Consider the following 56,611-nt stretch of genomic DNA (forward strand, 5'->3'; position numbering starts at 1 on the left):
TTACCCCCGCCAAGGAAATCGCCTTGATTATTGGTGAGCCGTGGAAAGACATGCAAGCAAGATCAACAGCAGAGATTGATCCTGTTTTTGAAGGGCGCCACTGGTATAGAGAGCCCAAATCGCTTTCCTTCCTGCGTTTTGCTAACCCTCAACATGAGTTTAAAACTCCCCCTGCAAAATTTTTTACTGTCGGATTCGATGACAAAGGCAATATTGACGGAGTAAGAATGTCCCCCCAATTAGAACCACTTCGATTGCGGCAAGCATTGGACGTCATGCTCGATCTTCAAACACAGTGGAGAAAGTCCGGGTGGCTTCTTACTGATCCTGAAGAACCCGCATACGAAAATACGCCAGAATGGATCAGCAGAATTGAAGAATGCCGGTCAAATGCGACCTTCTGGCATGTTCCTGACAAGTATCAAATAGCTGTTGGAATTGCTTGTTATAAAGACCAGCGATATCCGAATGAAAAACGGTTCATGATCAATTTTTCCATGGGTAGGCCTTGGTACGAACCATGGAAATACAACTTTCCACTTGATCAAAGCAAGCCATATTGAAACTCGAGTCGGCTTTGGTTGAAAGACAAACATTAAACACCACTCCATTGAAACTCCAAATGGAAGTGCCATTCGATGACAGCTCACAGCAACCTGTTTCAGTGGATTAGACACCACAAAATTCTGGCTGTATGGCTGCAACACTTTTTGTAGTGGGTGCTTGCAAAGCCACCGAACTGCTTACGCCAGCCAAGGAAATCGCCTTGATTATTGGTGAGCCGTGGAAAGACATGCAGTCCAGATCAACTGCAGAAATTGCCGACAACATACCCGATGAAATTTGGTACCGGATACCCAAAGAACTGGCTTACTTAAGATTTGCCGATCCAAAACACGGATTTATTACACCACCCGCAAAGTTTTTTACTGTCTCATTTGACGACGATGCCTCAATTCGATCTGTCAGAATGTCTCCCCAAGTCGAACCACTACCGCTCCAAGAATCTTGGAATATCGTTTTGGATCTGCAAAATCAATGGAGAAAGTCGGGCTGGGAACTTGATGAACCAGAAGAATATCCTGCTTATGACAACACTCCCCTTTGGCACGAGGCGCTTAAAAAGTGCGCCGCCCTTAGTACCCACTGGAACGCAGGGAAGTTGTATCAACTTATGGTGGTGATTACCTGTTACGAGGACAACCGATATCCAGACAACAAAGGATACTTGGTAACTATTTCGATGGGTAAATACCGAGAGTGAACATCGGCAATAATTTGCTCGCCCCATATCCTTGGCGAAATTTCAAATGGAAGCGTCATTCGATGACTTAAACCGATTGGCCTCTAAAAACCCCTGGGCGGTTCAATCATTCACTCTGCTTTTAACTCACCTTTCTCAAGCCTTAATACCTTGCTGCACTTGCGTGCCAGTTCCATGGAATGGGTCACGATGATCAAGGCCGATTTGTTGGCAGCCTTGCTGTGAATCAGGCTTTCAAACACCTGGTCTGCAGTGTCTTGATCCAAGTTTCCAGTGGGCTCGTCGGCAAGAATGGCTTTCGGGTTGGTCACCATTGCGCGTGCAATCGCCACCCGTTGGCGCTCGCCACCCGACAATTCCGCAGGGCGGTGGTTCAGCCGGTGTTCAAGTCCAAACTGTTTTAACAGCACCGCACTTTTTTCACGGGCCACCTGTTTGTTTTCGCCGCCAATGCGCAAAGCCATGGCCACGTTGTCCAGTGCATGGAATTCAGGCAGCAAATGGTGAAACTGGTAAATAAAGCCCAAAGTTTTGTTGCGTTCCATGCCCAGTTTGCGAACAGACCAAGGCTCAATGGCCTGGCCAGCCCATAACACCGAGCCGCTGTCGGCTTTTTCAAGCCCGCCCAGCACGTGCAGCAACGTGCTTTTGCCTGCACCGGAAGCACCCACAATTGCCACGGTTTCTCCTGCCTGCACCTGAAAGGTCAGGTTCTTGATCACCTGCGTGGCTTTGTCATTCGCGGTGATGCCCTTGAATGCTTTGCTGAGGTTTTTGGTTTCCAGAACAACATTACTCATAACGCAGGGCCTCCGCAGGTTCGGCGCGTGATGCGCGCCAGCTTGGGTAAATGGTGCTGAGCACGCTAAGCACCAAGGCCACGGTCACAATGGTAACCACATCGCTTGCGCGCGGGTCGGAAGGCAACTGGCTGATGAAATAAATTGATTTTGGCAAGAATTCAACGCTGAGCACGCGTTCAATGGCTGGCACGATGGTGCCCAAATTAATCGCCAGCAACCAGCCTGCCGTTACACCCAGAAAGGTACCAATCCAGCCCACCAGTGCACCTTGCAACATGAAAATTCGTTGAATGGCAAAGGGGCTTGCACCCAGTGTGCGCAAAATGGCAATTTCGCCGCGCTTGTCTTTCACGGTCATCACCAGCATGGAAACCAGGTTGAATGCGGCCACCGCGATAATCAGGGTCAGAATAATAAACATCATGCGTTTTTCGGTTTGAACAGCGGCAAACCAGGTGCGGTTTTGTACCGACCAATCGCGAACCCAAACACTGGGCGGCAACTGGCGTTCAATGTCGCGGGCCACAAAGGGGGCTGCGTCCATGTCGTTCAGCTTCACGCGTATGCCCGTGGGGCCAAGGCTGCGGTAAAAACGCGCCGCGTCGTCAATGTTCATTAACACCAGGCCGCTGTCATATTCATAGTGGCCAGTGCTGACCAAAGCGGTAATCTCGAAGGCTTTCAGGCGGGGGATCATACCGGCAGGGGTCATTTGGCCAGAAGGTGCAATCAGCGTGATGCGGTCGCCCACGCTCACCCCAATCTGTTTTGCCAACTCGACGCCCAGTACCACGCGAAATTCGCCAGCTTGCAAATTGGCAAGTCTGCCTGAAATTACTTCTTTGAAATCAGATACTTCTTGCTCCAGTGTCGGGTCGATACCGCGAACAATGGCGGGGCGCAGCAAATCGCCGTGGGCCAGCATGCTTTCACCCGCTACATAGGGCGCAGCGCCAATTACCTTGGGGTTGGCACTTTTGATTGCACCCACCAGCGTATCAGGGTTGTCGAAGCCTTCTTGCGGGGCCAATACCTCAATGTGTGCAATCACCGACAGCATACGGTCGCGCACTTCTTTCTGAAAACCGTTCATCACCGACAGCACCACGATCAGCGCCGCAACGCCAAGCCCAATGCCGGCCATGGACAATCCGGAAATAAAGGAAATGAATTTGTCGCGGCTTCTGTGGCCGCCACCACGCACATAGCGCAGTGCAATTTCAACATCAAAGGGTAAACTAATCACAAATTGTCCCGAATTGTTCAAATGCGCTGTTGAGGTTTCAAAGCGCTCTCATTGTAGTGTGAATAAAACCGTGTCCAAACCAAGCAATGCGCCTTTGTGGGTGTTCGTTCCCAACATTCTTGTGCCTGAAATGGCACTTGAACGCCTGTCTGCCAATGCGCAGGCTCAATCCTTTGCGGGTCTGCCAGCCGGTTTGCTTCAAACCATGGCCAGAACTGCTGCTCCTGAATACCAAGCTGCAGACGGGTTAGACCGTATTGAAGCCTGGCTGTTGCGCTACTTGGATTCACCAGCCCAGGCAAAGTTCGATCAGTACCCGGCCTGGGCGATGATGCAGAATGCCCAGGCTGAGGAGGAACCCATGCCATTTACACGGTTTTGGGGCACCGTGGGCAATCTTGAAATTGAACGCGATGGCGTGCGTTTCACACCTCCCGAGGTGTTGCAGGTTAGCAAGGCCGATTTAGACGCATTCTGGAATGTGGTGCAACCCTTGCTGCAACAACACGATTGGGCATTGAACACACCGGCCGGTTTTCACAGCCTGTTAAGCAACCCCGTGCCTGTGCCCATGGAACAGGCGTCCCCATGGTCGGTGCAGGGTATTCGTTTAACAGATTACCTGCCCATGACGCATGAATGCAGCGGCTGGCGGCGCATGTGGCTGAACATGCAGGTAGAACTGCACCATGCGGAATTCAACCAAGCCCGTGAAGCCAAGGGCTTAAAGCCCTTGAATGCCTTGTGGTTTTGGGGCGGAGGCGAGGCGTGGCAAACCGATGTGCCGCTGCCGCGTGTGAAATCGGTTTCTGAGGATGGCGTGTTTGATGCCGTGAAAATGACCGATGGCGCAGATGAGGCCGTGAACCGCTTTGTATTCTGGACCCAATTGTTGGGTTCGTTGCAGAAGAATGAGTTGCAAGCCAGCGCTGCCGGGTCTGGGCCAAAACCCGACAATGTGTATTGCGTGAATTTTCAAGGGTGGGGCGGCAACGTTGCAGTGTTCAAACTGCTGGAAAGCGAGGTGCTGCAACCCATGCGCCTCGCCGGTTTGGCCTTCAACTGGGTGCTGTTGGGTAACAACGGCTGGAAAACGTTAAAAAGCAACTGGATGAACCGATTCAAATTTTGGCAGAACCAACCCAACTGGGCTGTGCTGGGCGAACCTGAAATGCAGGAAGGTCCTTCTGAGGAAGAGCTGCAAGCTGCCTGGCAGCAAGGCCAGCACGACCAGGACAGCATTCAGGCGGAATGGGAAGGGCGATGATGAATACCTTGACCAATACTGTTCAACACCGGGTTCGAACCCCACGCCCGCAGGTAGAGGCTGTACTTCGCAGCCAGGGCATGCACCCCTTGATGGCGCGCTTGATGGCTGCGCGGGGTGTGGATTCTCAAGCCGAGGCCGACACCAAACTGGCTGATTTGATTCCACCTTCTCAGCTAAAGGGCATTGACCAAGCTGCAGAAATACTGGCAGATGCGCTGGAAGCTGGCGCACGCATTGTGATTGTGGGCGATTACGATTGCGATGGTGCAACTGCCACCGCGGTGGGCGTGCGCGGCCTGCGCATGCTGCTGAAAAGCCTGGGCGCTGACGCAGAAGCAGCCAAGTACCACATTGACTTTCTGGTGCCCAACCGGTTTGAATACGGCTATGGCTTGAGCCCGGAAATTGTGCAGTTGGCCGCGCAACAGTTCGAGCCTGATTTGTTGGTAACTGTTGATAACGGCATTGCCAGCGTGGAAGGCGTGAACGAGGCCAATGAACTGGGCATTGGTGTGATCGTGACAGACCACCACTTGCCCGGCGACCAGTTGCCAGAAGCGCTGGCCATTGTGAACCCCAACCAGCCCGGTTGTGAATTTCCAAGCAAGTCCATTGCTGGGGTGGGCGTGATGTTTTACGTGCTGCTGGCCACCCGCGCCGTGTTGCGCGAACGCGGCGTGTTTGACGCAGCGAGCCAGCCCCGCATTGATGCGCTGCTTGATTTGGTGGCTTTGGGCACCGTGGCCGATGTGGTGAAGCTGGATGCGAACAATCGCCGTTTGGTGGCGCACGGTTTGCAGCGCATACGCACAGGCCGCGCCCAGCCAGGTATTTTGGCCTTGTTTCATGAGGCAAGCCGCGACCCCCGCAAGGCTACAGCCGCTGACATGGGTTTTGCCTTGGGCCCACGACTGAATGCTGCTGGCCGCTTGGCCGACATGGCTATTGGCATTCGCACCCTGTTGGCTGACGACGCTGGCGAGGCAAGCGTCTTGGCCGCCCAGCTTGGCAAAATGAACGAAGAGCGCAAGCGCATTGAAGCCGACATGAAGCGCGATGCATTGGAAGACATTGAAAAATTCATCAGTCAAGATGAACCCGCCGCAGGCATTGTGGTGGCGCACAGCACCTGGCATCAGGGCGTAATCGGTATTTTGGCTTCTCGCATTAAAGAGCGCCTGTACCGCCCCACCATTGCACTGGCCCCGGGCGATGATGGTTTCTGGAAAGGCAGTGGCCGTTCCGTGCAGGGCGTGCATTTGCGCGATGTGCTCGATTTGGTGTGCAAGCGTTTGCCCGAGGGCAGCATGCCCAAGTTCGGTGGCCACGCCATGGCCGCTGGCTTGACGATTGCCGAGGGCGCGATTGAGCAATTCAAAATTGAATTCGCCAAGGCCATTCTCGATTTGAGCGACCCCAGTGCGTTGACCCAGGTGGTAGAAACCGATGGTTCAATTCCTGCCGACTACATTGCAGCCAGCGCAGCCGATTTGCTGGAAACACAGGTGTGGGGGCAGGGCTTCCCGGCACCTTTGTTCTGTGATGAATTTGAGGTGCTTGAACACCGATTGCTGAAAAACGCGCACAGCAAGTTCACCTTGCGCCGCGATGGCAAAACCTTCGTGGCCTTGCGCTGGCGGGCTGTGGAGGCCTTGCCGGCCAAAGTGAAACTGGCTTACCGGTTCGAGCGGGACACGTTTACGGGCGGTGATGCAGTGCAAATCATTGTGGAGCATGTGTTGTAGGGTGGCTTGCGCTACAATACCGGGTTACGCACATTGAATTTGTTAGAGAAATATGGAAGCCGAACGCCTGAATGCCATCATCAACGCCCTGACTGACCTAGCCGACCGCGCAGGCCAGTTGCGGAGGTATCTTTGACGTCGACCGCAAGGCCGAACGACTCACGGTAGTGGACGCCGAACTGGAAGACCCCCACGTTTGGAACGACCCCAAACACGCGCAGGAACTGGGCAAAGAGAAAAAGATGCTCGACGGCGTGGTGGTCACCATGAACACCGTGCAGTCCAATATCAGCGACGCACAGGAACTGGTTGAAATGGCGCAGGCTGAAAGCGACTTTGACACGCTGGAAGCCATTGAAGGTGATGTGGCCGAATATGAGAAGGTCATTGCTGATCTTGAATTCCGCCGCATGTTCAGCAACCCGGCTGACCCGTCCAACTGCTTCATCGACATCACTGCGGGTGCGGGTGGCACCGAAGCGCAAGATTGGGCCAGTATTTTGCTGCGCCAATACCTGCGCTATTGCGAACGCAAGGGCTTCAAAGTTGAAGTGATGGAACAATCCGACGGTGAAGTGGCGGGCGTTAAATCGGCCACCATCAAGGTGGAAGGCGAATACGCCTTCGGTTACCTGCGCACTGAAACCGGCGTGCACCGTTTGGTTCGCAAATCACCTTTCGATTCTTCAGGTGGACGCCACACATCTTTCGCTTCCTTGTTTGTGTACCCGGAAGTCGACGATTCTTTTGAAATCGACATCAACCCGGCCGATGTGCGCACCGATACCTACCGCGCCAGTGGTGCAGGTGGTCAGCACATCAACAAAACCGATTCCGCAGTTCGACTAACCCACATTCCCACCGGCATTGTGGTGCAGTGTCAAAATGACCGTTCCCAGCACCGCAACCGCGATGAAGCCTGGGGCATGTTGAAAGCCAAACTGTACGAGTTCGAGATGCGCAAGCGCATGGTCGAGCAACAGGCTTTGGAAGACACCAAAACCGATGTGGGCTGGGGCCACCAAATTCGCAGCTACGTGTTGGACAACAGCCGCATCAAAGACCTGCGCACAGGTGTTGAAATTTCCAACACCCAGCGCGTACTCGATGGCGATCTCGACCCATTCATTGAAGCCAGCTTGAAGCAAGGTATTTAATCCATGAACGACAAAACACAAGCCGCTGGCGACGAACTGCCAGTTGACGAGAACCAGATTATTGCTGAGCGTCGTGGCAAGCTGGCCAAACTGCGTGAGAAAGGCCAGCCTTTCCCCAACAGCTTCAAGCCCGAACACCGCGCTGCCGATTTGCACGCCCACTACGGTTTGCTGGACAAGGAAACCCTCGACCCGCAAGGCATCGAGGTGTCTGTTTCTGGCCGCATGATGTTAAAGCGCGTGATGGGCAAAGCCAGTTTTGCAACTGTGCAAGACGCCACAGGCCGCATTCAGTTTTACATCAACAACGAAGGTGTGGGCGAGGGCGTACACGGCGAATTCAAGCACTGGGATTTGGGCGACATTGTTGCCGCCAAGGGCAAGCTGTTCAAAACCAACAAAGGTGAATTGAGCGTGCACTGCACGGAAATTCACTTGTTGGCAAAAAGCTTGCGCCCGCTGCCTGACAAATTCCATGGCCTGGCCGATCAGGAAATCAAATACCGCCAGCGTTATGTTGATTTGATTGTGTCCGAGCAAACACGCGATACCTTTGTTGTGCGTTCCAAAGGCATGTCGTCGATCCGCAATTTCATGGTTGACAACGGCTTTCTGGAAGTGGAAACACCCATGTTGCACGCCATTCCTGGCGGTGCATCGGCCAAACCATTTATTACGCACCACAACGCGCTGGACATGGAAATGTACCTGCGTATCGCGCCGGAACTGTATTTGAAGCGCCTGATAGTGGGCGGTTTCGAGCGCGTGTTCGAGATCAACCGCAACTTCCGCAACGAAGGGGTTAGCCCACGCCACAACCCGGAATTCACGATGATGGAATTCTATGCGGCGTACTGGAATTACCGTGACTTGATGGACTTCACCGAGCAGGTGATTCAACACGCCGCCACCACGTCAACTGGCAGCGCCAAGTTGACTTACCAGGGCCGTGAACTGGATTTGTCCAAACCATTCGCACGCTTGACTATTGTTGAGGCCATTCAAAAGTATTTCCCGGAATACGGCACGGAAGACTTGCAAAACATGGACTACCTGAAAAAGGCTTTGGCCAAGAAAGGTGTGCATGTGGACAAAGAGCCTGCGCTGAAAAACGCGGGCATTGGTGCCTTGCAGTTGGCCTTGTTTGAAGAAACTTCCGAAAGCCTGTTGTGGGAACCCACTTTCATTGTGGACTACCCGGTTGAAGTGTCGCCTTTGGCACGTGCATCGGATGCGAATTCACAAATTACTGAACGGTTCGAGTTGTTCATTACGGGTCGTGAAATTGCCAACGGTTTCTCGGAATTGAACGATCCAGAAGACCAGGCCGATCGATTCAAAAAACAGGTTGAAGCGAAAGAAGCGGGCGACGATGAAGCCATGTTCTTCGATGCTGATTTCATTCGCGCACTTGAATACGGCATGCCACCTACCGGTGGTTGCGGCATTGGTATCGACCGTTTGATGATGCTGATCACCGATAGCCCGAATATTCGGGACGTGATTCTGTTTCCGCATTTGAGGCGTGAAGACTAAGTCAAATTCAATGCACACGTGCGTTGATCAACGCTTTTCAATTCGCAGCTTTTTGGTTCACCGCACGGTGTCGCACCATCCCGCCTTGGCGGGCTTCCGTCCCTTCTTGATTGCTGGCTCGGTTCAAACGCTGTTCGGGGGGAGTGATTCTTTTGGGCAAGGGAGATTTGCTGCGCCTCGCGGGACAAGGCTTCATGAAGGTATGGGACGATACGTAAGCTATTCAGTCAAACTTTTCTATCTCGATCCGCTCAAAGAAATTGTGGGAAGGACGGTGAAACAGGGGGAATTGATTGGAACGGCTCAAGATTTAACAATAAAGTATCCCGGGATCACCAACCATATTCACTTTGAGATCAGCTTCAAAGGAGCACAGGTCGATCCCTCCCGCTTTTTGGAAAGGGAGGAATCATGCAAGTCGTGAAACTTCTGGTCTCTTTGATATTTTTACAAGTATTGGTGGCGTGTTCGGAATCTGATGATTCCGAGTTGATCCATCTAGTCCTGCATTCAAAAAACGAGTGTGAGTTGATCTTCAAGGCTGAAAATTTTTCAGTGGTTGAAAATTTTTGCGACACCGAGCAGAGACCAATCTTGATCAAGGTGGATGATCGGCAAATCAGATCTGACTGGATTGATGAAAAGACCAGTCGTTTTCTGTTTCAGGAGGGTTGCGCCAGTACGGACGAATGTTTCTATGAAATGAGCATGAGTGGCGATGGGGTGCGTGGCCGCTTTTCGTATCGAATCAATATGACCGAAGGTGAATACAGATTCGAAGTGGGCGCATCTGGGCAGCCGAAGGTGTTGTCCAAGTCATCGAAGGACATCGCATCCTGAATCTAAAGCCCGCCAAGGCGTGGTGATGCGACAAGCGCGGAGGCCGTCAAGAAACTGGCGATGTCTAAAACACCGTCACCGCCACATTCAGCGTATGCTCCCCACCCCCATGCACCACACCACGCATCGGCGGCACATCCGCATAATCCCTTCCAATCGCCACAGTCACATACCGTGTATCAGGCAACTGGTTGTTGGTGGGGTCGAAGTCAACCCAACCCACGTCAGGCCCGCACCACAGCGAAACCCAGGCATGGCTTGCATCTGCCCCCAATAGTTTTGCCTGTCCCGGCAGTGGTTCGGTCAGCATGTAGCCGCTGACGTAGCGGGCAGACAAACCAAGTGAACGAAGTACGCCCAGCATCAGGTGTGCGAAATCCTGGCAAACACCTTCACGGCTTTGCATCACTTCTTCCACTGTGGTGTGAATGGTGGTCGAGCCGCTTTGATAATTGAATTCACGGAAAATACGCTGCATCAGTGCCTGCCCGGCATGTACTACCTGCCTGCCAGGCCAGAAATCGAGGCTGCCGTAATCGCGCAGTGAATCAAGCAGGGGCACATGTTTGGATTCAAAGCGGAATTGGTAATCGTCTGAAACTGGCTGCCCGGCTTGGTAACGCAATTGGTTGACCAAATCGTTCCAGCTGGGGCTGATTAAATCGTCGATTGGCCCGGTGTGCAGAAAATTGCTCACTTCCACTTCGCTTTCACTGACCACTTTCAGGTTGTCGTGTGGGTAGTTCATCTCGAAGTGGTGAACCACGTTGCCAAACGCATCGTTGTTGCTTTGGACCGTTGACGGGTTGGGACGAATTTTCAGCGAGTGCGAAATCAGCTTTTGCCCTTTTCGCAAAGGGCCAGCCTGCATGCTAAGGCCTTCCTGAGGTTGCAGAATGCAAATTTGTTGCGCGCACTCGGCGGGCTGTTGGTAATCGTAATCAGTGACATGTGTCACTTTTCTTTTTTCTGAGAAGCGCATCGATTTATCTTCCCTGAATGACTTGGTCTGGCAACTCTGCCAGTCTGAAATATTGGGCACCCACCAGGTCTGAAACCTTGTAGGCGGTGTCGAGCAATTCTTGCAGCCAGGCGCGCAACTTGCGGCCAGTTTCGGCCGGGAAGGGAGGTTGCAAACCTTCCAGGCTTAAACCTTCGGGCATTTCGCCGCTGCGATAAACAGAGTCAAACAGTTGCCGAAGCTGGCTGGTGTCGCCGGGTAAACGGTCGATCACAATGTCCAGCTTATACAGAATTCGGCGAATGGCATAGGGTGCGTCTTCGTCAAAGATCAATAAATCGAGTGTGGGCAACCATTCGAACCGGTGTTGGTAGCGTGAACGGTAAGTGATGGTGCTGTCGGCCAGCGCAATGGCCAATGCCAAACCATGTTCGCCTGCGCGTCCCGGCATGCTGGTCATGGATAGCAAACACTCGCAGGCGCCGCACAAACGTTCAAGCTGTCGGCCCAGTTGAAGAAAACGCCAACCGTTGTCGCGGGTCATGTGGTCACTTTGCTCGCCGTGCATGGCCATCAGGTAAAGCTGAACCTGTTCCAGTGATGCGGTGGGCAAGGTGCGTTGAAAGCGGACCCATTCGGGTTCAACCAGCACCTTGGCGCAATCATTCAACAAACGCCAGTGGTCGCTGCTTAGGCGTTCACGCAATTGGCCTGCAACATTGGCCAAACCATTGAGTTGTCCCGCCAGCCCAACGGCGGGCGGCGCATCAATGCCGTTTTTGTACCAAAGTCTTTCCAGAATATTCTCTTCCAGCTCGTCCTGGGTTTTGGGGTCTGCCGGGTCAAATTCCTCACTCAAGCCCTGCTTGCCACACAGTTCGTGCAGCAGGCTGAGCATGGTGGGGTCCAGGTATTCCTCTTCATTGAGCAGCAATTGCATGCGCATCAGCAAACGCAAAGAAAAGCTGGCACGTTCGGTGTAGCGGCCCAGCCAAAACAGGTGTTCCGCGGCTCGGCTGGAAACAGGCCTGCGAAGGGCTTGCAGGTCTTTGGCCTGCAGCTTTTCTTTCAGGTTGGTTGTGCGTTCTACCGGCTCGCCGCTGCGCACCCAGGTGTCCAGGCTTGTGCCGCCTTTTTGCATGCTTACAATGCCGTTCTGGTCGCCTGCAACGCGTGTCAGGCCGCCAGGCATCACGGTGTAGTTGCCCTGGCCGTCGGTGACAGCAAACAAGCGCAGCATCATGGCGCGTTCTTCAATGCCGCCAGCGCCTGTCCAAATGGGCACACGCGATAGCGGGATCAGTTCCTGCAAGGTGTACTGCGAAGGGCGCTGGCTGATTTTCGACAACCAAATGCGTTTTTCGATCTCGTCCAGTTCCGAGCCCATGATGGATTCCATGGTGCGCCCATGGCGGTTAGGGCCAGTGGACTTGATCACCAGGTTGTTCAGGCGATCGCTGGCCTGTGCCCACGCGGGTGATTCACCACACCACCAACTGGGCACGCTGGGCAACAGCAACTCTTCCTGAAGGTAGTGCTGCCCAAGACCGGGCATGAAGCCATGAATGGCAGGGCTTTCAAGCCAGCCCGAGCCCGGCATGTTGGCCATGACCACGCCGCCGCATCGAATGGCCTGCAGCAAACCGGGTACACCCAAATGGGAATCTTCCCGTAGTTCCAGTGGGTCCAGCCACTGGTCGTCGGTTCGGCGGATCAGGCCGTCAATGGGTTCCAGCCCGTTGACTGTTTTCAGGAACACTTTGTTGTTCCGAACGGTCAGATCGTTGCCTTCCACCAGTGAAATACCCAGATAGCGTGCAAGGTAGGTGTGTTCAAAATAGGTTTCGTTAAACGGGCCGGGTGTCAGCAAGGCAATGCGCGCATTCTCGCCCTTGGGCGACAGTTTGCGAATGCCGTCGATGTAATCGCGGTAAAAGCCTGCCAGGTGCTGAATGTGCATTTCCCGAAAGCCGCGCGTGAAACTGCGAGAAATGCTCAGGCGGTTTTCAAGTGAGTAGCCCAAACCCGAAGGGGCCTGAATGCGGTGGGTGATTACCCACCATTTTCCGTCGGGGCTGCGCCCCAGATCAAAGGCCACCATGTGCAGCCACACCTTGTTCGGTGGCTCCATGCCCTGCATTTGCGGCAGGTAACCCGAGTGCCCATAGACCAAATCGGCGGGCAGCAAACCCTTTGCAAGTAACTCGCGAGGGCCGTACACGTCGACCATCATCGCATTCAACAGGCGTGCGCGCTGGGCAACCCCGGCTTGCATCACGGCCCAATCGGCTTGATCGATAATAAAAGGCAGCAAATCCAGCGACCAGGGGCGTGAGGCGCCCTGTGCATGGTCCGCGTACACATTGTAAGTAATGCCGTTGTCGCGAATTTGCTTGGCCAGGGCACTGCGCTTGTTGTCCAGGTGCTCGCTCAAACCCGTTGTTGGCAGGCGGTTTACGAATTCAGCCCAAGCGGGGCGAAGCACGCCCCCACCCGCCAGTTCGCTGTAATAAACGCTGGTGCCTTGAAGGATGCTCTGTTGCCAGGGCACCTCCATATTCGCAAGGGTGGTATTCGGGTTCGCGCTCAATGCGGTCACTGGTTAAAGTTTGGTACCTTATTGTAAATGCCTAACACCACCTTAGGTCGAGTGTAATGGGGAACTCGGATCTTCCTGATGGGCTTTTTGGCTGAACCTTGCCCTGCGTATGGCCCATGCGGAAGAAGCGTGTCAAGCGACGGCTTTCCGCTTCGAACGCATTCACGGGAAAAATGTCATAATTGCGCCCGCCAGGGTGCGCCACATGGTATTGGCAGCCCCCAAGGCTTCGCCCGTTCCAGGTGTCGATCAAATCGAATACCAGCGGTGTGTGCACGCCAATCGTGGGGTGCAGTGCGTTCGGTGGTTGCCATGCGCGGTAACGCACGCCTGCCACGTATTCACCTTCGGTGCCTGTGCTGTGCAGGGGTATTTTTACCCCGTTGCAGGTCAGGGTGTAACGTTCATCCACATAATGTTTCACTTTCACTTCCACGCGTTCCAGTGAGGAATCCACGTAACGGACCGTGCCGCCCGGTGCGCCTTCTTCACCCAGCACGTGCCAGGGTTCCAGCGCACTAAAAATTTCAACCTCAACGCCACGGCTTGAAAAATCCCCCATTTTCGGAAATCGGAAAGCAAAATGTGGTGCAAACCAGTCCATCTGGAACTGAAAGCCTGCTGCCTGCAAATCGGCTACCACATCGGCCATGTCGTTTTTTACAAAAGTGGACAGCATGAACTGGTCGTGAAGGCGCGTGCCCCATTTCACCAAACGGGCGGTGTAGGGCGTTTTCCAGAATGTTGCAATCAGTGCGCGCAGCAGCAGTTGTTGCGCCAAGCTCATTTGTGCATTCGGTGGCATCTCGAAGGCACGCAGTTCAAGCAGACCCAATCGGCCTGTGGCGGTGTCGGGGCTGTACAGCTTGTCGATACAAAATTCACTGCGGTGGGTGTTGCCGGTTGAATCAATCAGGATATTGCGCAGCAGGCGGTCAATGATCCACGGTGGCGGGTTGCCAGCGTGTTTGAGCATTTGCCGGTCCAGCTCGGTCAGGGCCAGTTCAAGTTCGTGAACCTGATCGCTGCGGGCTTCATCCACACGTGGTGCCTGGCTGGTGGGGCCAATGAAAAGCCCTGAGAACAAATATGACAAACCGGGGTGGTTGTGCCAGTAACGCAGCAGACTGCCCAGCAAATCGGGGCGACGCAGGAAAGGGCTGTGCTCGGGAGTTTCGCCACCCATCACGAAGTGGTTGCCGCCACCCGTGCCGCTGTGCCGACCGTCGAGCATAAACTTTTCGCTTGAAAGGCCGATCAGCCGTGCTTCCTCATACAGGTTCGTGGTCAGGTGCAGCAGTTCGCCCCAGGTTTTGCTGGGCTGTACGTTCACTTCCAGCACGCCGGGGTCGGGTGTTACTTGCAACGCGGTCATGCGCGCATCACGCGGGGGCGGGTAACCCTCAATCACCACGGGTTGGTGTAATGCTTCTGCCGTGTCTTCGATTCTGCTGACCAGTTCCAGGTATTCGTCAAGTTTTTCCAGTGGTGGCATAAACACATACAAATGCCCGTTGCGCACTTGCACACAGAGGGCCGTGCGCACAATGTGTGTGGCTGACTCTTTCATCACCGGTGCGATGTCTTCGGTAGTGCTGGTTTTCACGCTGGGTTTTTGCAGGGCCATGCGCGTTGGGGCAGACAGTGCAAACGGATCGGCAGGAATGGTGAAAGGGAGGTCTTTCCTGGCTACCCAAGGCTGTGAATCAAGCGGCAAGCGGTAGCCCATGGGCGAATCGCCGGGTGTCAGGTACAGGCGTTCATCGCGCAGAAACCATCGCCCGGTACGCCACTGCCCATTTTTGGCCTGAATGGGCAGGCAGTAACCCACTTCCCCGGTCAGCCCTTCGGTGAACACCTTGCTCAGGCGTTTGCGTTCCAGTGGGTCATCCAGCCTGGAATCAAAGGGGTCTACGTTGACGGGCAGTTTGCGTTCCCGCCACATGTAATACCAGGCGTCCTCGAACCCTGGCATTGCGTAGCGTGAGTGCAAACCAAGGCGGTTGCAAAGCCCCTCCATAAATTGTCTGGCGGTGGCATGGGTGGCTTTGCCTTCCTTTTGTTCATGGCTTAGCAGTGCCGGGTTTTTCCAAACGGGGTCGCCATTTTTCAACCAGTAAAGCGACAAGGCCCAACGTGGCAGTTGTTCGCCTGGGTACCACTTGCCTTGCCCAAAATGGTAAAAGCCACCCTTGCCGTAATACTTCGCCAGCTTGTTCAGCATCTTGATGCCGTAATCGCGTTTGGTGGGGCCAAGTGCGTCCACATTCCACTCGGCGGCACCGCGGTCGGTGTTGGCCACAAAGGTGGGTTCGCCGCCCATGGTCAGGCGTACATCCAGCGTATCCAGTGCCTTGTCCACCTCGAAGCCCAGTGCTTCAATGCCTGTCCATTGTTCGTCGGTGTAGGGTTTGCTGGTGCGGGGCGATTCGTACACCCGCTGCACGCTCATTTCATGTTCGAATTCAACTTCACATTCGTCCAGCGCACCGGTGATGGGTGCCGCACTGCCAGGTTCGGGCGAACATGCCAAAGGAATATGGCCTTCACCAGCCAGCAAGCCGGAAGTAGGGTCCAGGCCTATCCAGCCCGCGCCGGGCAAATACACTTCACACCATGCGTGCAGGTCGGTGAAATCTTTTTCGGGGCCATCCGGGCCGTCAATGGCTTTCACATCGCTGGTCAGCTGGATCAGGTAGCCTGATGCAAAACGGGCTGCAAGGCCCAAACGGCGCAAAACCTGCACCATCAACCACGCCGTGTCGCGACACGATCCTGATCCATTGTTCAGCGTTTCATCGGGCGTTTGTACCCCCGGTTCCATGCGGATCAAATACTGGATGCGGTTCGCCAGATCCTGGTTCAACGCCACCAAAAAATCGATGGTTTTGACACGGCTTAAATTCAAATCGGCCATGTAAGCATTGAACGTTTTGCCTGTGTGGCAGGGCACCAGGTACGGTGCCAGTTCCTGATCCAGTGATTCATCGTACTTGAATGGAAAAAACGCCGCAGCTTCTTCCAGGAAAAAATCGAATGGATTGAGCACCGACATTTCCGCCACAAGATCCACTGCAATTTCCAGCATGCCGGTGCGTTCCGGAAAGATCACGCGGCCCAAATAATTGCTTTGGGGGTCTTGCTGCCAGTTGATGAAATGCGTTTGGGGCAGCACCTTCATGCTGTATGAGAGAATCCGCGTGCGGCAGTGCGGGGCCGGGCGCAGGCGCACCACTTGAGGGCCCAAATTGATCAGGCGGTCGTAGCGGTAGCGTGTAATATGGCGCAGAGCAACGTGAATAGACACTTTGTATTCCCAAAAATGAAATCGAACCGAAAAACCCCTTACATGGCATGGAAAGAAGCATGAACCATGCCGAAGAAATCTGGAAAACTTTGGTGCGCGCCACGGTGGACAAAAAACACCCTTGGCGCGTGGCGGGCTTCGGCACCGCAGGTGCCAATGGCCCACAGGTGCGGTCAGTCATTTTGCGGGCTGTGAACGCCGTTGAACACCAACTGGTTTTTTACACCGATGCACGCAGCCAGAAAATGGCCGATATTGCGCACGACCCACGCGTTGCCTTGCTGTTCTGGAATGCCGGAAACAACACCCAACTGCGAGTATGTGGCAAGGCGAGTTGTGAATCCAGTGAATTGATTGTGAATGATTTCTGGGACCAAATTCCTGATTACGCCAGGAGAGACTACGCCACCTTGAGTGCCCCGGGCCATGTTCTTGGCAGCGGCGGTTTGCTTCATGATTTTGAAACTGCCCGCCGAAACTTTGTGGTTTTGAATGTGGGGGTTCACAGCATGGAGTTGCTGGTGTTAAAACGCGAGGGTCATGTGCGGATGGGGTTTGAAAAGAGGCAAGGTGGGCCTTGGCAGGAAACGGGTTTGGTGCCTTGATCCCGTTTCAGCGCATCATTTGCCTGCGTTAAGCAAGCAAAGCCGGTTTGAACGCGATCGATTTGTTATTCTGATGCCTTCACCTTTTGCGATTATCAAGCAGCAACCAAAGTGAGGGCACAGCAATGAGCGACACGAAGTACATGCCACCCAAAGTCTGGGTGTGGGACAAGGAAAATGGCGGAAAATTCGCCAACATCAACCGCCCCATTGCAGGCGCCACGCAGGAGAAAGAACTGCCTGTTGGCAAGCATCCGCTTCAGTTGTATTCGATGGCCACGCCCAATGGCGTGAAAGTGACAGTCATGCTGGAAGAATTGCTGGCGTTGGGCCACACGGGTGCCGAATACGATGCCTGGCTGATCAATATTGGCAGTGGCGACCAGTTCAGCAGCGGGTTCATTGAGGTGAACCCCAACAGCAAAATTCCGGCCTTGCTGGACCGAAGCACCAACCCAGTCACCCGCGTGTTTGAATCGGGTTCCATCCTGTTGTACCTGGCTGAAAAGTTCAAGGCGTTCTTGCCAAGCGACCCGGTCAAGCGCACGGAAGCGTTGTCGTGGCTGTTCTGGCAAATGGGCAGTGCGCCCATGCTGGGTGGCGGCTTTGGTCACTTTTACGCGTACGCGCCGGAAAAGTATGAATACCCGATTAACCGCTATGCGATGGAAGTGAAGCGCCAGCTTGATGTGCTTGATCGCCAGTTGGCCAAAAACCAGTTCATTTCAGGCGATGAATACACCATTGCCGACATGGCCATTTGGCCTTGGTACGGCGGCGTGGCCACCAACAAGGTATACAACGCTGCCGAATTTCTTGAGGCGCACACCTACACCAACGTGTTGCGATGGGCCCATGAAATTGGCGAACGTCCAGCCGTGGTTCGGGGCCGTATGGTCAACCGCAGTTGGGGCGAGGACAATGAACAAGTGCCAGAAAGGCACAGCGCCAGCGATTTCGATGGCAAGGCAATTTGACCCACACTCGGAGCTTTACACATTGCACAAGGTTCTCTATACCCTTTTGATCGCTGGCTTGGCCGGCTGTGCCTCTAACCATGATTTGACCAAAGGCAACAACTTGTTGGGCGGTGGTTACAAGCAGGAAGAAAGGGGGCCCGGTCTGTTCTATATTTACGCCCGTTCCAACCATGCCCCCTGGACCACACTTGAGGCTGCCAGAACCACTTGGCGCACGGGCGCAGAGCGCGCCTGTGCTTCAGCTGATTACGACGAATTCGCCATTGAAGAAAACGAGAAAGACACTGGTCTGCAAACCAGTACCGGCGTGCGTTATCTGCTAACAGAACGCACCGGGTATGCGAAATGCGATTCATCCACCTTAAGCAGTGGCGAAGTTGAGAAAATCATCAAGACTGACAGCACAATTCGATAAGCACTGGATTGCCCGCCAACTGAAATGTCCGGGGTGTTGCGGTGCGAACGTTGTATATTGATCGATAGACATCGCTGCGGCAACAACATGACAATTTCAGCATCTTCCCTTACTGGTGCACATCGGTTTGCTCATGTGTTCAGCCAGGCTGCCCACTTGCCGGTTCTGTTCTTGCTGTTTGGTTTGCTGCAGGGTTGCGCGCTGCCACAGTTAAGCGACCGAACAGAGTCGAGTGCGCTCAGTGAACAACAAGCCCGCAACACCCTTTTGGGCAAAGCACTTGTGCAGCGTGTGCAGCAAAACAAGGGCAAGGCCGGGCTGTACCCCCTTCATGACCCGAAGGAAGCCTTTGCCAGCCGCATGGCTTTGTTGCGCGCGGCTGAACGCACCATCGACATTCAATATTACCTGTGGCGCAGCGACACCACGGGCACCTTGATGTTGAATGAACTGCGGCGTGCCGCCGACCGTGGCGTGCGCGTGCGTTTGTTGCTTGACGACAATGGCATCACTGGGCTGGACCATCAACTGAACTGGGTTGACAGTCACCCGAACGTAGAAGTGCGCCTGTTCAATCCCTTCGTTATACGCAATCCGAAATGGCTGGGCTATGTCACCGACTTTTCGCGTGTAAACAGGCGCATGCACAACAAAACATTCACAGTGGACAATCAGGTCACCATTGCCGGTGGCCGAAATATTGGCGATGAGTACTTTGGTGCGACCGACGATGCCTTGTTCACTGACCTGGACATGTTGTGCGTGGGGCTTGTGGTGAACGCGGTGTCCCAGGATTTTGATGCTTATTGGCGCAGTGACTCCGCTTATCCCGCAAGCAAAATCCTGTTGCCCACCGATCCAGCCATACTTCAAAAACTCGAAGCGGAAGTGAGCGCGCTGGACCAAACCGAGCGTGCAGCACCTTATGTCGTTCCAGTGCGCGAATCGGTATTTCTGCGGGATTTTTTGAACGGGACTTTGCCCTTGCAGTGGACCTTCGTGCGAATGGTCAGCGACAGCCCCGCCAAAGGTTTGAATGAAGCCAGTCGGGAAGACCTTCTGGTGGCCGATCTGCGGGATTTCATTGGCCAGCCTGTGCTCAGCATGAATGTGGTGTCGCCTTACTTTGTGCCCTCAGAAAAAGGAGTCGAGTTTTTTTCCCGGCTGGCGCGAACAGGTGTGAATGTTCAGGTGTTGACCAATTCACTAGAGGCCACCGATGTGGCTGCCGTTCATTCCGGCTATGCAAAAATCAGAAAAGAACTGCTGAAGGCCGGGGTCAAACTGTTTGAGTTGAAAAGCACCCCCGATGCGGTAAAACCACGGCGTGGAAAACGCAATGCCATGCTGGGCAGTTCGGGTTCAAGCCTGCACACCAAAACCTTTTCGGTTGATGGTTCGCGCGTGTTCGTTGGTTCATTTAATTTCGATCCACGGTCTGTGAACCTGAACACGGAAATGGGCTTGCTGATTCAAAGCCCGGGTTTGGCCACACAAATTGACCTGGCTTTTCAAGCCTTGCCGACGATGGCTTATGAAGTGCGCCTGGACGAAAATGAATCGCTGGTGTGGGTAGAACGGCAGGCCGGAAAAGAAGTGTTCCATGACCTTGAACCCAAGGCCACTGCGTGGCGCAAGATGATGGTGTTTTTCTATTCCCTGTTGCCAATCAACGATTTGTTGTAGCTGCCGTTTAGTCCTGTTCTTCAATCCAGGTCATCTGAATGGCTTCCAGAATTTTTTCGTTCGATCTTTCCGGGTCATCTTCAAAACCGGGCAGGGCACACACCCACTTGTGCAAATCCGTGAAGCGAACGTACTGCGGATCCACCTCGGGGTGGGCGTCAATCAGCGCCAGTGCAATGTCCAGCGTGTCGGTCCATTTCATGGTGTGGCCTCCTGGGTCAGTGGTTTTCGCGGGCGTGGTTGATGGTGTACTTGGGCAATTCCACCACCAGGTCTTTGTCGGCAACTTTGACCTGGCAAGACAACCTGCTTTGCGGTGTCAGGCCCCACGCCATATCCAGCAAATCATCTTCGTCGTCGCTGCTTTCGTTCAAACTGTTGAAACCTTCCTTGATGATGACATGGCAGGTGGTACATGCACAGCTCATTTCGCACGCGTGTTCCAGTGCAATGCCATTGGCCAGAATGGTTTCACACAGTTGCGAGCCCGCAGGTGCTTCGAAAGACTTGCCTTCGGGGCACAGGCTTTCGTGGGGCAAAATTTTAATAATCGGCATGTGTAAATCTCTCGTGATCAATTAGTTGCTCGACCCGCCGAGCGTTGTGCTCACGGTGTCGATGGTTTTGCCGGTCAAGGCTTTGCGAATGCCCGCATCCATGCGGCGTGCTGCAAAGTCCTCGGTCAGTTGGCTCAATTCTTCAATGCCTTTTTCAATGGCGCGCAGGTCTTCGCTTTTGGCAAGTTCGTGCAGTGTCTTGATGCTGGCATTGATTGCTTTCAGTTCGTCGGCTTGCAGCAGTTCGGCATCTTTGGCAATGGCTGCTTCAACGGACTCCACCAGGCGCACGGCCTCCACCTGTTGCTCGCGCAACTGCCTTGCGTTCATGTCCGCTTCAGCAAACTCGAAGCTGTTTTTCAGCATGCCTGCAATCTGGTCGTCGCTTAAGCCGTAGGAAGGCTTCACGGTGATGTTGGCTGAAACACCCGAACCTGTTTCCATTGCATTGACTTCTAGCAGGCCATCGGCATCGACTTGAAACGTCACGCGAATGCGGGCTGCGCCAGCCACCATGGGTGGAATGCCGCGCAATTCGAAGCGTGCCAGTGAACGGTTTTCTGACACCAGTTCACGCTCGCCCTGCACCACATGAATAGCCATGGCGGTTTGCCCGTCTTTGAATGTGGTGAATTCCTGTGCTCGCGCCACGGGAATTGTGCTGTTGCGGTTGATTACCCGTTCAGTCAGCCCGCCCATGGTTTCAAGGCCAAGGCTTAGCGGAATCACATCCAGCAGTAGAAGATCATCTTCACTGCGGTTGCCCGCCAGTGTGTCGGCCTGAATGGCTGCGCCAATGGCCACCACTTCATCCGGGTTCAAATTCACCAGTGGGTCTTTGCCGAAAAATGCCTTTACCGCGTTGCGCACCACGGGCATGCGGGTGGATCCGCCCACCAGTACTACACCATCGATGTCGTCAATCGTCAGGCCCGCATCGCGCAAAGTTTTGCGGGCGGCTTGAATGGTGCGTTTTACCAAAGGTGCCACAATTTCCGCAAATTGATCCGCAGTGACCGTTTCAGCAATGGTTTCACCGCTTTTGAACTCAACGCTGAGAAATGCGGTGTGCTCGTGTGAAATCTGTTCTTTCACGCGGCGGCATGCCATCACCAAACGCGATCGTTGTTGTGGGTTCAGTTCTTGAAAGCCGTGTGTGGCAATGAAATGGTCGGCCATTGCGCGGTCGAAATCGTCGCCGCCCAGGGCGGAATCGCCGCCTGTGGCCAGCACTTCAAACACGCCAGCCTGCAAGCGCAGAATGGACACATCGAATGTGCCACCGCCCAGATCGAACACCACAAACTGGCCCTGTACTTTTTGATCAAGGCCATAGGCCACAGCCGCGGCGGTGGGTTCGTTGATTAATCGCAGAACGTTTAAGCCGGCCAGTTGCGCTGCGTCTTTGGTGGTCTGGCGCTGTGCTTCGTCGAAGTAGGCCGGCACGGTAATGACAGCGCCCACCAGTTCACCACCCAAAGTGGCTTCAGCACGTTTGCGCAAGGCGCGCAAAATATCGGCTGATACTTCAACCGGGCTTTTGGTGCCGTAATCGGTTTGAATTTCAACCATGCCGCCGGAATCTTTCACTCGGTAGGGCAGGTTTAAACCTTGTACGTCTTTGTAACCACGGCCCATCAAGCGCTTGACCGAGAACACGGTGTTGAACGGGTCGGTGTCGGCACAAGCCAAGGCGTCTTCACCCATGTTTTTCACGCCGGTTTCGCAGTAGCGAACCACGCTGGGCAAAATTACGCGGCCAGAAGAATCGGGCAAACATTCGGCACTGCCACTGCGCACGCTGGCCACCAGCGAATGTGTGGTGCCTAGGTCAATGCCCACCGCGAGCCTGTGCTCATGCGGTGCTGTGGACATGCCGGGTTCGGCAATTTGTAACAAGGCCATTAGCTGGCGTCCTCCAGTTGCTCCAGTTTTCTGGTCAACTCAATCATGAATTTGTCGATAAACAGCAAGGCCTGCGCGGTGCCGTTGGCCGCCTGCGCATTCTTGTCGCTGTCAATTTGCCGCGCAATCAATTCCAGGCAGCGCTTTTTTTCGGCAGCCACTTCGTCGAGCAGATTTTCAAGGTCGTCCACACCGTCAATTTCTTCCAGTGCTTCACGCCATTGCATTTGCTGCATCAAGAGCGCTGGGGGCAATTTGCTTTGTTGCCCGCGCGGGTTTTCGCCGTTCAGTTCACACCAGTAAATGGCGCGTTCCATCGGGTTTTGCAAACGCTTGTAAGCTTCGTTAATCCGCGTGGCCCATTGAACAGCCAGCCGCTTTTCCTGCGACCCCGAGTTTGCATAACGATCCGGGTGGGTCTGGCTTTGAAGGCGCAGGTACGAAGCGGAAAGGGCTGCGCTGTCCAGTTGAAACTGGCAGGGCAACCCGAAAATATCGAAATCACTGTCGCTTAAATTGGCCATTAAACCGTGAAGCTTTCACCGCAGCCGCAGCGCGCCTTTTCATTGGGGTTGTTGAACTTGAACCCCTCGTTCAGGCCTTCGCGTGCGAAGTCCAACTCGATGCCTTCAAGGTAAGGCATGCTTTTGGGATCCACGAACAGCTTCACACCATGGGCTTCGAATACGCTGTCTTCGTCGGCCACCGCATCCACAAATTCAAGCTTGTACGCCATGCCGGAACACCCGGTGGTGCGCACACCAATGCGCAAGCCAATTCCTTTGCCACGTTTGGTCAGGAACTTGCTGATGTGGTCGGCGGCGCGTTCTGTCAATGTAATCGCCATGGTGTCTACTTCCTTCAATTATTAAGCGTGCTTCTTTTTGTAATCTTCCACTGCGGCCTTGATGGCGTCTTCAGCCAAAATGGAGCAGTGAATTTTTACAGGCGGCAATGCCAACTCTTCAGCAATGGCGGTGTTCTTGATTTCCAGCGCCTGGTCCAGGGGTTTGCCCTTCACCCACTCTGTTACCAAAGAAGACGATGCAATGGCTGAACCGCAGCCGTAGGTTTTAAACTTTGCGTCGGTGATCAAGCCATCGGCGCCCACCTTGATTTGCAGCTTCATGACGTCGCCGCAAGCCGGTGCACCCACCATGCCTGTGCCCACCTCGTCGTCGCCCTTTTCGAACGAACCCACGTTGCGGGGGTTTTCATAATGGTCTAGAACTTTTTCGCTGTATGCCATGGTACTTCTCCTCAATCTTTAAATATTTCAGTGCTCTGCCCATTGAACGGTGCTTAGGTCCACGCCGTCCAGGTGCATTTCCCAAAGGGGCGACAATTCGCGCAACTTCGCCACTTTGGCTTTCATCAATTCAATGGTGAAATCAACATCGGCTTCGGTTGTGAAGCGGCCAATCGAGAAACGAATTGAGCTGTGCGCCAGTTCGTCGCTGCGACCCAGGGCGCGCAACACATACGACGGTTCAAGAGAGGCCGATGTACAGGCTGAACCCGAAGACACCGCGATTTCCTTTACAGCCATGATCAGCGATTCACCTTCCACGAAGTTGAAGCTGACGTTCAGGTTGTGCGCCACACGCTGCTCAAGATTGCCGTTCACATAAATTTCGTCAATGGCTTTCAAGCCGTTGAGCAAACGGTCGCGCAGTGCACGCATGCGGGGCAATTCGCCAGCCATTTCTTCCTTGGCGATGCGGAACGCTTCGCCCATGCCCACAATTTGATGCGTGGCAAGGGTACCGGAGCGCATGCCACGTTCGTGGCCGCCACCGTGCATTTGTGCGTCAATGCGAATGCGGGGCTTGCGGCGTACATACAGTGCGCCAATGCCCTTGGGGCCGTAGGTTTTGTGGGCCGAAAAGCTCATCAGGTCGACTTTCAGTTTTTGCAGGTCAATTTCAACCTTGCCGGTGGCCTGGGCTGCATCGACATGGAAGATAATTCCTTTCTCGCGGCACAGTTCGCCGATGGCGGGAATGTCTTGAACCACACCAATTTCGTTGTTCACGAACATGATCGAAATCAATACGGTGTCGGGGCGAATGGCCGCTTTCAAGGCGTCCAGGCTGATCAAGCCGTCTTCCTGAACGTCCAGGTAAGTGGCTTCAAAGCCATGGCGTTCAAGGTCGCGGAAGGTGTCCAGCACGGCCTTGTGCTCGGTTTTCAGGGTAATGATGTGCTTGCCCTTGGTTTCACCATAGAACAACGCTGCACCTTTGAGGGCCAGGTTGTTCGATTCTGTTGCACCAGAAGTCCACACGATTTCGCGCGGGTCGGCATTCACCAGGGAAGCCACCTGTTCGCGCGCGTTTTCTACCGCCTCTTCAGCGGTCCAGCCGTAGGCGTGGCTGCGCGATGCCGGGTTGCCAAAACTTTCACGCAAGAAAGGAATCATGGCATCGGCTACGCGCGGGTCCACTGGGGTTGTGGCGCTGTAATCGAGGTAAATCGGCATCTTCATATGTGTTTGCTCCAATCAACTGCTGTTTAATGTGTGTGCTGTACGGCTGCGGCATTAGAGGCTGCTGGCCTTTCACGAAACTGAATGGTTCGTTCGGCGTCTTTTTGCCTGTGTTTTTCAACCAGGCATTGAAGGCTGACCGAACCCAGGTATTCCAACATTTTGGTATTCAGGCTGCTCCACAGGTCGTGCGTCATGCACTGGCCTTCGTCGGTGCAGTTTTCCTTGCCGCCGCATTGCGTTGCGTCCAAAGGCTCGTCTACCGCCAAAATGATATCGGCTACGCTCACTTCCTTCAAGGCGCGGGCGATATGATAACCGCCGCCTGGGCCGCGAACACTTTCAACCAGTTCATGACGACGCAGTTTGGAGAACAATTGCTCCAGGTACGACAATGAAATGTTTTGGCGTTGGCTGATGCCCGCAAGCGACACCGGCCCTGTGTCTTGCTGCAAGGCAAGATCAATCATGGCTGTGACGGCAAATCTGCCTTTTGTGGTCAATCGCATGGCGTCCCTTTCTAATTCCTACTATTTTGGTCAAGTATAGCAAAGTTGACTGTTTTACTCAAGTATTCGGGGGGCGTGTTGGGCTAGGGGAAACCTTGGTTTGACAAAGAAAAACCGCCAGCCAAGGCCAGCGGTTTTTGAACTCATCGCCCGCAAGAAGCGGGTGGTGCCAACTTACCCAGCGTTAAGCAGCGGCAAACTGAAACACGCGCTTGCGCAACACTTCCAACAAGCCGGTGCAGCTGTCTTCAATGTAGTTCAGTACGGTGTCGAAACCATCGGGTCCGCCATAGTAGGGGTCGGGTACGGTGGCTTCGTCGTGTTCAGTGGCGTAGCGCATCATCAACTGAATTTTGTGCGCGTACTGGCGTGGGCACTGCTGTTGAAGCAGGCTCATGTTGTCCCAGTCCATGGCCAAAATCATGTCGCTGTCGCGGAAATCATCGGCCGTTACCTGGCGCGAAATCAGTTCGGAAAGGTCGTAGCCACGCTTGGCTGCGGCAGCCACGGCACGTGGGTCGGGCGTTTTGTCCAAATGGTAGGCGTGCGTGCCTGCTGATTCAACAGAAATTTCATGGTCAAGACCCGCTTCGCTTACCATCTGCCTGAAAACGCCTTCCGCCGTTGGTGAGCGGCAGATGTTTCCCATGCACACAAACAAGACTTTGCTTTTCATATTGGCTTCCTATTGTCCTGAACCCATTAAAATAAAACTCTAAAACCTTTTGCAATGCGCTTGGGCGCTGCACCTAAGCGCTACGTTTGGCATCCAGCGATATCACGTTCGAATCGCCCTTGCTGCCAAACAACTGTTCTTTTAACAAACCCAACTGGTCGCGGGCCTGGGCTGCTTTTTCAAACTCCAGGTTCTTCGCATGGTCCAGCATGGCTTTTTCAAGCCGCTTGATTTCTTTTGCCAGCTGCTTTTCGCCCAGCGGTGCAACTTCCATGGCCTTGTCAGCTTTGCGTTGCCTGGAAGCATTTGGATCGAACACGCCATCAATTAGTTCCTTGATTTGCTTGCTCACGCCCCGCGGGGTAATGCCGTTCTCGGTGTTGAACTCAATCTGCTTGTTTCTGCGGCGGGTGGTTTCGCCAATCGCCAATTCCATTGAGTTGGTGACCCTGTCTGCATACAAAATGGCTTTGCCGTTCAAATTTCGGGCAGCACGACCAATGGTTTGGATCAAACTGCGTTCACTGCGCAAAAAGCCTTCTTTATCAGCGTCCAGTATTGCAACTAGGGACACTTCTGGAATATCCAAGCCCTCGCGCAACAAATTAATTCCAACCAACACGTCAAATTCGCCCAAACGCAGGTCGCGGATAATCTCTACGCGTTCTACCGTTTCAATGTCGGAATGCAAATACCGCACGCGCACGCCGTTATCGCTGAGGTAGTCAGTGAGGTCTTCGGCCATGCGCTTGGTCAACGTTGTAACCAATACTCGATCGCCAGCGCGAGTTCTTTCGTGAATCTCGCTGAGCAGGTCATCGACCTGGGTGGTGGCAGGGCGCACCTCAATCACAGGGTCAATAAGGCCTGTGGGGCGCACCACTTGTTCAACCACTTGACCAGAATGCTCTTTCTCGTAATTCGAGGGCGTGGCTGAAACAAACACTGTTTGCCGCATTTTGGACTCGAATTCCTCGAAACGCAAGGGGCGATTGTCCATGGCAGATGGCAGACGAAAGCCGAAGTTAACCAGCGTTTCCTTGCGGGACCTGTCTCCACGGTACATTCCGCCCAGTTGGCCGATGGTGACGTGGCTTTCATCAATAATCATCAAGCCGTCTTTGGGCAGGTAATCGATCAACGTGGGGGGCGGTTCGCCCGGGGCTGCGCCCGACATGTGGCGGCTGTAGTTCTCGATTCCCTTGCAAAAACCGAGTTCGGCCAGCATTTCCAGGTCGAACCGGGTGCGTTGCTCCAGCCGTTGGGCTTCCACCAGTTTTCCGGTTTTTACAAAGAAATCAAGTTGTTCGCGCAGTTCCGTCTTGATGGTTTCGATGGCGCGCAGCACCGTGGCGCGCGGCGTTACATAGTGGCTGCTGGGGTAAATCGTGAAACGGGGCAACTTTTGGCGAATTTTGCCAGTGAGCGGGTCGAACAGCTGAATGCCGTCAATTTCATCGTCGAACAGGTCAATGCGCACGGCCAGCTCTGAATGTTCAGCGGGGTACACGTCGATGGTATCGCCACGAACGCGGAACGTGCCGCGTGTGAAGTCGAGGTCGTTGCGCTTGTACTGCATGGCGATCAGGCGCTTCAGGATGTCGCGCTGGCTGAGCTTGTCGCCAAGGCGAATGCTCAAAATCATGGCGTGGTAATCGGATGGATCACCAATGCCGTAAATGCAGCTGACGGTGCCTACAATAATGGTGTCGCGCCGCTCCAGCAGGCTTTTCGTGGCCGAAAGCCGCATTTGCTCAATGTGTTCATTGATCGAGCTGTCTTTCTCGATGAACAGGTCGCGGCTGGGTACGTAGGCTTCGGGCTGGTAATAGTCGTAATAGCTCACGAAGTATTCCACCGCATTTTTGGGGAAAAATTCGCGCATTTCGGCGTACAACTGCGCCGCCAGGGTTTTGTTCGGCGCCAGAACAAGCGCTGGGCGGCCAGTCTGGGCGATTACATTGGCCATGGTGAAGGTTTTGCCTGAACCTGTGACGCCCAGCAAGGTTTGGAATACTTCACCGTCGTTCACGCCCTCAATCAGTTTTTTGATCGCAGTCGGTTGGTCGCCGGCCGGGGCATAGGGCTGGTACAACTCGAACGGACTGTCGGGGTAACTGATAAATCCAGGGGTCATGTTAAACTGCGAATCTTGATGCGAGGCAACCACAAAGCACAGCGGTTTTGGCCAATGATCACCCGAACGGGTTGAACCTTCTGGCCAATCCCGTAGAATTGTGGGGTTGCATCATTGGGCTGGTTGCTGCAGAAAAGTTGCGGCATTTTGTGTTAAGCCAATCTTGCATTATCCTTGGAAACTAGTTTTTTTTCCAGACTTGACTTTTTCTTTTTTCACTCCCTGACAACGGAATCATGCTTTCAAATCGCGCACTTACGATCAAACCTTCCCCTACACTTGCCGTGACAGCCAAGGCGGCCCAACTGAAAGCCGAGGGTAAAGACATTATCGGCTTGGGCGCTGGTGAACCCGACTTCGATACCCCCGACCACATCAAAGAAGCTGCCAAGAAAGCGATTGATGCCGGTTTTACCAAGTACACCAACGTGGGCGGCACGCCCGGCTTGAAAAACGCCGTGATCGCCAAGCTAAAGCGCGACAACGGTTTGGAGTACAAGGCCAATGAAGTGGTGGTTGGCGTGGGCGGCAAGCAATGTATTTTCAACATGGTGCTGGCCACCATTAACGATGGCGACGAGGTGGTAATTCCTGCGCCTTACTGGGTCAGCTACGCGGACATCGTTGAAATTGCCGGCGGCGTGCCCAAGCTGGTGTTTGCCGGTATTGAACAGGGCTTCAAAATTACAGCTGCCCAGCTGGAAGCGGCCATCACCCCAAAAACCAAAATGTTCATGATCAACAGCCCCAGCAACCCCACGGGTGCTGTGTACACCAAGGTTGAACTGGCCGCCTTGGGCGAAGTGCTGTTGAAATACCCCAATATTATTGTGGCCACCGATGACATGTACGAACACATCAACCTGGCCGGTGTGCCGTTTGTGAACATTCTGAACGCCTGCCCAGCCCTGAAAGACCGTACCGTGGTGTTGAATGGTGTTTCCAAGGCTTACAGCATGACTGGCTGGCGCATTGGTTTTGCCGCAGGCCCTGCCAAGTTGATCGATGTGATGACCAACCTGCAAAGCCAGTCCACTTCCAACCCCACGTCTATTTCGCAAGTGGCTGCGGAAACTGCCTTGAATGGCAATCAGGATTGCTTGAAGCCCATGGTTGCTGCGTTCCGTGAGCGCAATGAGTTCGTGACCAAAGCTTTGAATGCGGTGTCTACAATTCAATGTTTGAAGGCGGAAGGCGCTTTCTACGCGTTTGTGGATGCACGCAAGGCGATTGAGAAGCTGGCAGCTGAAGGCAAGATCAAGGCTGCGAACGATCTGGAACTGACCGCCTACTTGCTGGAAGCTGGTGTGGCGGTGGTGCCCGGTTCTGCTTTTGGTGCTGAAGGTTACTTCCGCATCTCATTTGCAACCAGCATGGGCAACCTTGAAAAGGCCTGTGAACGCATCGCGAAAGCGCTGGGTTAAGGAAGAAATTGCCTAAGGTTTAAGCAGGCAGCGGGGTTTTTGTAATTCATTTGTTCAATTTAGATATTTAGGGTTGCGCAAAAAAATTTCGCTGCTATAATCTCGGCTCTTTCCCCGATAGCTCAGTCGGTAGAGCGACGGACTGTTAATCCGCAGGTCCCTGGTTCGAGTCCAGGTCGGGGAGCCAAATACAGCAAGGCCCACAGCAATGTGGGCCTTTTGCTTTTAGTTCCGCAAAAGGTGAATAGTTCCGCAAAAGGTCGCTCAATCTTGGGTGTACGATGGCAGTTTCAAACTGTTAACGCAGGATCTGAATGCCGCTTTCATTTCTAAGTTCCAAGCCAATAGTCATTCCACTACCCGCTAGTTTTGATAAGGAGCGGATGTATGCGTTTATAAAAAAAGTCTTGGATGAAGGTAAGAATGTCAGAAGCCCAAAAATTAGTTTTGACTTTGCAACTCTTCGGTTTATCGAGCCTATTGGAGTTGTGGCCTTATCAAACGTGATTGAGTTTCTGCGGGTTGATAAGAATTGCGAAGTAAAGTTTGTCAATATTGATCTGAGTCTGAATGCAATCAAATATTTAGATGACTCGGGATTCTTTAAGCCCTATGCCAGAGGATCTCGTCTGAATCAGTTTTCTGCAGGATGTAGGAAAACGACTTGTCCCCTTCAAATTATTCCACAGCAAGATTTTACGAAATATCTTTACAGAGATTTGATTCCGTGGATAGAAGGAATATTTGACTTGCAAGAGGACTCGCTGGCTGGATTGAGAGCCGCTATAGAAGAAATTTTTCACAATATTAATGACCATTCCGGAACGGGTGTGGGTTGTACCTTTTCGCAGTACTACCCCAAAAAGGGCGAGGTTCACATTGCAATTGCGGATTTCGGTCAGGGGATACCTACGGCTGTACGAAAGTTAGTGCCGACGCTAAATGATAGGGAGGCCATGGCCAAGGCTGCTGAGGAAGGTTTTACTACCAAGAGTAATGTACGAAATCGAGGCGCCGGCATACCAACTTTGATTCGCTATATAAAAGGAAAGCCTGGGTCCTCTTTGGTCATTGCATCTTCAACAACTGAGATGGCGACATCATCTTCATCGATAGGTGATCGGCCCACTTTCAGAAATATTAAAGATGGCTTCTTCCCTGGCACGATTGTTCGTGTGATAATTGCAGAGAGTAGTTTGAGAGCATTCTTTGCTGAGATTCAAGAGGAGGATTTCGAGTGGTAATTGAAATTCTTGATCATGTTAAACAAGCATCTACCTATCAAGACGGATCTGTAATCTTTTCTTTGGTAAAAGAAGCGATGAGCAGCGGAGAGACCGTTCATCTTTCTTTCAACGGTATCGTCGGGATACCGACTGCTTTCGTAAATGCCGCTTTGCTTCCCCTTGTCGATATGTACGGAATGGCGAAAGTAAAGCAGCAGTTGAAAATCGTTAACTCTACAAAGCTAGTGAACGACACTATTCGCCATCGATTTAATTTTGTTGCAAACGTATCAAAGACGGCCTAACCATTATTTTGTAGGCTTGACCCTCTCACCTCTCCGGTTCCTCACATACTGCTCGGTCATAGTCACACTGGCGTGACCGAGTTGCTTTCTCGCCGCCAAAATTCCCCCAGCTTCTGCCGTGTCCGTGCCAGCCTTCGCCCGCAAATCCCTGAACTGAAACTCAGCCTTGTCTACTCCTGCCAGCTCCCTGGCTTTGTCGAATCGGGACCGCAGCGCATTGGCTGAAAGCGGTTCGCCACGCTCATTCACAATTAAAGTCATTGACAGCACGTTCGGCATTTTGATTTGCGCGCGCCTGGTCATGATCCGCTTGATCGCCACTTCCAGTTCACCGGTCACCTCAATTCGAATTTTCTTCGAGGTCTTGTTCTGCTTCACCAGAAGCGTTCCATCACGCACATCCTGAATGGTGTACTTCAAAACATCAGCGGGTCGCTGGCTGGTCAGGTATGCCAAGTCCATGGCCTCACGTAGTGGGGCACATGCTGCCTGGTACACGCGACTGAATGTTTCGTCTTCCACATACACATCACGCCCGGTTTCCCGATAGCCCTCAATACCTGCACATGGGTTGGGTGCGTCGGTCAGGCTGACCTGCCCAGTTCTTGGGCCAGGTTCAGCAATCCGATCTTGTGTTTGATTGCACTTTGATTCACAGTGTTCATGGGGTTACTCCTTTGGCGATTACTCGCCGTTTTTGATGAAGATTCGCACCTACATCAAAACGGAGAACTCCACCTTTTGGCAAGGTTTGTGTCAGATCAAGTCGGAACTACTGCAATTCAGATCACTGGTCTACCCCGCCTACTCAATTATTCACCTCTCAAAATCCAGCACCACCGTCGTCGCATCGCTGTCCTCGGTACGTCGTAACAAAAACATGCGCATCAAGCCATAATTTTTGGCGGTTTCGGTTTGCCCCACGTAGTCGCAGGCAAATTCATTTTTGCTACTAATTGCGAGTACTGCCGCAAATGTTTCCGTCACATACACGCAGCCCTCGGGTGTAATGGGTTCAATTCGCGCTGCACGGCTAACGTGTGCGCCAATTGCAGTTTCGCGCTGGGTAATGGGGTCGAGTGTCAGGTACACAGGGCCCAGGTGCAGGCCAATTCTCAGCGACAGTTCTTCAGGCAGCCCAAGTGCCGTTCGATCAATCAATGCCATGCTTTCTTGCATGGCCAGTGCACATTCGGCAGCGGCGGCCACGTTGTTGAACACGGCAAATATGCCGTCGCCCCAGGTGTTGATACTGTGAAGTTGGTTTTTGTGTTGCGCCGTCACCTTGGCCAGTCGCCCCATGATTTGTTCTACAAATACGGGCAGTGTGGCATCGCCAAGTTTGCTGAAACCTTTCACGTCTGCAAACAGCATGGCTTTGCTTTCTCGGCCTTGATTGTTTGCTGGGCGTTTTGCTCGAGGTACTTCAGCCAGGTTTGCTGGCAAGCCTTCGCTGAACGTGGCGCCTTGGCTGTTCATCAAGTGCTGTGGCAGTCCAGTCAAATTCCATTGTCGCAAGTCGGCTTCGGTGCCTGCCAGGGTTTCGTGTGTGCGGCCGTCCCAAACGCCAATTTGAGCCACTGCTGAGTTCATGTGTCGGGCATTCAGTATGGCCAGGCCCATGGCGATTTGGCTGCAGTAGGTAAACAGTTGCTCGTCTTGCAGGTAGGCGTCGTCGGTGGCCATTCGTACGCTGCGCGCGGCATTCAGGCAGTACTCGAAGCGTGTGGCCCAGTGTGGGCCGCAGCGCAGCACCGACACTTTCAAAAAGTCGTCGCGATCAAAGGGCAGCACCACGTGAAGGTCGGCGCCGCGCTTGAGCAAATTTTCTGCAAACAGAATGTCGGCGCCCGCCGCCAGTGAACCGTAGCCAACGCCCACATTGTATAACTCAAGCAATTCTTGAATTTGCTCACCAACCCGCGCTTCTTCGTGTTCTGGAAAACGCCCGGTGGGGCTGATCAGGTGCCCGGTGTAGTGGATGATGCTGGGCGGTGTTGAAAAGCCAAGGCTGTTGAAATCATGGCCCAGGCATGTGCACAGGCGTTGTAGCTGCCGCAGGGTCGAGGCCAGCGCTGTCCAATCCGATTCAATCAACGAAAGGGTTTCGGGTACCAGTGCACGCGCGGCACCGAGTTGCCCTTGAATCAACAGTGCTTCAATGCGCGTGGCGTTGATCCAGTATTGCTCGCCTTGGTCCACCAGATTGTTTTTCAGGCTTTTGAGTTGACCCAATACCACGCCAGCCCATTGTTCCGCTTTGTCAGGCGTGCCCGAAAACGCGGCGCAGGCTGCGGCGTTGATGGCTGGGTAGTAGGCTTGGGGCGAGTCGCGGTGCATTTGCCACGCTTGTTCGTATAGCTGAAATGCGTTCAAAAAGCGGGTGCGGGCGGCCTCGCCTTTCTGGGCAAAGCCCATGTCTTTGTGTAGGCGTGCCAACAGGCATTGCACGTCCAGTTCGTGGCTGTGGTGCAGGCTCATGTCCTTGAAGCGAGCAAGCGCCAGCCGGTATGCACCCGCATTGGCCAGTGCCAGCAAGGCCCTGTGTTTCAGTGCGGTGTTGTCCGGGTTGTTGCCAAGGGCATGTATGGCTGCATCGTAGGCCCTGAAAAATTCACCTTTGCTGATGAGGTTTTTTACTTCTTGCAAGGCGGTGTTCATGGTTGTTCACCCAGGGCCCACCAAATGGTCTGCCCGTTGGCGCAGCGGGCCAGCATGTGGGTGCCGGTGTTGTTCAGTTCCAGGTCAATGGCCTGGCATTGCGGTGCGTCGAGCGTTTTGATTCTGCGCAGCGTACTGCTTTCCCAAATATTAATCGAGCCAATTTCATCGCTGCTGATTAACAAGTCGGTGGCCGGGTGGGCGCGAAGTGCCAGAATTCGACCGCTGTGATTGGACAATGCACCCAGCGTGTTGCCAGTTTGCAGGTCTCGAATTCTGTACTTTGCACCGAAGCGGCGATCGGCCATCCAAGGGGCGCCGCCCAGTTCGGTTTGTATGCCAAAGCCGAAACCGGCTTCATAACCCTCGTTTTCTTGAAGTTCGGGCCTTGCGGCAAAACGTTCTACGGGTGTGCATTGGTTCACATCAAAGGCCTGAATTCGCCGGTTTTCCCAGCCTGTGCCGTTGGTGAATAGCATGTTTACACTGACCAGTGTTTGTTCATCGAGAAAGTAGGCCATGCCATCGTAAAACTGTTCGGTGTGTTCCAGTTTGCATCGGGTTTTGCCGGTGTTGGCATCCAGCAGCAACAAGCCTTGTGTGCCCACCAGCAACAGGTTGTTTCCGTTCTTCGACACACTCACAGGGCGAAAGCGATTCAAGTCGGTAAGCCAGTCCATGTCAATGGTTTGTTTGAAGTTCAGCTTGGCTTGTTGACCTTGGAGTGTCCAGGCGAGCAATTCGCCTTGTGTGTTGATGGCCCATGCACGCTCGCCCGTGGCTGACAACGTACCCGCCACAAGTGCGGTATTGGCGTTTTCTGTTTCAAGGCCTGGAAGCTGAAGCATGGTGGGTGAACCCACCCAAGGTTGTTGTACCAGTTGCCCGTGAGTTTGCAAGGCAAAAAAACCGGATTGATCAGCTTGAAGTGTGGTGGCAATTGCGCTGGTGCGGCCTTGCTGCAAGCGTGCTGGAATTGAGAAGCGGTGCAGGGTGACTGTGCCGTTGCCACCGTGGTTGAGCGACAAGCCTAGAAGGTGGTGCCCACTGCCGCCCAAGACAAGAATGTTGTCGGAAAGCCCGCCCTCTGTGCCCAGTTCAGAGTCCATGCTGGCAATGAGTTGGGCATTGATTGGGGAAAGTGACCGATTGAATTCACCGGGTGCAAACAGGCGGCTGTCGTCTTGATCAAAAACTGGGTGTAGCTCGCCAATGGATATTGCGCCATTGCGCAACGCATGCAGGTTTTCTTGCAGGTCGTCCCTTAGGGCGGCGGGGTCTTGTCGAAGAGATTTGCCTTCACTTACAACCACATCATCGAGAGAGAAGTACAACACTCGCGCTTCGTTGCTGGGGTCGACCACGGCCAGGCTGTGCCCCCGGTTGGACAAAGCCACACCCGATTCATCGGCCACCCACACTTTGCCCAAGGGCTTGCCCGCCTGAAAGCCGTGAACTTCCCGTTTTACGCGAATGGCCAGAACCTGGTCCTGGTTTCGAAGCACTTGCAGAACTTGCCCTTTGAAGCGCCCAAGCAAAAGGTCGCTGCCTTGTTGGTGAATCCACACTTCAAATTGACCACCGGCTTTGGGTGGTTTGCGATACAGCAGGTCGCCATTCGGGAAGGCGCGTAGAAGCTGAACACCATCCATTTGAAGGCTGGCTTGCGGCAACGCGGTTTGGCCCGGTACCCACGGGTAAACAGCGACACCGCTTGCTTGTTGAATCACAATTTGCCTTGCATTTTCCAGCAGTGTGATGTGTTCAATGTTGGCGTGGTTCGAGATGTGTTGGGTTTCTTCCCCTGGGTTGGAAGAGGGGCGAATAGTGAATTGCGTGGGTGTCCAGATTGCATGGTAATTGCCCGAATCGGAAAGACTGACTTTGTGGGTTTCGCCTTCGGAAAAATTGGCTGTATGACGTGGTTCATTCCAGTTTTCAAGATTGAACAACTGGCCGCCCGACGAGAAGCTGTGCAGCATCACCCAATTGCCTTTCACTTCCAGCGATTCAACTTCGTAGGCCTTCAATTCCAGATTGGTGGACAGTGACTCAGCCTGAAACAGGCGTACTTGCAGGCTGGCCATGGGGTCTTTTTCAAGCCGGGCTGCATTGGCTTTGGCGGTGTCAAGCATGCTGGACAAGTCGCCGGCCATGGCCAGTTGGTTCAGGCGATTGCGAAGTGCCGATTTGGCCTCTCCTTCGGCTTGAACGTGCTGAATGTAGCCAAATGAAGCTGCTGCAATCACTGCGAGTAAACTGCCGCCGAGGAAGCCAGCCAGTGTCATTCGTCGGCGGGATTGGGTTTGATCCGACACGGCAATCATCTCGATCAAATCGCTACCCAAAGGTTTGTCTTTCAGGCTGGATTCTTCGAGCATGGCTTGGGCCGAGGCCAGGTCTTTTCCGCGAAGCAACAGGCTGGGGTCTTTTCTGTTGTTGACCCATTGTTGTGCCCGGGTTGTCAGGTCGGTGTGTCGCTTAAGCCAGTCCGGGTCCAGGTTGATGCTGCGTTCTATCCAGGCCGCCACGGTGTTGGCATTGTCGGTGTCGCGATTCAGTTTGAACCATTGATAGGCATTCAAGGCGGCGGGTATCTGGTGTTCTTCAATCCGGCTGTCAATGACGGGCAACAGGCGTTTGCGCAAACGTTCGGCACGTTCTACTTCAAACCGGCAAGCCAGCGAGTCCAGAAAATGAGGTGTGACCAACACAACAACAAGTTGCGCCCGAAGAATTGCATCTTCAATTTCGTCTTGCCAAAGGCTTGCGTAGTCGAGCGCGTTGGTGTCGACCCAGGCATGAATGCCTTTGCTGGCCAGGCTTGCGCTGATGGCTTGTACCCATTGGGAATCTTCGCGTGCATACGATATGAAAATTGGGGTGGTGTTCATATTGACCGGGTCATGTAATCACGAGTGAGTTCATTTGTTTTCGCCGATAATCGCCGGGTGAACAGGCATACCAACGGCGAAATGCGCGTGTGAAACTGGCTGTGTCGCCGTAACCCAAGTGCAACGCCATTTCATCTTGCGTCATTGAATGTGACGACAACAAATGCGCTGCGAGTTGTTTGCGTTCTGTTTCAAGTATTTCGCGAAATGAATGGCCCTCATCGTTCAGTCTTCGTCGCAAACTTCGAGGTGAAAGTGCCAGTGCCAGCGCCATATCCTCAAGGGAGCAAACCATACCCAGAGAACCCAGCAAAAGTTGACGGACCTGACCCACAACACCGTCCTCTTGTCGCATGCGCAATTGTCTGGCGCACTGATCCTCAAACATGCGAAGCATGTGGGCATCGTAGGTTGGCAATGTCAATTCTGCCATTCGCCTGTCCAGCACAATGGCATTGACTGAACATCCGTTGCCCGGTTGTATGCCGGTTAAGTCTGCAATTCTGCTTCGGTGGCTTTCTGGCAGGTTTTTAAATTCCAGTCGTTTCACGGGAATGCCATGCAATCCCATCTCGCCAAGCAAGTTCAAAGCAGTACCCAAATCCCGCTCCAGCAGAAATTGTTGCAAATGCGGCTCTATGGCGCTTGGGTCTGCTGTGATGGTCAGTGTGTCACTGGTTTGGAAAGTTGAGAAGCGACAATACGCAGTGCTCAATGGCAAATAACGCAAAGCTTGTTTGATTGCATCTGCCAATGTTGGGCAAGTGCGAATGGCAAATCCCCAAATTCCAAATGTTGCCAGGTTGTACTGCAATCCCAACTCAAATCCCAGCGCGGGCTTGTCAGGCAAGTTTGTGAGCAGGTTCTCTAGCAGTTGTATTTCCTGGCTTCGACTCAGCCAGGTGTTTGGCCTGGATAGATCTTCCAGCGCAATACCGCTGTCCAGCAAACATGTTTGGGCATCAATCCCAAAGCGGTTTGCGAAATTCACCATCACCTGCGCGATGGTGGCTGGGTGCATCAAATGATGTTTCATGGCCAGAAATGTTGTTCCAAAGACCTGAAATGCCCTGTTTTAATGTTTGGCACGACATTAGATTGAAAGTATCACAACAATGAGATAACCGGAGACAAATGCATGCAGGCAGATTTGGAGCAGTTGAACAGGCAAGCCATCATGGCTTCGAAAAAGTACACGGGTGCACCTGCCTGGGGCACGGTTGCACTGGTGGTGTTCGTGCTGTGTTCGATGAGCCTGTTGCTTGATTTGTTCGCCAGCGGTGATCTTTCTCTTTGGGTGGCTTTGCCTGTCTACGCTGTTCTTACTTACATGTCTTATACACCGTTGCACGAGGCGGTTCACAACAACATTCACGGGGACAGGGAACGACTGAAATGGCTGAACGATGTGTGTGGCTATCTGGCTGCGTTGCTGATTTTTGTGCCGTATTCAACCCACAAGGTTGAGCATTTCACGCATCATCGCTATACAAACCAACCCGACAAAGATCCCGATTACGTGGTCAGTAATATGGGGCACGGATTTTTCTCATTCATTGTTAGCGGTTTTCATTTTCTCTGGGTTCAAATTACCTTTCTTTTTCGTAACCATTGGAAAACAACCAGCCTTAAAAACAAAAGCCTTTACTTTGCTGAGGTTGTTTGCATGGTTGCCTGGCGCGTGTTGTACGGCGTGTGGGTGGGTACTTCAGAGGTTGTGGTGCTGCTTGTGTTGGGGTATCTGTTGGGGGCCTTTTTTACGGCGTACTGGTTTGCATACCGCCCGCATCATCCTTATGAACGATCGGCCCGGTACCAGAACACCAACAGTTTGATCATGCCCCGGTGGATGAAGCCTTTGGAGTGGTTGTGGTTGGGTCAGAATTTGCATTCCATTCATCACCTGTTTCCACGAGTGCCTTTCTATCGCTATCACGCGCTTCACCGTGACATTGAACCTGTTCTGCGAGCCCAGGGAACGCCCATCGTCGGTATTTTCAGTCGCAGGCCAATTACCGGTGCCTGACTCAAACTTTGGCTTTAAATCTCGCGATTGCATACTGACCTGCAGGCGAAGGTGACCGCCCCTTCAGGTTCACTATCGCGATGTTGCTGAACAGTGACGGAAAGTCGACGATATTGAGCTTGACCAGCGTGCCGTTCTCCAGCAGGGGTTTGGCCGCCAGTTCGGTGGAGGCCACCACGGTGTCGGTTTTTAACGCAAGTTGGTGCAACAGGTTCACGTCGTCACATTCCAGCGCAAGTTGCGGCAGGTTTCGGCTGTTTTGTCCCAGCAGTTGGCCCAGGCCCGCCTTGAGCATGTCGGGCAGTTTCACAGAAGCAATACCATAGGCCCAGGCCGCCTCAAAACGATGGGGTTGACCAGCCAATGGGTGGTTGCTGCGCGCATACAAATGCCCGTACTGCCGCATCAGGGGTTGAATGTTCAAATAGGGTGCAGCATTCACTTCGCCGATGTCGGCCACGAAAAAATCGATTTCCTCTTTCAACAACAATGCCAGCAGGTTTGCAGGGTTGTCGATCTCGACACGAACAGAAACCTTGGGAAACTCAAGGCGAATTTTTTCAATGACAAGGCCTGCCAGAGTTGCTGCTGGAAATGGCCCCACACCAAATACAAGTTCACCCACTTCGCCTTGCTGATACAGGCCAATGTCACGTTTCAGCGACTTGGCTTCAAGCACGAGAGTTCGCGCGCGTTGAATCAGAAACTGGCCAGCGGGTGTGGGGCGTATTTCACCGCCTTTGCGTTCAAACAGCAGCAAACCGGTCTGTTTTTCGAGTGATTGAATGCTGCGGCTGAAAGCGGGTTGGCTTAGATGAACTTTCTGTGCGGCTTTGGCGAAGTGACGTGCTTCATCAAGTGCCAAAAGGTGTTCAAACTGATTCAGATTGGTCATGTTGATGCATTGGTTGCATTAAGGATGAGAATATTATGCATTGGACGAATTGCCTGGGCAAGGTTACAGTCAATTCATCACCAAAAACTGTTGGGTCAATCATGGAAATCTCGGGATTTCAGAATGTGCTTATCTTGATCGCCATCGCGGGTTTTGCATTGATGGAGTTTGCCTCTCGCCGTTACCAAACCACCGTGCACGCCACTGCGAATGACACCAAGCTTGATTTCCTGGTGTTTGTCAGTGTGGTGTCAATTTCCCAGCCAACGGCAATTCTGTTGACCCAGCATATTGGTGAAACATGGTTTGCCCAGTGGCAAGGTGCGTTGGCGGATTGGCCCTGGTGGGCCATGTTTGGCGTGTTGGTGCTGGGTGATGATTTAACCCAGTATTTGTGGCACCGGGCTTCGCATTCGCCCTTGTTGTGGCCTTTGCACCGTGCCCACCATTCCGCGCAATACATGAGCGTGCGCATGACATTCCGAAACAACTTTTTTTACTACCTGATGATGCCCGGCCTGTGGATTGCAGGCGCCTTGCTGTTTTTGGGGTTTGGTGGCTGGGTGTATGTGCTGTACCTGAGCATCAAAATGACGATTATTCTGGGTGCGCATTGTGCCTGGCGTTGGGATGAACCGCTGTATAAAATTCGCGCACTAGGCCCCTTGATGTGGGTGGTAGAGCGCACCATTTCAACACCCGCAACGCATTGGGCACACCATGCACTGACCAACAAAGACGGCATTGGCCACTACACCGGCAATTTTGGCAACATGTTTTTCTTGTGGGACGTTATTTTTGGCACGGCCCACATTACCCGCAAGTACCCCGAGCATATTGGCTTGATGGACGACCGCATTCACGGGCAGGAACACTGGGCGCACCAAATGTTTTATCCACTTGCACATTCCAGACGGGCTGATTCCGCCTTGAAGTTCGGCGGCACCATTTATGACGAAAACAAGCCTTGATCGACACAGCGCAGGCGCTGCTTCAGAACTTGCCGATGTAGAAGTCTCGTTGAATGTCTGCAATCCGTTCCGGGTTGTTGGCGTAATGCGCGAAATCAGTCACCCCGGTTTCGCGAAGCACCTCTTCGTCCAGCCATGACACTTTGGATGCAAACCGCGTTGGGTTGTTGATCAGCTCAAATGCGGCGTCGGCCATGATGGCCGGCTTTCTGGACACATTCAAACCTTCCTCGCCACTGAACATGCCCACGGCGGCGGTGGCAATCAAAGTGGCGGGCCACAGGGTTTTAACCACAACTCCCCTGGCTTTTACTTCCTGTTGAAAACCCATGCTGAGCAGGGTCATGGCGTATTTTGTTGTGGTGTAGGGTATGAATGCACCCAGCCAGCCTTCGTCCATGTTCAGTGGTGGGCACAGGTTCAACACGCTGCCTTTGCTGGCTTGCAGGTGGGGCAGGCATTCGCGCATGGTGACCAGCGGCGCACGCGTGTTCAGGGCATGCATCAGGTCGAATTTCTTGGTGTCGGTTGCAGCCAGGGGGGTAACGCCGAGAAACCCGGCGTTGTTGATCAGCAGGTCAATGCCGCCGAATTTTTCAACCGTGGCCTCGATCGCTTTTTTTAGCTGGGCTTCGTCGCGCGCATCTGTTGCAATGGGCAGGGCGTTGCCGCCTGCCTGAACAACTTCTTGCGCAACGGAATGAATGGTGCCCGGCAGTTTGGGGTTGGGAATGTCAGACTTTGCTGCAATTGTGATGTTGGCACCTTCACGAGCCAGTTTCAGAATGATTTCGCGCCCAATGCCGCGGCTGCCACCCGTGATGAACACAGTTTTGTTTGTCCATGCTGCCATGTTGACTTCTCCCCGTTAACAATCAAACGTTCAGTTGAATAGTGCCACGTTTAACGGTTATGGCAACTGGGCATGGCGGGTTTGCAGTGCGTGTTTGTAGTCGGCGTAAGCACCGGCAGCATGCTTTTGGTTGGTAACAACCCAGGTCAGGGCGTTGTCACCATGGTTCACGTCCATCAACAGGTCGGGGGTGGTGCTGGCAAACCGCACGTCCCATTGGTATTTGTGAGCTTTCTGGTGGCAAGCGGACAGGGCAATCTGATCCAGAAACCAGAGTGATTTTCCCTTGGTCAGGTTGTCTTCAATAAAGGCGACCACTTGCGCAATGTATCGCTGGGCGGCAGGTGTGTTGTTCAGATACACCAGCCCGGCGGCAACGTGTTCCCAAAATGGTGCTGCCTTTGGCTGGCAAACAATGACGTCGTGGTTTTGCGCCAGTTCGCCCAGTGTTGCCTGCCAGGGTTTGCGCCACAGGGCATCGGCATCCAGCAAGATGACGGGGGCATTCAGGTACGTCAACAACGCCTTGCATGCTGAGAAACGGCGGGTTGCAAATTCCACCACTTTGGTAGGCGATGTCAAATCGATCGTTTCATGCGATGCGCTGATTTCAAGCTGCGGGTACTGTGTGGCCAGTTCCTGCACGTGTTGAATTACGCTTGCGTCGGGGGTGTACAAGTGAAGGTGAACCAGCAGGTCGGCATCGTTGTGTTCAACAACGGAATACAGCAGGGTCAGTGCGTGTTCGTGAAAATACTTGTCGTCGCAGGCAATCAACAGGGTTGGTTTTCTGCGGCATGTGGTGCCAGGCTCGATGATCCATTCATAAGGAAACTGATCTGTAGCCTGTGCGGGTTCGTGGGCAAGGGTGGCGAAGTCCACGGGTTCGTCAGGCAGTGCGCCCAACTGGTACATGCAGGTCATGCTCATCAGTTTGATCAGGGAGTTGCTCTGATGTGCGCCGGAATCGACCAGTTTCAGCAGGTAGGGCAGTGCTTCCTCGTAGCGCTCTTCCATGGTGTACACCATGGCCACAATTTGTTGAAGGTGGGGCGACGTATCGACCACTTTTTCATTTTTACGAACCAGCGCCATGGCTTCATCGATCTCGCCGATTCGGTACAAAATCTGAATGGCATTGATGAGGTATTTCACGCTGGGTACTTTTTTCAGCACACGCATCAAACCGTCACGAATGCTTTTTTTGTAGGCTTCGGGCAAGGGGGTTTGCAGTCCGTTTCTGTGTTTGTCCATGGACAGGTGCGATTGCGCAATCAGCAGCACCATCTGCTTGAGGGCAAGGTCGCGTGTGGCAGGTAATCCGGATTGGAGTGGAATCAGTGTTTCAGCGCACAACAGGGGGTCATATGAATTGGCGTCGATCAGCGCGGTGAGGGTTTCTTTGGGGATTTTTCCGATTTCTTCAAAGAAGTAGGTTTTAATCAAACTGTCTCTGTAGTACTGGTGCATTTCCTGAGTGCGTTTGAATTCGGTCACTGATCAGGCTCCTTTGGTGTGGCACGTTATCCAGTCGCTAGTCTAGCCTAGCCCAGCACGCGTGCGGTAATTCGCCGTGCCACAGGTGCCAGCAGGTAAATGGCGGGCACGGCCGCCAGATAACCAATGAGGTATGTTTTTCCCCAAGTGGCCAGGAAGTTGGTACTGAAACCGAAGTTGCTTGCGGTGGTAACAAAAGTAACAATGCCCACCATGAGAAAACCCATGATCAGGGCGAACACCAACTGGAATAATTTGCCGGGTAAGGGGGTGGTTGCTGCGTTCATGGGGTTTCACTGCATGCTTTGAAAAAAGCATTTTAACGGGGTTTTTCACCTTGCGCTTTCAGAATAAGTGTCGTGGTGAATTCCCGACGAACTTTCTAATATTCCTTTCATTCTCAAGGGCTTGTTTCTATAATTCGCCTTCTTTTTTGGTGCTGCGCCAATGCCGTTTCGTGTTGCTTTGGAAAATCGAAATGTTGCCGTGTTTAATACCGGCAGGCATGTGCTGGTCGACGCATCTGGCGCAGGGCAGGGCCGTTATTGCATGGCTGCTGTGTGTATGGAAGGTGGTGTGGTTGTGCAATTGCACAGCAAGCCTTGCGAAGCTTTTAGTTCGGTGCTGGCCGAGCAGGAAAGCATTGAATGGGGCTGTGAAATTTGGCCCGATGCCTTGGTGTGGAATGATTGCATTCCGGCCATTGAAGCGGTGTTGGCCCTGCAACCCGGTTTGGCGGGGCAACTTTATTGGCCCACACCCCGAATGCGCAAACCCTTTCACGACATGGTTCACAGCTTGTCAGTGAAAGCGCGTGATGTTTTTACACCGAGACAATGGATTCTTGAAAAACCATGCAACTTCATTGCCTTGGCTGTTACTGAATAGCGTTTCCAGTCAATAAAGAGCGTTAACTTGACCCTAGTCAATCAAGGAACTAAACTAATTGAACTTAGTTTAGTTAAGTCGGAATGCCTCATGCAAAAAATCAACATTCACGAAGCGAAAACCAATTTGTCGCGCTTGGTTGACCAAGCCGCGCAAGGCGAGTCGTTTGTGATTGCGAAGTCTGGTAAACCGATGGTTAAAGTAAGCTCGTTGAGCACTCCAGAATCGGGTCAAGTCAAACGCCTTGGGTTCATGAAAGGTGAATTCACTGTTCCTGCAGATTTCGATTCAATGGATGCAGACGCGATTGCGCAATTGTTTGGTGCCAAGCAATGAAGTATTTGCTGGACACTCACATTTTGTTGTGGGCGGCTTCCGAGCCCGGCAAGTTGAGCAAAGCCACCCAAAAGCTGATTGGAAATTTGGAAAATACGCTGTACTTTAGTGTTGCAAGCCTTTGGGAAATTGCCATCAAGAATGGTTTGGGTCGGGCCGATTTTTCGGTTGACCCGGCGGCGCTTCGCCGCGGCTTGCTTGACAACGGGTATGAAGAGTTGGGTATTTCAGGCCAGCACGCTGTCGCAGTGAACAACTTGCCAGGCCTGCACAAAGACCCCTTCGATCGAATGTTGATCGCGCAGGCGCAACTCGAAGGAATTACACTGGTCACTGTCGATGAGGCAGTAACGCAGTACAAAGGGCCAATCAAGAAGGTTTAAGCTTTCTCCATTTAAGCCTTCTCAACCGCCGGATCAGCCCGCTCAATAATCGCTTTCACGTTCATGCCTTTGGGCAAAGCACCATAGTTGTGGTGGCCCTGTGCAGCCAGGCGACTTGCGCAAAAGGCTTCACTGACAGCTGCCGGTGCGTGTTGCACCAACAACGATGCTTCAAATGCCAACGCCATTTGATCGACCATGGTGCGGGCGCTGTACTGCAGGCCGTGCATGTCGGCCGGGTTCAGTTGCATGAATTGCTGGTTCAAGCCATCCAGGTAAGAATCCAGAATGGAGTTGCCACCGCGTGCCTTGTTCAATTCCGCATTGAAAGCCATCAGCACACTGGGTGTTTTGCCGATTGCGCGAAGTACATCCAGGCACTGCACGTTGCCACTGCCTTCCCAAATCGGGTTGATCACGCTTTCGCGGAACAGGCGGGGGTAGATCGAGTTTTCCATCACGCCGCTGCCGCCAATGCATTCCATGATTTCGTAGCTGTGTTGCGGTGCGCGTTTGCAAATCCAGTACTTGCCCACGGCAGTGGCCAGCCGGGCCAGTTGGGCTTCGTGTTCGTTGCTGTCTTTTAAATCGAGCGCACGGGCCATGCGCATTGAAAAAGCCATGGCGCCTTCGTATTCCAGTTGCAAATCGGCTAGCACGTTTTGCATCAAGGGCTGATCAATCAACTTGGCACCGAAGGCAGCACGCTGTTTGCAGTGGTGAATGGCGTTGGCCAGACCAGCACGCATCAGTCCGGCCGACGCACCCATGCAATCGAAGCGGGTCAGGCTGACCATTTCAATGATGGTGGGCACGCCCCTGCCTTCGTCGCCAATCAACCAACCCTGCGCACCGCGAAATTCCACTTCGCTGGATGCATTCGATTTGTTGCCCATTTTGTCTTTCAGGCGAATTACGTTCAGTGCGTTCTTGGTGCCATCGGGCAGCCAGCGGGGCACTGCAAAGCAGGAAACACCGGCTGTTGTTTGCGCCAGAATCAAAAACAGGTCGCACATGGGGGCCGACAAAAACCACTTGTGCCCCACCAGCGAATACATTTGCCCAGCGCCGGGCTGGTTCACGGGTGTGGCCATGGTGCTGTTGGCGCGTACATCTGACCCGCCCTGTTTTTCAGTCATGCCCATGCCTACAGTGATGGACTTTTTTTCATCAATGGGCACATTGCGGGGGTCGTAGCCGCGGTGCAATATTTTCGCCTCGAACATGGCAGCCACTTCCGGTTGAACACGGAAGCTGGGAATGGAGGCGAATGTCATGGTGACCGGGCAGCCGTGGCCTGCTTCCACCTGGCTTTGCATGAAGGCTTTTGCGCCGCGCACCACATGCGCACCTTCACGTGGGTCGGTCCACGGTTGGCTGTGCAGGCCTTCTTCGAGGGCCGATTTCATCAATTCATGGTATGCGCCGTGGTAACGCACAGCGTCGACCCGGTTGCCGAAGCGGTCGTGTGTGTCCAGTTCCGGTGTGTATTTGTTGGCCAAAAAACCCAGTTCAAGGTATTCCGGTTTGCCGCACTTTTCGCCAAAGGCGGCCAGTTCTGCCCACCCCCATTGGCCACCCTCGCGCTTCACGCCGTCTGCCAATGCCGCGTCGCTGGTGAACAGGTTATAGCTGTGCAAATCACTGGCCACATTTTGTACTTGGTGGGTTTCACCAATGCTTGGGGTGTTGCGCAGTTCTTTGGCGGTTTTCATGGCTTGGCTCCGGGAAATTTCATGATTCATCTTCTCATAATTACTTATAAATAACAAATTCGCAAATATGTGTAATTAGAGAGGGGGAAAGCCAACCCATTCAGTGCTGGTTTTCTGTACAGCCCTATGGTAGAACGGAAGTGTGCAACCCACGGAGAAACACCATGGCAACTACGCATCAAATTGAAATTGATTTGAACACCCTTGTGATGTTGGTCAATGAAGTTGCAAAGGAGGATCCGCTGGACTACGGCGACCTTGCCGTGGACGAAATGGCACTGCGGCATTCCTGCTGTTTGGGCGCCTTGAATATTTTACAAAATGCTGCCATGTTCAAGGCTGAGGACCTGATCTACGTGCTGCTCAGTTCAATGGCCAAGTTGATCGAGGAAAACGTGCTGCTGCATGCCCAGAATGTGGAGCGTGGTGAGCAAATACGAAGTGAATTGGTGGTGCAAATTCTGGAGCGCGCCAAGAAGGGGCGCTGAACGGAAGCTGGCCGCAGGAAACTTCGCGAAATCATGATTGTGGTGCGATGGATTTGCGTCGACAAGTAACCTTTTTGTAAAAACTCCGAATATATTGCTAGTTGGCTGGCCTTTTGGCGGCATGTGCAATTTCTGGAGACCCAATATGTACGACGTAGTCAAAGACTACTATGGCAAACAGCTTCAAAGCAGCAGCGATTTAAAAACCACGGCGTGCTGCGATTTCTCTGCGATCCCCTCCTGGTTAAAGCCCTTGCTTTCCAATATTCACGATGAAGTGCTTAGCCGCTATTACGGTTGTGGGCTGGTGTGCCCGACTGATTTAAAAGGCAAGCGCATTCTGGACTTGGGTTCCGGTTCCGGGCGTGACGTGTATGCCTTGGCGCAGTTGGTTGGTGAAACCGGGCATGTGGTTGGCGTTGACATGACCGAAGAACAACTGGATGTGGCCAACCGCCACCTGGAATATCACCGCGAGAAGTTTGGCTATGCCAAAAGCAATGTGACCTTTTTGCAAGGCTACATTGAGCGCCTTGATGAATTGGGTCTTGAGGACAAGAGCTTTGATGTGATCGTGTCCAACTGCGTGGTCAATTTGTCGCCCGACAAAGATTCCGTCATTCGCGAGGTGTATCGCTTGTTGAAACCGGGCGGTGAATTTTATTTTTCCGATGTGTATTCAGATCGGCGTGTTCCTGCGAATGTGGCAAATGACCCGGTGTTGTACGGCGAGTGCTTGGGCGGCGCCATGTATTGGTACGACTTTTTGCGCCTGAGCACGGGCAATGGTTTTACCGACCCGCGTTTGGTGGAAGACCGTCCCCTTGAAATTACAGATGAACGCCTGAGCAAGCTGGTTGGGCAGACGCGTTTTTATTCAGCCACTTACCGCCTGTTCAAACTGGACGGCCTTGAAACAGCCTGCGAAGATTACGGTCAGGCCGTGGTTTACAAAGGAAGCAGCGAGAACCAGCCACATGCATTTTTGCTGGACAAGCATCATTTGATTGAAACCGGCAAGGTGTTCCCGGTGTGCGGCAACACCTACAAAATGTTGCATGACACGCGCTTCAATGAACACTTCCAGTTCATTGGTGACTTTTCACGCCACTACGGTGTGTTCGAGGGGTGTGGCAGTGTGATGCCATTTGACCAGAACGGCAGTGATGGACTGGGTGCGGGGGCGTGTTGCTGATGCGTGTACTGCGTGGTACGAATTTGGTAGTGCTTGCACTGGGGCTTGCGCTGCTTCAGCCCTTGGCTGTTTTTGCAGCGGACAAAAAACTGTCCCTGACGGGTTCAAGCACCGTGGCCCCTTTGGCGCTGGAAATTGCAAAGCGTTTTGAGCAGAACAACGCCGGGGTGCGCATTGACGTGCAAACCGGTGGTTCAGGCCGTGGTTTGGCCGATGCCCGCAGCGGTGCAGCCGATCTGGGTTTGGTGTCGCGTGCATTGAAGCCAGAGGAAAGTGATTTGCAAAGCTTCACCATTGCACTGGATGGCATTGCCGTCATTTTGCACAAGACCAACCCCGTGCGTGTGTTGAGCAAAGAACAGATTATTGCAATTTACACCGGGCAAATTCAAAACTGGAAGGCAGTGGGTGGCACAGACCAGCGAATTACCGTGGTCAACAAGGCCGAGGGCAGGTCGACCCTGGAATTGTTCGCCCAGTTTTTTGGTTTGAAAAACAGCCAGATCAAGGCACAGGTTGTGATTGGAGATAACCAGCAGGGCATTAAAACCGTGGCGGGCAATCCGGGTTCCATCGGTTATGTATCTATTGGTGCGGCAGAATTTGAGATTGAAAGCGGCGTGCCCATTCAAATGCTGCCCATGAATGGGGTCAAGCCCAGTACCGCATCGGTTCGGGACGGCAGTTTTCCATTGTCGCGCCCTTTGAACCTGGTCAGAAAAGGACCACTCACTGGTTTGGCCAGGCAGTTTGTGGATTACGCACAAAATCCCTTGGTACACGACTTGGTAAAAGAACAATATTTTGTCCCGGTTCAACGCTGACCAGGGCTTGCAGTTTTTTAGCCTGGCATTGACCTTGGTCACGGCCAGCCTGATTGGCTTGGTGGTGGTGTTTGTGTTCATTGAATCACTGCCTGTCATCAACGCCGATGTGGCCGGTTTCTTCGATACCTCACAAGCCTGGTTTCCACTGGAGGGCCAACGTGGCTTGATGCCCATGGTGGCGGGCAGCCTGTTGTGTACCTTGGGCGCAATCGCGCTGGCCTTGCCCTTGGGCATGGCATCGGCCCTGTTCTCGCAGTACTACGGGCACAGCAGCCTGGTGCGGCCATACCGCTGGCTGTTGGGCTTGTTGGCGGGCATTCCTTCCGTTGTATATGGCTTTTGGGGGCTAACCGTGTTGGTACCCTTGATTGGCCGATATCAGCCACCCGGTGCAAGTTTGCTTGCGGGTATCCTGATTTTGACCCTGATGATTTTACCCACTGTTGCCCTGACAGCCGAAGCTGCGTTCAAGGCTGTGCCTGCAAGTTACCTGCAGGGTGCCCATGCACTGGGCATGAGAAAAGCGGCAATTGCTTTCAAGGTGCTGTTTCCAGCGGCCAGACAAGGTTTGATCGCCGGTACGGTGCTTGCCATTACCCGTGCCTTGGGCGAAACCATGGCCGTGTTGATGGTGACAGGCAATGTGGTTGAAATGCCCGGAAGTGTGTTCGACCCGGTGCGTACCCTGACCGCAAACATTGCGCTTGAAATGGCGTACGCAACCGGCGAACACCGGGCATCCCTGTTCTTCTCGGGCTTGGTGTTGACCTTGCTGATTGTGTTCATGGTCAGTTATGTGCACCGCAGGGAGTACGCAAGGCAATGAATAATCAACTTCAGCAGCAGAGGCTTGTTCGCGCAGGGCGAATTCATTCCGACCATTTTTTTGCAGTTGCGGTGTATGCCGCTGCGGTGGTGGTGGCCACCGTATTCGCGTGGATTGTGCTGGATTTGCTGACCCATGGCGTTGCAAAACTGTCGTGGGAATTCATCAGCGAGTTGCCTCGAAATTCTGGCCGCAAGGGGGGTATTTCCAGCATACTGGTTTCTACGGGGTTGATATTGCTGGTCACCTTGGTGGCTGCTGTGCCCCTGGCTTTTGCTGCTGCAATCTGGCTTTCAGAATTTACACGCAAGGGGGGCAAACTGGCAGCGTATGTGCGCCTGTCGCTGGATGTGCTGGCGGGTGTGCCATCGATCGTGTTTGGTTTGTTTGGCAGCGCATTTTTTTGCGTGTTTCTGGGTTTGGGTTATTCAATTGTGGCAGGCGGTTTAACGCTGGCCTGCATGGTGTTGCCCATCCTGATACGAACCACCGAGGCGGGGCTTTCCGCTGTGTCGGAAGGCTGGCGGCAAGGTGCTGCTGCGCTGGGTTTAAGCAAGTTTGCAACCCTGTGGCAAATTCTGTTGCCTGCAGCGGCCCCCTCCATTGCGGCGGGCTTGATGTTGGGCATTGGCCGTGCCATGGCCGAGACCGCTGCCTTGATTTTCACGAGTGGGTATGTTGATCGAATGCCCGAAAGTATTTTTGATTCCGGCCGTGCCCTGGCTGTTCACATTTTTGATTTGTCGATGAACATTCCCGGTGGCGATCAAGCCGCTTATGGCAGCGCGCTGGCGCTGATTCTTGCCATCGGGTTGATCAACGCCATGGCATTGAAGTTGTCGGACACATTGCTGGCCAAAAGGATTGTTGCATGAATGAATCTTTCGAACCAACAGGCGTTGTTGCCCCAGGCGCCACTTACACGCTAGGCGATTTGCAGCAGGGTACCGCGTGTTGCGTGCCCACCCCCATCATTGACGTGCAGGGTTTGCGGGTCAGCTACAACGGCATCACCGCGCTCGACGATTTAAGCTTGCAAATTCACCAGGGTTGCATTACCGCGCTGATCGGTCCGTCGGGCTGCGGAAAAACCAGTTTTCTGTCCAGCTTGAACAGGCTGACCGATATGATTCCCCATGCACGCGTAGAAGGGCGCATTGAATTTGATGGCTTGAACATTCATGACCCCAATGTGGATGTGCGTGCCTTGAGAACCCATGTGGGCATGATTTTTCAGCGACCCAACCCGTTTCCCCTGAGTGTGCGGAAAAACATTGAAATGCCATTGCGGGAACATGGCATTGCGGGCAAGCAGGTTTTGCACGAACGCCTTGAGCGAGCGCTGACCGATGTGGGTTTGTGGGATGAAGTAAAAGACAGGCTGGACCAGTCTGCACTGGGTTTGTCGGGTGGGCAGCAGCAGCGCTTGTGCATTGCCCGTGCCCTGGCGCTGGAGCCAAAGGTGCTGTTGATGGACGAGCCCTGCAGTGCGCTTGACCCCATTTCTTCCGGTGTGGTGGAAGACCTTGTGCTGCGTTTGAAGGGCCGTTACACGGTGGTGATTGTGACCCACAACCTGGCGCAGGCCAAGCGAATTGCAAATTACGCCGCATTTTTCTGGATGAAGGAAAAGGTGGGCAAATTGATTGAGTACGGTCAAAGCCGCCAGATCTTTGAGGAACCCGGCCATGAGTTGACTGCGGCTTACATATCCGGTGTGCGGGGTTAACCGGATTTAGAATGCTCAAGTTTGTAGAATTTCTGCCGTTATCGGTTTTAGATACGGAGGATGATATGGACGTTTCCCCAGCCGCCATGGCGAATGCCACAGCACAAATGAAGCAGGCACAAACCATTCAACAGGGTCAAATTGCGGTGTTCAAGAAAACCATGGACATTGCAGAAACATCGATTGCACAACTTATCCAGTCCGTTCCCCAACCCCCGTCCCTGGCTAGCAGCGGCAATTTGGGCACAAAATTGAACGTTTACGCCTGATTGGTTTGGCGGTTTTTCAGGGTTTCGTTGCCAACATCAAAAAGCTTTGACGTGCCGCCTGTTCCAGTTGCTTTCGGCTTAAGCTGGGGTCGTTGTCTTGTGCCAACTGCGAAACCAAACCGTGAATTTGAACCACGATCATTGCAGCACGCAATTTGCATTCTGCTTTGCTGATTCTGGGTTCCAGTCCGTAAATCAACTTGAAAATTTCTTTCCGTTCCCGGGCGTAAACAGCTTCTACCAAACGGGCTGCAAATGGCAGGCGGTTTGACAAGGCGTAAATTTCCGCCAACACACCGAAAGTTTCCGGTCGCCGAATTTCAATCAAAATCAATTCCACGATGGTGGTGAAACGCTCCAGCTGGCTTTTGTCGCTCATCGCATTCATGACCTGCGCCACAGCAGTTTGGTAGTTGTCCATCACGTAGGTCAGCAAGGCTTCAACCAGTGCTTCCTTGCTGGCGTAATAGTGCTGCACAGTGCTTAGCGATATGCCCAGCTGGTTGGCCACCCCGCGCATGCTTAAACCCGCATAACCCTCGCTGGCCAGAATGTACTGGGCCGTTTTCAGGATTTCCTGTGTGCGTATTTGACCTTTGTCGGTGGTGGTGTGTGCGCTCATGCCCGTACTTTAACCCAAATATTGACCTTAATATTGATCTCATTGTTGACAACTAGGTCACGTGACCTATAATCGATTCATTGCAATTCGGTCGGTTGACCTATAACTTTAAAAAGCGTGAAGAGACCATGAGATACCCCAAGCCCAGCTGGATGAATTCCGACCTTGAACTGTACCGTTCCAATCTTCGCCGTTTTGTTGAAACCGAGATAAAACCCAACCAGCACAAGTGGGCCAAGCAACAACACGTGGACCGTGAACTTTGGCTGAAAGCTGGTGAAATGGGTTTGTTGTCTGCCGATATCCCCGAGGAATATGGCGGCGCGGGCGGCGACTTCACGCACATGGCGGTGCTGTTTGAAGAGCTGGCCTACAGTGGCGACCGTTCGTTCGGCGTGCATGTGCATGCCATTGCGGCACAGTACATTTTGAACCATGGCACGGAAGAGCAGAAACAGTACTTCCTTCCCAAAATGGCCAGTGGCGAGATGATTGGCGCAATCGCAATGAGCGAACCCGGTGCAGGTTCTGATTTGCAGGGAATTCGCACAAGCGCCGTGAAGGATGGCAGCCATTATGTGGTCAACGGATCGAAGATTTTTATCTCCAACGGTTACCTCGCCGATGTCATTATTCTGGTCACTAAAACCGATCCCGGCGCGGGTGCCAGGGGTGTCACTTTGATGCTGCTTGAAACCAAAAATGCAGAAGGGTTCAAGGTTGGGCGAATTCTTGAGAAACTGGGTCAGAAAGGGCAAGACACCTGCGAGCTGTTTTTCGACAATGTCCGTATTCCGGCCCAGAATGTGCTGGGGGCCGAAGGCACAGGCTTCATGCAATTGATGGTGGAATTGCCCTATGAGCGTTTGATGTTGGGTGTGGGTGCCATGGCCGCCATTGAAATGGCTATTGAAATTACCCTGGAATACACCAAGGAACGCAAGGCATTCGGTAAAACAATTTTTGAGTTCCAGAACACGCGTTTCAAGTTGGCAGAACTTAAGGCGCAAGCCGTGGTGGCCCGTGCATTCATTGACAATTCGATCGAAAAACTGGTGGCTGGAAAACTGGATGCGGCCACAGCGTCGATTGCAAAACTGCACCTCAGTGAACTTGAATGCAAGGTGATTGACGAGTGCCTGCAGTTCTTCGGTGGCTACGGTTACATGATGGAGTACCCGATTGCACAAATGTACGCAGATGCCCGCGTGCAGCGCATTTACGGTGGATCCAGTGAAATCATGAAGGAAATTATTGCCCGGTCGCTGTGATCAATGCCCGGAATGGATCAATGGACTTGTTCCGGGTGCTATATGTTTTTGAATACCATTAGTGCAGACACCACCAGGCACATTACGCCAAATGCTTTTTTAAGGTGAGCGCTGGGCATTTTGTTGGAAATCATGCGCCCGCCCAGCATGCCAGCCAGCGCAGCCGCCGAAAAAGTAATTCCAATTTCATAATTGAACGCACCTGCACTGACACTGTTCAACACACCAAATGTTGAAACAATGGCGATCACGGCCAGTGAAGTTACCGTGACCGACTGCACGTTCAAATCGGTAAAGCGTTGTAGTGCTGGAACCAATACAAACCCGCCGCCTACACCCAGCAACCCTGATAAAAAACCAGCCACAGCGCCGGAAAAAATCAATGCACGGGCACATGGCATGGTCCATATGAAGCGGCCCGTTGCCGGGTTTCGAATGCAGGGGCAATCGCTCTTTTTGCTGCTGGGCGGTGCATCAATTACATTCATGTCGGTATTGGCGCTGCCCTGGAATGCGTTGTAGGCGACCCACAGCAAAACCACCGAAAATGCCAGGCCCAGTATTTGGGTGTCCACTTGTTGTGCCACCCAAAACCCAATGGGTGAGAATAGAAGGCCGACGAAGCCCATCAACATGGCAGCTTTGTAGCGTACTTCACCGGCACGCAAGCCCAGTGCAGCACCCAGTGTGGCTGCAAGGCCCACTGCCAGCAGCCCGATGGGTGAAACTTGTTGAACCGTCAGGCCCGTGGTGAACACCAGCAGGGGAACTGCCAACACGCCGCCACCGGCACCAGTTAACGCCATAACCAGGCCGACCAGAAGGCCCAGTGCCGCAGTGCCCATCATGATGGTCGCACTGTGTTTTGCAGTGCTGCGGGTGAGCAAAAATGTTCGTACAGCACGCCCATCACTGCAAGGGCTACTTCGCTTTGAATTTGGTAGTAAACGTGTTTGCCTTCTTTTCGGGTGGTAACCAGCTCTTCTTCTCTTAGCACGCTCAATTGTTGCGACAGAGTGGGTTGCCTGATTCCGGTCAGCGTTTCCAGTTCATGAACATTTCTTTCGCCTTGCGCAAGTTGGCAAAGCAGCAACAGGCGTGCCGGGTTTCCCAGCGCTCGCAGAAAGCGGGTGGCTTTCGCCGAGGCCAACTGAAGGCGAAGTAATTCATTGGTGGTGTTCATGGGTTTGCTCAACTGAATGCTTTACAAGTAATATATAAAAACATAAAATATTTTTCAATATTTTAATGTAAATAAACGATTCAAGTGTGGGTGCACAATGATTTTGAAACAACTTTTTGAACCGGTGTCCAGTACCTATACCTATTTGCTGGGTTGTGAAGGAACGGGGCAGGCGGTGCTGATTGACCCGGTGGTCTCGGCGATGGATCGCGATTTGACCTTGTTGAATGATCTCGGTTTGACGTTGGTTTACACGGTCGATACCCACATTCATGCAGATCACATCACCGCTGCGCTTGAATTGAAGCGCAAGGTTGGAAGCCGCATTGCTGCACCGGCCTTTGATCGTTTGCCTTGCACAGACCACGCAATTGAAGAGGGCGTGCCTTTGGTGGTGGGTGGTATTGTGGTGGATCCTTTGCACACGCCGGGGCATACTGATGGCCATTTTTCCTATCGGTTCAATGATTGTGTGTTCACCGGTGATGCGTTGTTGATTGACGGCTGCGGCCGAACCGATTTTCAGAATGGCGATGCGCATGCGCTTTATCACAGCGTACACAAGAAACTGTTTACCTTGCCGGAAGACACGCTTGTTTATCCCGGCCACGATTACCATCACCGCCGGGTGTCTTCAATTGGACAGGAAAAGAAACGCAATCCGCGTTTGGGTCTTGATAAATCAATGGATGAGTTTCTCGAGATTATGCAGAACCTGAATTTGCCTTATCCAAAGTTTATTGATTATGCGGTACCCGGCAACAAGTTGTGTGGCGTGTGTCCAAGTCATTTGCCAGAAAACCTTGAAAAATATTGTCAACAAATCACTGAAAGTACCCAAGGGTAAATGTTGTTGATGACTATTGTTGGGCGAACTGTGTTGCAGACTTGAATTACCTTGTATGCTCTTGCTTTGAACTACAATTCCCCACGCCGAATGTTATTGAATCAAGAATCCAGCCAACTCGTTTTAATCGATTATCAGGAAAAGCTGATGCCCGCCATTCACGAGGCGGATCAGGTATTTCGCAATGCCATGATTCTGGCCACATTGGCCAGGAAAATGCGCGTACCTGTTTATGGAACCGAACATGTGCCCGACAAAATAGGTGGTTTTATTCCAGAACTGGCGGTCATGTGCAAGGCGACCATGCGAAAAACCCAGTTCAGTGCCTGCCCTGAAGGATTGACCGATCTTCTGTTGCCCAAGCCCAATGCAGGAAATGCACGCAGCTTGCCCAAACATTTGCAAAAAAGCACCACTGACAGTGATCGCCCCAGCATTGTGATCGCGGGCGTTGAGGCACATGTGTGTTTATTGCAAACCGCACTGGATTTGCTGAATGATGAAATGGAAGTGTGGGTGGTGACAGACGCCTGTGGTTCCCGAACAGAAAGAAACCGCGATGCTGCATTTGATCGGCTTGCCGGCAATGGTGCC

At 53.1% G+C, this 56,611-nt stretch carries 57 protein-coding genes and 1 tRNA gene (1 of these 58 cut by a window edge); 31 read left to right on the plus strand and 27 right to left on the minus strand.

Translation table 11 applies throughout. The features are described 5' to 3' along the window. On the plus strand, window positions 1-563 hold a 563-nt coding region (locus V7028_RS10405), incomplete at its 5' end, for a hypothetical protein (RefSeq protein WP_334120015.1). Window positions 564-694: 131 nt separating this feature from the next. Next, window positions 695-1,264, plus strand: a complete 570-nt coding sequence (locus tag V7028_RS10410) for a hypothetical protein (RefSeq protein WP_334120016.1) — start codon at window positions 695-697, stop codon at window positions 1,262-1,264. A gap of 110 nt (window positions 1,265-1,374) precedes the next feature. Here V7028_RS10410 and V7028_RS10415 read toward each other — a convergent pair whose 3' ends face one another. Continuing rightward, on the minus strand, window positions 1,375-2,064 hold the full coding sequence (locus V7028_RS10415; protein WP_334120017.1) for an ABC transporter ATP-binding protein: 690 nt from the start codon (window positions 2,062-2,064) through the stop codon (window positions 1,375-1,377). Then, entirely contained in the window at window positions 2,057-3,310 is a 1,254-nt protein-coding gene (locus tag V7028_RS10420) for a lipoprotein-releasing ABC transporter permease subunit (protein ID WP_334120071.1), read from the minus strand. The genes V7028_RS10415 and V7028_RS10420 overlap by 8 nt, the downstream gene beginning before the upstream one ends. Window positions 3,311-3,383: 73 nt before the next feature. Between V7028_RS10420 and V7028_RS10425 the strand changes: the two genes are divergently transcribed. The 6 genes from V7028_RS10425 to V7028_RS10450 all read left to right on the plus strand — a co-directional run bounded on the left by V7028_RS10425 (window position 3,384) and on the right by V7028_RS10450 (window position 9,861). Further along, window positions 3,384-4,580 carry a hypothetical protein gene (locus V7028_RS10425; protein WP_334120018.1) on the plus strand — a complete coding sequence of 399 codons (1,197 nt, stop codon included), beginning with the start codon at window positions 3,384-3,386 and terminating at the stop codon, window positions 4,578-4,580. Then, complete coding sequence (recJ, locus tag V7028_RS10430) at window positions 4,580-6,328, plus strand: single-stranded-DNA-specific exonuclease RecJ (RefSeq protein ID WP_442918730.1); 1,749 nt, start codon at window positions 4,580-4,582, stop codon at window positions 6,326-6,328. The genes V7028_RS10425 and recJ overlap by 1 nt, the downstream gene beginning before the upstream one ends. 52 nt (window positions 6,329-6,380) lie before the next feature. Next, window positions 6,381-7,485 (plus strand): peptide chain release factor 2 gene (gene prfB / locus V7028_RS10435; RefSeq protein ID WP_334120019.1). Its coding sequence is split into 2 segments (ribosomal slippage): window positions 6,381-6,461 and window positions 6,463-7,485, totalling 1,104 coding nucleotides; the frame shifts between segments, so codons are not numbered across the junction. Between the two features lie 3 nt (window positions 7,486-7,488). Next, complete coding sequence (gene lysS / locus V7028_RS10440; protein ID WP_334120020.1) at window positions 7,489-9,021, plus strand: lysine--tRNA ligase; 1,533 nt, start codon at window positions 7,489-7,491, stop codon at window positions 9,019-9,021. Next, window positions 9,011-9,445 carry a hypothetical protein gene (locus V7028_RS10445; protein WP_334120021.1) on the plus strand — a complete coding sequence of 145 codons (435 nt, stop codon included), beginning with the start codon at window positions 9,011-9,013 and terminating at the stop codon, window positions 9,443-9,445. The genes lysS and V7028_RS10445 overlap by 11 nt, the downstream gene beginning before the upstream one ends. Beyond that, window positions 9,433-9,861 (plus strand): hypothetical protein, encoded by a 429-nt coding sequence (locus V7028_RS10450; RefSeq protein WP_334120022.1) that lies wholly within the window; start codon window positions 9,433-9,435, stop codon window positions 9,859-9,861. The genes V7028_RS10445 and V7028_RS10450 overlap by 13 nt, the downstream gene beginning before the upstream one ends. A gap of 64 nt (window positions 9,862-9,925) precedes the next feature. Here the strand turns inward: V7028_RS10450 and V7028_RS10455 are convergent, their stop codons facing one another. From V7028_RS10455 to V7028_RS10465, 3 genes are read right to left on the minus strand one after another with little or no spacing between them, the layout of a single operon-like run. After that, window positions 9,926-10,819, minus strand: coding sequence for a transglutaminase family protein (locus V7028_RS10455; RefSeq protein WP_334120023.1), 894 nt, complete (start codon window positions 10,817-10,819; stop codon window positions 9,926-9,928). A 28-nt stretch (window positions 10,820-10,847) separates the two neighbouring features. Further along, window positions 10,848-13,421 (minus strand): circularly permuted type 2 ATP-grasp protein, encoded by a 2,574-nt coding sequence (locus V7028_RS10460; RefSeq protein ID WP_334120024.1) that lies wholly within the window; start codon window positions 13,419-13,421, stop codon window positions 10,848-10,850. Between the two features lie 31 nt (window positions 13,422-13,452). Further along, the gene (locus tag V7028_RS10465; protein WP_334120025.1) at window positions 13,453-16,728 is read right to left on the minus strand and encodes a transglutaminase family protein; all 3,276 of its coding nucleotides are present in this window, start codon (window positions 16,726-16,728) and stop codon (window positions 13,453-13,455) included. 59 nt (window positions 16,729-16,787) lie between these two features. Between V7028_RS10465 and V7028_RS10470 the strand changes: the two genes are divergently transcribed. The 4 genes from V7028_RS10470 (at window position 16,788) to V7028_RS10485 (ending at window position 20,414) form a co-directional block, all read left to right on the plus strand. Next, window positions 16,788-17,333, plus strand: a complete 546-nt coding sequence (locus V7028_RS10470) for a pyridoxamine 5'-phosphate oxidase family protein (RefSeq protein WP_334120026.1) — start codon at window positions 16,788-16,790, stop codon at window positions 17,331-17,333. 125 nt (window positions 17,334-17,458) lie between these two features. Beyond that, window positions 17,459-18,310, plus strand: coding sequence for a glutathione-dependent disulfide-bond oxidoreductase (yghU, locus tag V7028_RS10475; RefSeq protein ID WP_334120027.1), 852 nt, complete (start codon window positions 17,459-17,461; stop codon window positions 18,308-18,310). Window positions 18,311-18,332: 22 nt separating this feature from the next. Next, complete coding sequence (locus V7028_RS10480) at window positions 18,333-18,728, plus strand: hypothetical protein (RefSeq protein WP_334120028.1); 396 nt, start codon at window positions 18,333-18,335, stop codon at window positions 18,726-18,728. Between the two features lie 87 nt (window positions 18,729-18,815). Continuing rightward, entirely contained in the window at window positions 18,816-20,414 is a 1,599-nt protein-coding gene (locus V7028_RS10485; RefSeq protein ID WP_334120029.1) for a phospholipase D family protein, read from the plus strand. Between the two features lie 7 nt (window positions 20,415-20,421). On the opposite strand, the gene iscX is transcribed toward V7028_RS10485, so the two are convergent. The 10 genes from iscX to uvrB form a co-directional block, all read right to left on the minus strand. Then, window positions 20,422-20,616, minus strand: a complete 195-nt coding sequence (iscX, locus tag V7028_RS10490) for a Fe-S cluster assembly protein IscX (RefSeq protein WP_334120030.1) — start codon at window positions 20,614-20,616, stop codon at window positions 20,422-20,424. 16 nt (window positions 20,617-20,632) lie between these two features. Then, entirely contained in the window at window positions 20,633-20,971 is a 339-nt protein-coding gene (gene fdx, locus V7028_RS10495; protein WP_334120031.1) for an ISC system 2Fe-2S type ferredoxin, read from the minus strand. Between the two features lie 21 nt (window positions 20,972-20,992). Beyond that, window positions 20,993-22,876 carry a Fe-S protein assembly chaperone HscA gene (gene hscA / locus V7028_RS10500; protein ID WP_334120032.1) on the minus strand — a complete coding sequence of 628 codons (1,884 nt, stop codon included), beginning with the start codon at window positions 22,874-22,876 and terminating at the stop codon, window positions 20,993-20,995. Further along, window positions 22,876-23,400: a Fe-S protein assembly co-chaperone HscB gene (hscB, locus tag V7028_RS10505; protein ID WP_334120033.1), complete on the minus strand. Its 525-nt coding sequence runs from the start codon at window positions 23,398-23,400 to the stop codon at window positions 22,876-22,878. Before hscB ends, hscA begins: the two co-directional genes overlap by 1 nt. Next, window positions 23,400-23,723, minus strand: a complete 324-nt coding sequence (gene iscA / locus V7028_RS10510; protein WP_334120034.1) for an iron-sulfur cluster assembly protein IscA — start codon at window positions 23,721-23,723, stop codon at window positions 23,400-23,402. The genes hscB and iscA overlap by 1 nt, the downstream gene beginning before the upstream one ends. A 21-nt stretch (window positions 23,724-23,744) precedes the next feature. After that, a complete protein-coding gene (gene iscU / locus V7028_RS10515) occupies window positions 23,745-24,125 on the minus strand; it encodes a Fe-S cluster assembly scaffold IscU (RefSeq protein WP_334120035.1) in 381 nt (126 codons plus the stop codon). A gap of 27 nt (window positions 24,126-24,152) precedes the next feature. Continuing rightward, window positions 24,153-25,364, minus strand: a complete 1,212-nt coding sequence (locus tag V7028_RS10520; protein WP_334120036.1) for an IscS subfamily cysteine desulfurase — start codon at window positions 25,362-25,364, stop codon at window positions 24,153-24,155. A gap of 26 nt (window positions 25,365-25,390) precedes the next feature. Next, window positions 25,391-25,873: a Fe-S cluster assembly transcriptional regulator IscR gene (gene iscR / locus V7028_RS10525; protein WP_334120037.1), complete on the minus strand. Its 483-nt coding sequence runs from the start codon at window positions 25,871-25,873 to the stop codon at window positions 25,391-25,393. A gap of 184 nt (window positions 25,874-26,057) precedes the next feature. Then, entirely contained in the window at window positions 26,058-26,549 is a 492-nt protein-coding gene (locus V7028_RS10530; RefSeq protein ID WP_334120038.1) for a low molecular weight protein-tyrosine-phosphatase, read from the minus strand. A gap of 73 nt (window positions 26,550-26,622) precedes the next feature. Further along, window positions 26,623-28,686 carry an excinuclease ABC subunit UvrB gene (uvrB, locus tag V7028_RS10535; RefSeq protein WP_334120039.1) on the minus strand — a complete coding sequence of 688 codons (2,064 nt, stop codon included), beginning with the start codon at window positions 28,684-28,686 and terminating at the stop codon, window positions 26,623-26,625. 236 nt (window positions 28,687-28,922) lie between these two features. On the opposite strand from uvrB, the gene V7028_RS10540 reads away from it, so the two are divergent. From V7028_RS10540 to V7028_RS10555, 4 genes are all read left to right on the plus strand, one after another. Next, complete coding sequence (locus V7028_RS10540; RefSeq protein ID WP_334120040.1) at window positions 28,923-30,110, plus strand: pyridoxal phosphate-dependent aminotransferase; 1,188 nt, start codon at window positions 28,923-28,925, stop codon at window positions 30,108-30,110. Window positions 30,111-30,221: 111 nt separating this feature from the next. Further along, window positions 30,222-30,297 (plus strand) — tRNA-Asn (locus V7028_RS10545). A 127-nt stretch (window positions 30,298-30,424) separates the two neighbouring features. Then, window positions 30,425-31,354 (plus strand): histidine kinase, encoded by a 930-nt coding sequence (locus V7028_RS10550; protein ID WP_334120041.1) that lies wholly within the window; start codon window positions 30,425-30,427, stop codon window positions 31,352-31,354. Continuing rightward, a complete protein-coding gene (locus V7028_RS10555; RefSeq protein WP_334120042.1) occupies window positions 31,348-31,641 on the plus strand; it encodes an STAS-like domain-containing protein in 294 nt (97 codons plus the stop codon). Before V7028_RS10550 ends, V7028_RS10555 begins: the two co-directional genes overlap by 7 nt. Before the next feature lie 3 nt (window positions 31,642-31,644). On the opposite strand, the gene V7028_RS10560 is transcribed toward V7028_RS10555, so the two are convergent. From V7028_RS10560 to V7028_RS10575, 4 genes are all read right to left on the minus strand, one after another. Next, complete coding sequence (locus V7028_RS10560; protein ID WP_334120043.1) at window positions 31,645-32,169, minus strand: tyrosine-type recombinase/integrase; 525 nt, start codon at window positions 32,167-32,169, stop codon at window positions 31,645-31,647. 288 nt (window positions 32,170-32,457) lie between these two features. Next, on the minus strand, window positions 32,458-34,302 hold the full coding sequence (locus V7028_RS10565) for an adenylate/guanylate cyclase domain-containing protein (RefSeq protein WP_334120044.1): 1,845 nt from the start codon (window positions 34,300-34,302) through the stop codon (window positions 32,458-32,460). Beyond that, the gene (locus tag V7028_RS10570; protein ID WP_334120045.1) at window positions 34,299-37,196 is read right to left on the minus strand and encodes a TIR domain-containing protein; all 2,898 of its coding nucleotides are present in this window, start codon (window positions 37,194-37,196) and stop codon (window positions 34,299-34,301) included. Before V7028_RS10570 ends, V7028_RS10565 begins: the two co-directional genes overlap by 4 nt. A 10-nt stretch (window positions 37,197-37,206) precedes the next feature. Beyond that, entirely contained in the window at window positions 37,207-38,232 is a 1,026-nt protein-coding gene (locus tag V7028_RS10575; protein ID WP_334120046.1) for an AraC family transcriptional regulator, read from the minus strand. A gap of 102 nt (window positions 38,233-38,334) precedes the next feature. Between V7028_RS10575 and V7028_RS10580 the strand changes: the two genes are divergently transcribed. Beyond that, window positions 38,335-39,222, plus strand: a complete 888-nt coding sequence (locus V7028_RS10580; RefSeq protein WP_334120047.1) for a fatty acid desaturase family protein — start codon at window positions 38,335-38,337, stop codon at window positions 39,220-39,222. Between the two features lies 1 nt (window position 39,223). Here the strand turns inward: V7028_RS10580 and V7028_RS10585 are convergent, their stop codons facing one another. Further along, the gene (locus V7028_RS10585) at window positions 39,224-40,117 is read right to left on the minus strand and encodes a LysR family transcriptional regulator (protein WP_334120048.1); all 894 of its coding nucleotides are present in this window, start codon (window positions 40,115-40,117) and stop codon (window positions 39,224-39,226) included. Between the two features lie 101 nt (window positions 40,118-40,218). On the opposite strand from V7028_RS10585, the gene V7028_RS10590 reads away from it, so the two are divergent. Further along, on the plus strand, window positions 40,219-41,088 hold the full coding sequence (locus V7028_RS10590; RefSeq protein WP_334120049.1) for a sterol desaturase family protein: 870 nt from the start codon (window positions 40,219-40,221) through the stop codon (window positions 41,086-41,088). A gap of 22 nt (window positions 41,089-41,110) precedes the next feature. On the opposite strand, the gene V7028_RS10595 is transcribed toward V7028_RS10590, so the two are convergent. Genes V7028_RS10595 through V7028_RS10605 form a run of 3 tightly spaced genes read right to left on the minus strand, consistent with a single transcriptional unit; the run spans window position 41,111 to window position 43,725 of the window. Then, the gene (locus tag V7028_RS10595; protein WP_334120050.1) at window positions 41,111-41,941 is read right to left on the minus strand and encodes an SDR family oxidoreductase; all 831 of its coding nucleotides are present in this window, start codon (window positions 41,939-41,941) and stop codon (window positions 41,111-41,113) included. Window positions 41,942-41,998: 57 nt separating this feature from the next. Next, window positions 41,999-43,438, minus strand: coding sequence for a putative nucleotide-diphospho-sugar transferase (locus V7028_RS10600; RefSeq protein ID WP_334120051.1), 1,440 nt, complete (start codon window positions 43,436-43,438; stop codon window positions 41,999-42,001). 47 nt (window positions 43,439-43,485) lie between these two features. After that, a complete protein-coding gene (locus V7028_RS10605; protein ID WP_334120052.1) occupies window positions 43,486-43,725 on the minus strand; it encodes a DUF2798 domain-containing protein in 240 nt (79 codons plus the stop codon). Window positions 43,726-43,885: 160 nt separating this feature from the next. Between V7028_RS10605 and V7028_RS10610 the strand changes: the two genes are divergently transcribed. The 3 genes from V7028_RS10610 to V7028_RS10620 all read left to right on the plus strand — a co-directional run bounded on the left by V7028_RS10610 (window position 43,886) and on the right by V7028_RS10620 (window position 45,045). Next, window positions 43,886-44,326, plus strand: a complete 441-nt coding sequence (locus V7028_RS10610; protein WP_334120053.1) for a hypothetical protein — start codon at window positions 43,886-43,888, stop codon at window positions 44,324-44,326. 90 nt (window positions 44,327-44,416) lie between these two features. After that, a complete protein-coding gene (locus V7028_RS10615) occupies window positions 44,417-44,662 on the plus strand; it encodes a type II toxin-antitoxin system Phd/YefM family antitoxin (protein WP_334120054.1) in 246 nt (81 codons plus the stop codon). Continuing rightward, window positions 44,659-45,045, plus strand: a complete 387-nt coding sequence (locus V7028_RS10620; RefSeq protein WP_334120055.1) for a type II toxin-antitoxin system VapC family toxin — start codon at window positions 44,659-44,661, stop codon at window positions 45,043-45,045. Before V7028_RS10615 ends, V7028_RS10620 begins: the two co-directional genes overlap by 4 nt. A gap of 11 nt (window positions 45,046-45,056) precedes the next feature. On the opposite strand, the gene V7028_RS10625 is transcribed toward V7028_RS10620, so the two are convergent. Beyond that, window positions 45,057-46,760 carry an acyl-CoA dehydrogenase family protein gene (locus V7028_RS10625; protein ID WP_334120056.1) on the minus strand — a complete coding sequence of 568 codons (1,704 nt, stop codon included), beginning with the start codon at window positions 46,758-46,760 and terminating at the stop codon, window positions 45,057-45,059. 164 nt (window positions 46,761-46,924) lie between these two features. On the opposite strand from V7028_RS10625, the gene V7028_RS10630 reads away from it, so the two are divergent. The 7 genes from V7028_RS10630 to V7028_RS10660 all read left to right on the plus strand — a co-directional run bounded on the left by V7028_RS10630 (window position 46,925) and on the right by V7028_RS10660 (window position 52,094). Next, window positions 46,925-47,248: a hypothetical protein gene (locus V7028_RS10630; RefSeq protein ID WP_305565198.1), complete on the plus strand. Its 324-nt coding sequence runs from the start codon at window positions 46,925-46,927 to the stop codon at window positions 47,246-47,248. Window positions 47,249-47,393: 145 nt separating this feature from the next. After that, window positions 47,394-48,443, plus strand: coding sequence for a methyltransferase domain-containing protein (locus V7028_RS10635; protein ID WP_334120057.1), 1,050 nt, complete (start codon window positions 47,394-47,396; stop codon window positions 48,441-48,443). After that, window positions 48,443-49,267 (plus strand): phosphate ABC transporter substrate-binding protein, encoded by an 825-nt coding sequence (locus tag V7028_RS10640; protein WP_334120073.1) that lies wholly within the window; start codon window positions 48,443-48,445, stop codon window positions 49,265-49,267. The genes V7028_RS10635 and V7028_RS10640 overlap by 1 nt, the downstream gene beginning before the upstream one ends. Further along, on the plus strand, window positions 49,248-50,096 hold the full coding sequence (gene pstC, locus V7028_RS10645) for a phosphate ABC transporter permease subunit PstC (protein ID WP_334120058.1): 849 nt from the start codon (window positions 49,248-49,250) through the stop codon (window positions 50,094-50,096). The genes V7028_RS10640 and pstC overlap by 20 nt, the downstream gene beginning before the upstream one ends. Continuing rightward, window positions 50,093-50,971 (plus strand): phosphate ABC transporter permease PstA, encoded by an 879-nt coding sequence (gene pstA / locus V7028_RS10650; protein ID WP_334120059.1) that lies wholly within the window; start codon window positions 50,093-50,095, stop codon window positions 50,969-50,971. Before pstC ends, pstA begins: the two co-directional genes overlap by 4 nt. After that, entirely contained in the window at window positions 50,968-51,825 is an 858-nt protein-coding gene (locus V7028_RS10655) for a phosphate ABC transporter ATP-binding protein (protein ID WP_334120060.1), read from the plus strand. The genes pstA and V7028_RS10655 overlap by 4 nt, the downstream gene beginning before the upstream one ends. 65 nt (window positions 51,826-51,890) lie before the next feature. After that, a complete protein-coding gene (locus tag V7028_RS10660) occupies window positions 51,891-52,094 on the plus strand; it encodes a YjfB family protein (RefSeq protein ID WP_334120061.1) in 204 nt (67 codons plus the stop codon). A gap of 16 nt (window positions 52,095-52,110) precedes the next feature. On the opposite strand, the gene V7028_RS10665 is transcribed toward V7028_RS10660, so the two are convergent. Continuing rightward, entirely contained in the window at window positions 52,111-52,716 is a 606-nt protein-coding gene (locus V7028_RS10665; RefSeq protein ID WP_334120062.1) for a TetR/AcrR family transcriptional regulator, read from the minus strand. Between the two features lie 128 nt (window positions 52,717-52,844). Between V7028_RS10665 and V7028_RS10670 the strand changes: the two genes are divergently transcribed. Continuing rightward, entirely contained in the window at window positions 52,845-53,987 is a 1,143-nt protein-coding gene (locus V7028_RS10670) for an acyl-CoA dehydrogenase family protein (protein ID WP_334120063.1), read from the plus strand. Between the two features lie 38 nt (window positions 53,988-54,025). Here the strand turns inward: V7028_RS10670 and V7028_RS10675 are convergent, their stop codons facing one another. After that, complete coding sequence (locus V7028_RS10675; protein WP_334120064.1) at window positions 54,026-54,835, minus strand: sulfite exporter TauE/SafE family protein; 810 nt, start codon at window positions 54,833-54,835, stop codon at window positions 54,026-54,028. Next, window positions 54,832-55,170: an ArsR/SmtB family transcription factor gene (locus V7028_RS10680; protein ID WP_334120065.1), complete on the minus strand. Its 339-nt coding sequence runs from the start codon at window positions 55,168-55,170 to the stop codon at window positions 54,832-54,834. The genes V7028_RS10675 and V7028_RS10680 overlap by 4 nt, the downstream gene beginning before the upstream one ends. A gap of 97 nt (window positions 55,171-55,267) precedes the next feature. Between V7028_RS10680 and V7028_RS10685 the strand changes: the two genes are divergently transcribed. Beyond that, complete coding sequence (locus V7028_RS10685) at window positions 55,268-56,017, plus strand: MBL fold metallo-hydrolase (protein ID WP_334120066.1); 750 nt, start codon at window positions 55,268-55,270, stop codon at window positions 56,015-56,017. Between the two features lie 90 nt (window positions 56,018-56,107). Further along, a protein-coding gene (locus V7028_RS10690; RefSeq protein ID WP_334120067.1) for an isochorismatase family protein crosses the window boundary here: on the plus strand, window positions 56,108-56,611 show its 5' portion. The gene runs 90 nt beyond the window's last position; the window shows 504 of its 594 coding nt (coding positions 1-504); it begins with the start codon at window positions 56,108-56,110; the stop codon falls past the right edge of the window.

The sequence above is a fragment of the Limnobacter sp. genome, assembly GCF_036846585.1.
Classification (GTDB): Bacteria; Pseudomonadota; Gammaproteobacteria; order Burkholderiales; family Burkholderiaceae_B; genus Limnobacter.

Excerpts from the sequence above, each read along its gene's own strand:
- V7028_RS10410 (WP_334120016.1), top strand. The coding sequence starts at position 695 with ATGGCTGCAACACTTTTTGTAGTGGGTGCTTGCAAAGCCACCGAACTG.
- V7028_RS10415 (WP_334120017.1), bottom strand. The coding sequence starts at position 2,064 with ATGAGTAATGTTGTTCTGGAAACCAAAAACCTCAGCAAAGCATTCAAG.
- recJ (WP_442918730.1), top strand. The coding sequence starts at position 4,580 with ATGAATACCTTGACCAATACTGTTCAACACCGGGTTCGAACCCCACGC.
- lysS (WP_334120020.1), top strand. The coding sequence starts at position 7,489 with ATGAACGACAAAACACAAGCCGCTGGCGACGAACTGCCAGTTGACGAG.
- V7028_RS10450 (WP_334120022.1), top strand. The coding sequence starts at position 9,433 with ATGCAAGTCGTGAAACTTCTGGTCTCTTTGATATTTTTACAAGTATTG.
- V7028_RS10470 (WP_334120026.1), top strand. The coding sequence starts at position 16,788 with ATGAACCATGCCGAAGAAATCTGGAAAACTTTGGTGCGCGCCACGGTG.
- yghU (WP_334120027.1), top strand. The coding sequence starts at position 17,459 with ATGAGCGACACGAAGTACATGCCACCCAAAGTCTGGGTGTGGGACAAG.
- V7028_RS10485 (WP_334120029.1), top strand. The coding sequence starts at position 18,816 with ATGACAATTTCAGCATCTTCCCTTACTGGTGCACATCGGTTTGCTCAT.
- iscX (WP_334120030.1), bottom strand. The coding sequence starts at position 20,616 with ATGAAATGGACCGACACGCTGGACATTGCACTGGCGCTGATTGACGCC.
- fdx (WP_334120031.1), bottom strand. The coding sequence starts at position 20,971 with ATGCCGATTATTAAAATTTTGCCCCACGAAAGCCTGTGCCCCGAAGGC.
- hscA (WP_334120032.1), bottom strand. The coding sequence starts at position 22,876 with ATGGCCTTGTTACAAATTGCCGAACCCGGCATGTCCACAGCACCGCAT.
- hscB (WP_334120033.1), bottom strand. The coding sequence starts at position 23,400 with ATGGCCAATTTAAGCGACAGTGATTTCGATATTTTCGGGTTGCCCTGC.
- iscA (WP_334120034.1), bottom strand. The coding sequence starts at position 23,723 with ATGGCGATTACATTGACAGAACGCGCCGCCGACCACATCAGCAAGTTC.
- iscU (WP_334120035.1), bottom strand. The coding sequence starts at position 24,125 with ATGGCATACAGCGAAAAAGTTCTAGACCATTATGAAAACCCCCGCAAC.
- V7028_RS10520 (WP_334120036.1), bottom strand. The coding sequence starts at position 25,364 with ATGAAGATGCCGATTTACCTCGATTACAGCGCCACAACCCCAGTGGAC.
- iscR (WP_334120037.1), bottom strand. The coding sequence starts at position 25,873 with ATGCGATTGACCACAAAAGGCAGATTTGCCGTCACAGCCATGATTGAT.
- V7028_RS10530 (WP_334120038.1), bottom strand. The coding sequence starts at position 26,549 with ATGAAAAGCAAAGTCTTGTTTGTGTGCATGGGAAACATCTGCCGCTCA.
- uvrB (WP_334120039.1), bottom strand. The coding sequence starts at position 28,686 with ATGACCCCTGGATTTATCAGTTACCCCGACAGTCCGTTCGAGTTGTAC.
- V7028_RS10540 (WP_334120040.1), top strand. The coding sequence starts at position 28,923 with ATGCTTTCAAATCGCGCACTTACGATCAAACCTTCCCCTACACTTGCC.
- V7028_RS10550 (WP_334120041.1), top strand. The coding sequence starts at position 30,425 with ATGCCGCTTTCATTTCTAAGTTCCAAGCCAATAGTCATTCCACTACCC.
- V7028_RS10565 (WP_334120044.1), bottom strand. The coding sequence starts at position 34,302 with ATGAACACCGCCTTGCAAGAAGTAAAAAACCTCATCAGCAAAGGTGAA.
- V7028_RS10570 (WP_334120045.1), bottom strand. The coding sequence starts at position 37,196 with ATGAACACCACCCCAATTTTCATATCGTATGCACGCGAAGATTCCCAA.
- V7028_RS10575 (WP_334120046.1), bottom strand. The coding sequence starts at position 38,232 with ATGAAACATCATTTGATGCACCCAGCCACCATCGCGCAGGTGATGGTG.
- V7028_RS10580 (WP_334120047.1), top strand. The coding sequence starts at position 38,335 with ATGCAGGCAGATTTGGAGCAGTTGAACAGGCAAGCCATCATGGCTTCG.
- V7028_RS10585 (WP_334120048.1), bottom strand. The coding sequence starts at position 40,117 with ATGACCAATCTGAATCAGTTTGAACACCTTTTGGCACTTGATGAAGCA.
- V7028_RS10590 (WP_334120049.1), top strand. The coding sequence starts at position 40,219 with ATGGAAATCTCGGGATTTCAGAATGTGCTTATCTTGATCGCCATCGCG.
- V7028_RS10595 (WP_334120050.1), bottom strand. The coding sequence starts at position 41,941 with ATGGCAGCATGGACAAACAAAACTGTGTTCATCACGGGTGGCAGCCGC.
- V7028_RS10605 (WP_334120052.1), bottom strand. The coding sequence starts at position 43,725 with ATGAACGCAGCAACCACCCCCTTACCCGGCAAATTATTCCAGTTGGTG.
- V7028_RS10610 (WP_334120053.1), top strand. The coding sequence starts at position 43,886 with ATGCCGTTTCGTGTTGCTTTGGAAAATCGAAATGTTGCCGTGTTTAAT.
- V7028_RS10615 (WP_334120054.1), top strand. The coding sequence starts at position 44,417 with ATGCAAAAAATCAACATTCACGAAGCGAAAACCAATTTGTCGCGCTTG.
- V7028_RS10620 (WP_334120055.1), top strand. The coding sequence starts at position 44,659 with ATGAAGTATTTGCTGGACACTCACATTTTGTTGTGGGCGGCTTCCGAG.
- V7028_RS10625 (WP_334120056.1), bottom strand. The coding sequence starts at position 46,760 with ATGAAAACCGCCAAAGAACTGCGCAACACCCCAAGCATTGGTGAAACC.
- V7028_RS10630 (WP_305565198.1), top strand. The coding sequence starts at position 46,925 with ATGGCAACTACGCATCAAATTGAAATTGATTTGAACACCCTTGTGATG.
- V7028_RS10635 (WP_334120057.1), top strand. The coding sequence starts at position 47,394 with ATGTACGACGTAGTCAAAGACTACTATGGCAAACAGCTTCAAAGCAGC.
- V7028_RS10640 (WP_334120073.1), top strand. The coding sequence starts at position 48,443 with ATGCGTGTACTGCGTGGTACGAATTTGGTAGTGCTTGCACTGGGGCTT.
- pstA (WP_334120059.1), top strand. The coding sequence starts at position 50,093 with ATGAATAATCAACTTCAGCAGCAGAGGCTTGTTCGCGCAGGGCGAATT.
- V7028_RS10655 (WP_334120060.1), top strand. The coding sequence starts at position 50,968 with ATGAATGAATCTTTCGAACCAACAGGCGTTGTTGCCCCAGGCGCCACT.
- V7028_RS10660 (WP_334120061.1), top strand. The coding sequence starts at position 51,891 with ATGGACGTTTCCCCAGCCGCCATGGCGAATGCCACAGCACAAATGAAG.
- V7028_RS10665 (WP_334120062.1), bottom strand. The coding sequence starts at position 52,716 with ATGAGCGCACACACCACCACCGACAAAGGTCAAATACGCACACAGGAA.
- V7028_RS10670 (WP_334120063.1), top strand. The coding sequence starts at position 52,845 with ATGAGATACCCCAAGCCCAGCTGGATGAATTCCGACCTTGAACTGTAC.
- V7028_RS10675 (WP_334120064.1), bottom strand. The coding sequence starts at position 54,835 with ATGATGGGCACTGCGGCACTGGGCCTTCTGGTCGGCCTGGTTATGGCG.
- V7028_RS10680 (WP_334120065.1), bottom strand. The coding sequence starts at position 55,170 with ATGAACACCACCAATGAATTACTTCGCCTTCAGTTGGCCTCGGCGAAA.
- V7028_RS10685 (WP_334120066.1), top strand. The coding sequence starts at position 55,268 with ATGATTTTGAAACAACTTTTTGAACCGGTGTCCAGTACCTATACCTAT.